The sequence below is a fragment of the Nonomuraea sp. NPDC050786 genome, assembly GCF_040654115.1.
GTDB lineage: Bacteria > Actinomycetota > Actinomycetes > Streptosporangiales > Streptosporangiaceae > Nonomuraea.
Genome location: NZ_JBFAHJ010000047.1, coordinates 1 through 52136, shown reverse-complemented (window position 1 = coordinate 52136; position 52136 = coordinate 1). Strand labels below are relative to the sequence as shown.

Sequence of the window (52136 nt, the reverse complement as noted above, 5' to 3'; positions counted from 1 at the left end):
GGACGGAAGCTACGCCATCCGCATGAGGCTGGGAGGGCACTGGACCCTACCCGACGCCCACGAAAGCGCCGTGGACTCCACGCTCCCGGACACCGCGATCCACACCATAGACATGGTCCTGAACTTGGACGCCGCGGCCCTTGCCGGTGAGGAACTGGGCCGGCTCACCAGTCAAGGCATCCAGGCTCAGATAGACCAAGAACTGGGGGACCAATGAGCGAAGCTCCACCAGAGAACCAGTCGTCAATCCCGCTCCCGCAAGGGGTGATGCTGGTCGACTACCTGGGCCAGGACCGCGTCTGGTCATCGTCCAACGGGAACATGAAGATCTCGGACATGGACGAGGTTTACCGAAGGCGGGCCTGTGACTGGCTCCTGCGCAACGCTGAGGGACTACTCCAGATGCTCAACATGGAGGAGTACATGAACGCGGAGAAGGAGCCGGACCTGGGCCACAAGCTGCGGATGGCCGATCGCCGGCCGTATAGCTGGATCCGCAGAACGCCACTGTTTCTGAGGCTGTCCCAGGGGATCCCGCCGGAGCTTCTACGCCGGCAGGGCGGACGGTAACGCCTGGGCTTGGGGGAGGGGAGCCCAGCAGTGCCCGAACGCTCACGTCCGGTGGTGACCACCGCCGGCGAACATAGATCAGGACGGCCCTGGCCAGAAAAGGCCAGGGCCGTCGTCGTTCACCGAAGCCCTGGAGGCTGCGATGCCTGAACCGCTCCTGGTGGAGGAAGTGTCCCACTGGTGGGAGGTCCGAACCGAAGAGCACCGGGCCGTGCTCCGTGCCTGGTTCGCAGACGAAGGGATCGATATCACCGACCTCACTCGTGTGAAGGTCTACCTGGTGGATGTCCCGTTCGCTGTGCTCACTTTCTGGGTCCGGGACGAGTCCGGCCATCTCGTGCTGGACGAGGCCATGGGTGCAGGGCGCACCAGGACGGAAACGGTCCTTCTGTCGTCACTGCCTCCGGCCGAAGCCATGGCATGAAAAAGCCCCGCTCGGGAGACCAGACCGATCCCTGGCGGGGCTTTCTCGTGCGGGTTCTTAGACGGCCACGCCTCCCTGGAAGGTCGGCTCCTGGAACGTCGGCTCCTGGGCGGACGCCCCGGCCGGAGCGGCCTCGTCCTGCGGAGGCTCGAACACCCGGTCGTTCATCCACTGGACGAACGCCTGCCGGCCCCGGAGATAGGCCCGGATGCCCTCGTTCGCATCCAGCTCGTAATAGCCCACCATGCGAGCGAACAGGGACAGGGACGGGAGCCTCTTCCCGTCTCGGATCTTGGACGCCGTGGAGTGATCACACCCCATGGCCTTGGCGAAGGCGAAGTTAGTGAGTCTGGTCATGGCAATTAGTATGTGCGCGGCATGACTCTGTGTCAAAGGGGAGTGATCCCGTTGAGCAAGTGCGTGTTCTGCCACCAAGGTCCCGAAAGAGGGGGCCACACCGACCAGTGTCCGATGCGCTACCGGACGTCATGGAGCCCAGAGTCCAGCCCATGGGAGGAGCTGGCCGCGACCCTGCTTGAGGCGTGGAAACAGGACGCCAGCGTGGAGGCCATGGGCAGTGAGGCCGACGTGGACAAGGCCCGTGCACTGTGGGCCGACCTCGAGCGGTGCATGCGTGAGCACGACCCGGCCGGTGCAGTGACCCGGCTGTTCGAGTACTACGGGCGGGAGACCTCTGTGTCACCTTGACGGGGGAGCTAAATCCCAACGATGCTTGCCCTAACAGGCCCCGGTGTCTAGTAGCGACTTATGTCCCGAAATCAGGCGTTCTCGCCAAGGAGAGTAGGGAGGGATGTTCGCGAACGCCCGGGGCTTTGTCGTTCCTGGGCATGACTCCCACATAGCGGGGGCCGTGGTTACAGTGGGCCGGCTTCATGGGGGTGGGCTTCTCTGGGGAGGGCACCTGAGCACCCAGAGGATCCCGGCCAGGACAGGGTGTGCCAGGGCCTGGCCCCTCAGCCTCACCCCCTAGCCAGCCTTACCCGGTAAGGAGTGCAGTGGTCGACAAGTACACGCACGACCTTGGTCGCAAGGGTGCGCGCTGGGAAGAAGTCAAGAGACTGGTGTTCGCCACTCAGACCCACTGTTGGCGTTGTGGTCGCTATGTCGATCAGTCCTTGCCACCCAATGACCGCATGAGTCGCACGGTCGGTCACGTGGTAGCACTGGCCGATGGTGGTCGGCCACTGGATCTGGACAACCTCCGCCTTGAACACCGCTCGTGCAACTCCAAGGCCGGTCGGGCGATGCAGGCAAGGCTTCGGAGATCTGAATCTCTATGAGGTCAATGTCACGCAGAGTAGGGAGCCAGGGGGACGGGGGTACCCCTGGGACGGGCTCACATGATCTTGCCCTTATGGACCCCGGCAGCTTCCATTTCCCTCCCTTGATCGTGAGCTTCATGATCGACTTCTGATATAGTCTCTGACCTGGAAAAACGCTGGAACATTACTTGCCCGTCGCGGACTCCTCACCTTGAGGGGTCACTGGCCACCGACTGACGACGCTAGTAGTTGCACACGCAATTAATTGGGATCGAGTGTGGGACTACCTACCGTCACGCAATGGCACAGCAAGGGGGGATCAGGTATGCTTGACTCTATGTCAAGTCGGAAGGTGACCTTGCAATGCGCAGACTGTGACGTGAGCTGGGTCTATACCCGGGCGTCCTTCAGAGGGCGGAACCCTCAGCGGTGCAGAGAGTGCACGTGGGCCAGGGCTAAGGCCCGTGATGTCGCACGTAACGCGACCAGAGATCACAGCTACAAGTACAACACCCCATGCTCTGGCGGATGCGGGACCATGCTCAGCCGTGGAGGGGGATCCAGCCTCAACCCCGTGTGCCGGGAGTGCCGGAAGTCGGGCCAGTACCGAGGACACGCCCTTTCATGCACGGGTTGTGGTGTTGATTACCGAAGCGGTGATGCGGACAGCCGGTTCTGCTCATGGGAGTGCTTCCTGAAGGGGCACCAGATTTGGCCCAGCGACGCCGAACGCTATCGGGCCAAGGGCAGGGCCCGCCGGGCACTGATGGCTCAGACCCGAACAGAGACCTACTGCATGGCAGACATCGTGGCCCGGGACGGGACCCGGTGCGGGATATGCAAGGCGGAGGTAGACATGCCCCTCCCCTGGCCCGGCCCCTGGTCCGCATCGGTTGACCACGTCGTCCCGATTTCCAAGGGTGGACCGGATGTCCTGGACAACGTTCAGTTAGCCCACTTCAGATGCAACCTGGCCAAGTCAGACAAGCTCATAGGGGCTGAGCTGTGATCGAGAAGCCCCGGCCAGACCAGGCCGGGGCTTTTTCATGCCGTGCTCGAACCATCTACCGTGGGACTCCATCACATCAGGTAGTGGCCGCAAGACGCTCAGTCAAGGCCGACCCCCGAGGAGACCCCCATGTTCAAGACCACGTCCGTGGTGCTCGCCATCCTGACCCTGGCCGCGTGCGGGAGCACCCCGGTAGCGGCCCCAGCTCCGACGCCGGCAGCCGAGACCTTCCCGCCCGTGCCCACGCAGTCCGCTAACCCAGGCTTCGGGATCACGATCACCGACGCCGGGGGAGTACAGCGGGCCAGGCTGGACCCGGCCACGGTCAAGGCCACCGAGTGCAGGACCACGGCCGACAACTACGGCGGGCCGGAGACCTTCTACGGGGCGGAGTCGACGTTCCGGGTCAAGAACGCCTCCGCCCTTCGCGGGACCGTGTCCCTGAACGTGCAGTACCAGGCGGAGGACGGGACCGTGGTCTCAGAGAGCGTCGCGGGGGCGAACAACATCCGGCCGGGCCAGTCCGCGGTCATCGGTGACTCCACGGGCGTGGAGAAGGGCGACCTGCCCGGGGACAAGGTCAGGTGTGAGGTCGTGGAGGCCGAGGTGTACGTGCCCATGGACCAACCTTGACAATAAGCCAAGGTCAAGGGAGACTCAGGTCACAATCCCAGCCCCGTGATAGGACCAGCCCGTGAACCCGATGCAACTGACCCCGGAGGAGATCCGCCGGCACCTGGCCGCGGGGGAGACCGTCTGGCTGTGCGAGACGACCACCGCCAAGCACCAGGTGTTCAGCGTGGAGGGCCTGACCGCCGACCACGCACACGCTGGGGAGGACTTCCGGATCGTGATCCGGGGCATGCGCACGGGCCGCATGCTGGACCTGCACGCCGGCCGGGACAAGACCTTCACTGTGGAGATCCCGAACGGAACGAGTCCCAAGGAGGGCTGACCCAGCTCGAGCAAGCCCAGGCCCACGGCCTGGGCTTTTCTCATGCCTTCACTGATCGCTCATACTGCCGTAGAAACGCGTGAGCGGGGCCTGGTGAGGTTGCAGCCTCTCCAGATCCCCGCTCGTACGTACAACAACCAACACGACTGATGTGAAGTAGAGGCCCCGGGATCAGTGTCGACCTGGACCGGGGTTCTCTCCGCCTTCACTGTACCTTGCCGGTCCCGGGCGTGTTGGTGCCTCCGCTGGAGAATTTCGCCAAGCCCCTGGCTTTCATGCCGTCACCTGGCCGTAAGCTACGCCGTTCGCTCCATCCAGAGGAGGACCGGTCATGAGCGAGATCTTCCCGGAGGCCATGCTGGGTTCGGACTCCGGCCTGGACGTGGCCGGCGACGTGGCCCCGCCCGGTCCGGCCGTGGTCCTGGGGGTGGAGGCTTCGGTGTCCGTGGACGCCTCAGCCGTACCCCTGCCCCGGTCCATCTGGGTCTTCGATCATTCGGAGATCTGCGGAAGCCGAATGCGGGTGGAGTACCGGGACCTGGCCTCGTTCATCAAGCGGAACCGGAACGAGTGCCCGACGTGCTGGGCTCCGCTGGGTGACCCGCGTCCGGCCGGGCCGGAGGACTGGTGAGCTTGACTCTGGGCCAAGGTCAGTGGATACTGAACTCAGTACCTCAGAAGCCCATGGAGGCGGACATGCAAGACGACACGAGCCAGAAGTGCCAGAACGCCACCATCGTGTATGACTACGACGCGACTCCCACCAACATCGGGTTCGAAGACATGTACCCGGTCAAGAACCTGATCCACTGCCAGAACGACGCGGACCGCCAGTCTCCGCGCGGCACTCACTACTGCGCGACGTGCTGGCCCGCTCCCCGGCCTGTACGGACCCCCTGACCATCACCCAGACCAGGCCCTGCTCCGGCGGGGCTGGAGGAGACCATGCCCCAGACAAGTTACGTCCGCCTCTGCGGTAAGTGCTACAGGACGTTCGCGGCCGGGTCCCCCGGCCTTGTGGGAGAGATGTTCCTGTGCAACCCGTGTGCCAAATCGGTCCCCGCGTTCGACCCCCAGCCCAATGACGTCGTCTCTCACAAGGACCGGCCCCGCCAGTCACTCGTGGTCGTGTCGCTGGACGGGGACAACGCCGTGACCCAGATCCTGGGTCAGCCCGGACAGCGCTCCACCTATCTCCGGTCGGACCTCCGGCCGTTCAGCTCATTCCACTGAGCCACCGATGCCTGAATGAGGGGGCTTGACTCTAAGGCAAGGTTCAGTACATACTGAAGTCACAGCAGGAACGAGCCCCACGGAGGGAACCGAGATGACCGCCACTGCCGAGAACCTGACCCAGGTCCAGATCTACCGCGGCTCTGAGACGGTCGTGATCAGTCTCGACTCCACGGAGTACGGGTTCGAGGTCAGCGCGACCAGCTTCTACCGGACCTCCCACGGCGCTCGGGTCGGCGGCTCCTTTGAGCGCTTCTTCTCCAAGCTGGAGGACGCCCGCAAGTACGCGAACGGCTACTACGCCCACATGATCAAGAAGGGCTACGCCAGGGTTCAGCCCCGTAAGCGCTGACCATCCAAGACCAGGCCCCGCCCCGGCGGGGCCTTCGTCATGTCCAGACTCCCAGCTCACCGTCTACACTCTGCCCGGCTGATCACCCGGGAGGAGCATGCACGTGGCGGACCTGTCCCCGATCAAGGCGGATTTCACCGACTACCCGACCAGGCTCAAGGCCCTACGGGACCACCTCGTGGACGTGCTCCAGGACGCACCGGAGACCTCAGTGGCCGGCATCTCCAAGCAACTGGCGGACGTGATGGCCAGGCTCGAGGCCGTGGCCCCGTCCGAGACCTCCGACTCCGTGGACGAACTGGCGGCGGCCCGTGCGAATCGGCGAGCAAACTCCGGCCTTTGACACCGGGCCGGACGGGGTCACCTCCGCCGGACCCGAGTGCGTGGAGCTGGCCGCCTCCGCCGGGCTCCACCTGGACCCGTGGCAACGCCTCGTCCTGAAGCAGGGCCTCCAGGAGCGAGCGGACGGCAAGTGGGCCGCGCTGGAGGTGGCCGTTCTGGTGAGCCGGCAGAACGGGAAGGGGTCGATCATCACGGCCCGGCAACTCGGGGGCCTGTTCCTGTTCGGCTCCAAGCTCAGCCTGTACTCAGCCCACGAGTTCAAGACCAGCACGGAGATGTTCATCCGGCTCAAGGAGCTGATCACGAACTCCGACGACCTCCGCCGGAGAGTGAAGAAGATCACCGAAGCCCACGGGGAAGAGGGCATCGAGCTTCTGAACGGCAACCGGCTCAGGTTCGTGGCCCGATCCCGGGGTTCGGGCCGCGGGTTCTCCGGCGATGACATCTACCTGGACGAGGCCATGTTCCTGTACGCGCGCATGGTCGGGGCCATGATGCCGACCATGTCCGCCAGGCCGAACCCTCAGATCTGGTACCTGGGCTCCGCCCCGCTCCTTGACTCGGACATGCTCCACAAGGTGAGGCGGAGGGGCCGGGACGGGAAGGCGAAGCGGCTCCGCTACATGGAGTGGTGCGCCCACGACCCGAAGACGCCCCTGGACAGTGTGGACGCTCTCTACCAGGCCAATCCCGCGATGGGTATCAGATTGACCGAAGAGTTCGCGGAGTCCGAGCGTGAGGCCATGGACCCGGTCGAGTACGCCCGGGAGCGGCTGGGGATCGTGGAGGAGGACCAGGCCGGCGGGACCGTGGTCAACATGGCGGTCTGGGACGAGCTGGAGGACCAGGCTTCCCGCCGGTCCGGCCCCATCGTCATCTCCGCCGACATCACGCCGGAGCGCTCGTACGGGGCCATCTCCTGGGCAGGCCGGCGGGAGGACGGGCTGTGGCATGTGGAGGTCCATCAGCACCGCCGGGGGACCGGGTGGATGGCCGCCGAAGCCCTCCGCCTCCTCCGCCGGGGCGATGTGGCGGCCATGGTCATTGACGACAAGTCTCCGGCCGCCACGCTGGTCCCGGACATGCGGGCCCTGATCCGCGCCCAGCGGATCCCGGATTACAAGATCCAGGAAGAGCTGGACTGGATTGAGTCCAAGCTGGTCATCACCTCTACCCAGGACCTGGCCACGGCGTGTGCCATGTTCTATGACGCGACCCTCCTGGACGAGGCCACGAACCCCACCCTCCGCCACATCGGCCAGCCGGACCTGACCGTGGCTCTGGCCGGGGCGGACACCCGCACTCTAGGCTCTGCCGGTTCATGGGCCTGGGACCGGAAGTCCCCGGCAGTCGACATCACGCCGCTCGTGTCCGTGACCTTGGCCCTGTGGGGCCGGATCGTGCACGGGGACAGACAGGAGGAGGACATGGAGCCGTTCGTGATGATGCTGTGAGGCCACTGCACGTGTCCATGGGGCTGGTCGTGGTCGGGGCGGTCGCGTTCGTGGCTGGGGTGCACGGTCAGTTCGGACTGTGGTGGGCCCTGATCATGGGCGGTACTCTCGCCGTCGTCGGTGGGCTGACCCTGGTCAGGGTGGACGACGATCATAAGGGGAACCGCCAGTGAACCTCCTCCAGTGGCTGACGGGGCAGCGGAGGGCGTACCACGACCCGGACGCGGAGTGGTCCGTGGGCGGGAACGTCTACTACGGCCGAGGCGGGTCGGTGAACGGGGAAGAGACCCCGATCGCGGGCGAGTACCTGGCCCTGGCCCAGCGCGGATACAAGGGCAACGGCCCGGTATTCGCGCTGATGTCGCTCCGGCAGCTGGTCTTTAGTGAGGCCCGGTTTCAATTCCAGAGGCTTCGGGATGGCCGGCCAGGCAAGCTCTTCGGCGGCCGGGACCTGACCCTCCTGGAAAGGCCCTGGACGAACGGGACCACAGGTGACCTCCTCTCCCGCATGATCCAGGACGCGGACCTGGCCGGGAACGCCTTCATCGTCCGGCGGGACCGGGAGACGGCCCCAGCTCTCCGCGAAGGCCCGGAGATGCTGAAGCGGCTCCGGCCGGACTGGGTCACGATCATCATGGGGTCGGACGAGGACCCGGACCTGTTCGGGGACGCGATCGACGGGGAGGTCATCGCCTACGCCTACCATCCGCACGGCCGGACCATCGATGAGGCGGACATCATCCTCCCCGAGGACATGGCGCACTTCGCCCCGTATCCGGATCCCGAGTTCCAGGTCCGGGGAATGTCCTGGCTGACCCCGGTTCTCCGGGAGATCGACGGGGACCAGGCCGCCACCGCGCACAAGAGCGCGTTCTTCAAGAACGGGGCCATGTCCACGACCGTGATCAGTCTGGACCCGGCCCTGGACGTCGACAAGGTCAAGCGGTTCCGGGCGATGTTCGAGGAACAACACAAGGGCGTGGCGAACGCGTACAGGACGATGATTCTGGGCGGAGGGGCCGATGCCCGGACGCTGGGGGCCGACCTCCGGCAACTCGACTTCAAGGCCACCCAGGGGGCGGGGGAGACCAGGCTGGCGGCGGCGGCCGGTGTGCCGGCCTCCATCGTCGGGTTCAGTGAGGGTATGGCCGGGTCTGCCCTGAACGCCGGCAACTACTCGAGCGCGCGGAGGCGGTTCGCGGACGCCACCATGAGGCCGCTCTGGAGGATGGCCGCCGCGGCCCTGGAGAACCTTCTGGCCCCGGACCCGGACGTGAGGCTCTGGTACGACGACCGGGACATCCCTTTCCTCCGGGAGGACCGGGAGGTGGTGGCCCAGATCCAGGCCACCCAGGCGAGCACCATAGGCCAACTGATCCAGGCCGGGTACAAGCCGGACCAGATCATTGACGCGCTGGTGAACGAGGACTGGAGCCTCCTCAAAAACCAGCACACGGGCCTGTACTCGGTACAGCTCCAGGAGCCGGTCACCGCGGAGGCCATGGCGAAGGCCAAGACGGAACAGGCCGCGGCCGGGGTGGAAGGGGCCAAGCCCCTGGCCGGGATCAACGGGCAGAGCAACGGGCGGCCGGCACAGACAGGAGCGCAAGCATGAGCCAGTTCTTCACCCGCTCGTTCCCGCTGGAGGACATCGCGGTCCTCTCGGACGGGGACGGCAGGACCGTGGAGGCGTACGCTGCGGTGTTCCGGTCCCCGGCTGAGGTCCGGGACCAGGACGGCCACTACATGGAGCAGATCGACCCCGGGGCCTTCACCCGGACGATCCAGCACCGAGGGACCAAGCTCGGGGTCTTCTACAACCACGGCCTGACCCTGCACGGCTCCCCGTCCGACCGTGGAGCGGTCCCGATCGGGACCCCGCTGGAGGTGAAGGTGGACAACGTCGGCCTTCGCACGATCACCCGGTACAACAGGACCGCGTTGGCGGAGGAGGTCCTGGAGGCCATCAAGACCGGGTCGATCAGGGCCCAGTCCTTCACCGGCCGGTTCCTCCGCTCGAACCCGGCCCGGGTCCCAAAGAAGGCCCGCGGCGGTGAGCTGCCGACCGTGACCCGGATGGAGATCGACCTTCGGGAGTACGGCCCGACGCCGTTCCCCGTCTACCAGGACGCGCTGATCACCGGGGTCCGCTCCGTGATGGGCCGGGACCCGCTCCTGGCCCGGCTCCTGGACGAGGGCCTGGACGAAGAGGAGATCCTGGCCCGCCTCCGCGCGGTCATCCTGGACGGATCATCGTCTGGTACTGTCCGCTCCGAAGGTTCTGACGTGGGCACTCCCGCTGTGGACTCGCCCCCGTCCGTGGACACTCCGCCCGACGCGGACCCGTCCGCCGGAGACCCGGCCCCTGGCCACTCTGCCCGGCTTACTCGAGCGCAAGTGAACGCGCTCAGGATCAAGCTACGGGAGAAGGCCCATGGCCACGATCAAGAAGCGAAGCGGAGCGCTTAAGGAGACCCTGGACGGGCTCCGGGCGGAAATCCTCGAGCTGGCGGAGCTGGAGGAGCTGGACGACGAGCAGGTTGCCCGCTCCAACGAACTCCTGGAGCAGTTCGAGGCCACCGAAGAGGCATACCGCGTCCAGGTGGAGCATGAGGAGCGCGTGGAGAAGGTCCGGGCTCACGCCCTGGACCCGCGCTCTCGCGACGGTGGCCCGGACGTCGTCACCCGGGGCAAGCGCAACCCGTTCGAGCGGCTGGACTCCGTCCGGGCCGCGAACCTCTACGACCGGAACACGGTCCGCGACCTGCGCACCCGCGCCCTGTACGCGGTGGAGGGGGCTGCGGAGTTCCTGACGGAGGAACAGCAGACCCGGGCGGAGCGGATGATCCGCACCGACAAGGGCGGCCGGCTGTCCCAGCACATCCTCCTGACCGGCTCGGACGAGTACCACCGGGCCTTTGAGGCCATGCTGACCCACAACAACCCGGCCCTCCTGGAGTCGGAGGAGTACGAGGCGTACAAGCTGGCGGAGGCTCACCGCCGCGCGATGTCGCTGACGGACTCCGCGGGTGGGTTCCTGGTCCCGTTCACCCTGGACCCGACCATCATCCTGACCAACGCCGGGTCCGCGAACCCGTTCCGCCGCGTGTCGACGGTCCGGACGATCGCCACCGACGTCTGGCATGGCGTGTCGTCGGCCGGAGTCACGGCGGAGTGGCTGGCGGAGGCCGAAGAGGCCGCCGACGCCTCCCCCACCTTCGGCTCCCCGGACATCAAGCCGGAGAAGGCCGCGGCCTGGATCCAGGGGTCGTTCGAGGTCCTGTCCGACTCCGGGTTCGCTTCCGAGGTCGGGCCGCTCCTGGCCGACGCGAAGGACCAGCTCGAGGCCGTGGCGTTCGCCACCGGGGACGGGATCGGCAAGCCGGAGGGCGTGGTCACGGGCGTGGCCGCGGTGTCCGGCTCCCGCGTGGAGACCGCCGGCTCCGGGGCCTTCGCGGTGGGCGACATCTACGCCCTGGAGGGCGCGCTTCCCCCGCGCTACCGCCTGACCGGGAACCCGACCTGGCTGGCGGACAAGGCCGTCATCAACATGGCCCGCCAGTTCGATGAGGCCGGCGGTTCGAGCTTCTGGGCGAACCTGGGCATGGGCCAGCCGGAACAGCTCCTGGGCGCACCCATCCTCGAGGCGTCGGCCATGAACGGCACCGTCTCCGCCGGGGCGGACATCCTCCTCCTGGGCGACTTCCGGCAGTACTACATCATCGACCGGGTCGGCATGACCATGGTCTATGAACCACTGGTCAAGGGGGCTTCGGGCCGCCCGACCGGTGAGGCCGGCTGGTTCGCGTACTGGCGTGTGGGTGCCGGGGTCGTGAACCCCGACGCCTTCCGCCTCCTCCGGGTCAAGGCGTAACTCAGCCCTGTTCGTGGCCGGGGCCGGGACCGCCCACCGGTCCCGGTCACCTGGGGTGGAGACAGGAGGAGATCATGAAGGTAGCAACGTCCACGGCCTGGATCGGTGGCCGCCTCGTCCGTAAGGGCTCCCTGGTGGAGGACTCGGACAAGGTGTGCAAGACCAATCCGGAGCTGTTCCGGGACGCATCGGAGGAGATCGCGGCGAAGGCCCCGAAGGTCTTCACGGCCGACTCCCCGGAGAACAAGGCCCAGCCCCGTGAGCGGGCCGGCAGCACGGCCTCCACGGCAGTGGCACCCGAGCGCAAGAAGCCGGGACCCAAGCCTGGCACCCGCCGGAGCTATCCCGCGGCCGGCTCCCCGGCCGCCCCCACGACTCAGGCGGAGGGCACGTAATGGCAGCGGACGACGTGTACGACAACATCAAGGCCCGGGTGGCTCTGGCTCCGGCCACGGCCCGCCTGAACGGGTCGGTCAACGGGGCCGCCGTGGACCGCAAGGAGGGCCGGGTCTTCTTCCGGTCCGCGATGTTCGTGGTCAACGCGGGGACCGTGACGGACGGCACGCACACGGTCAACGTCCAGGAGTCCGGCAACGGGTCCGTCTGGACGGACGTGGACGCGGACGACCTCATGGGGACTGAGGTGGTCGTGGGCACCGCGAACGATGACCAGGTCCACGAGATCGGCTACCGGGGCAACGCCCGATACATCCGGCTCCAGCTCGTCACAGCCGGGGCCACGACAGGGGGACTGATCGACGCGGTCTGTCTCCTGGGCATTCAGGACGTCCCCAGGTAACCAGGAGGTAAACCGATCATGGCGACGAACAGCAGCAACGGCCCCACCCCGCGCGGCAACGGCCCGGCCGCCCACGCGGACGAGGTCAAGAAGGGGGCAGGCTCCCGGGAGGTTCTGGCGGCCACGGCGGATGAGTCCCCGCTGGCTTTCGACGGGACCACGGTGGAGAAGGCCCTCCAGACCACGGCCAAGGTCTCCGACCTGGAGGGCAAGGACGAGGGAGCCCAGGTCAGCGCGGAGGCGTCCCAGGCCAAGCTGGACGAGGCCAAGCGGCTGGACCAGGCGGAGGACAAGTCCTCCGACAAGCCGGCGGACAAGCCCTCCGGCGAGAACAAGTAACCGAGCCTGAAGCCGGACGGCCCGTCAGGGGCCGTCCGGCCGGGCCACCCCAAGGAGGGCTGAGCCATCGCTGACAACCTGACCGACACCTATGAGAACGCGGTCCTGGACTGGCTGAACCCTGGTGTGAGCGCTCCGACCAGGCCCACGTCCCCGCTGACCCTGGCCCTCCTGACCGCGGCCGGCTCGGACTCCTCCGCCGGTACGGAGGTCGTGGGCGGGAGCTACGCCAGGCAGAACATCACCCTGGCGGCGGCATCGGGTGGCGCGACCTCGAACACGAACCTGGTGTCCTTCGTGGACATGCCGGCGTGCACGGTCGTGGCCGTGGCCATCTACGAGAACGGCGGGGGCCGGATCTGGCACGGGACCCTGACCGCGTCCAAGACGGTCAACGCCGGGGACACGTTCCAGGTGGCCATTGGCGATCTTGACATCACTCTGGGCTGACCGTGGCTCTCACAGCGGTCAACCGAGCCCGGGTCCTGGCCCAGTGGATGCGGGAGAACACGGCCCAGCTCCCGGCCGTGACCAAAGCTGACCTGGCCGCCGCAGTGGCCGCGCTGGACGACTTCCTGGACGCCAACGTTCAGGCGGTCAACGCCGCGATCCCTCAGCCGGCCAGGTCTGAACTCACCCCGGCCATGAAGTACGAGCTGCTGGGCTACATCCTCATGCGCCGGGCGGGCCGGCTCCGGGCGGAGGAGGACTAGATGGGCAACGTGTACCGGGAGCTGTACCCGCCCGAAGCCCAGTACCGGGCCGCCACAGCCTTCCCGCAACTCCTCCGGGTCGACGGCACGAACGCTCCCGTGACCTGGCTGTCCTATGACGCCTCTGCCACGGAGTACGCGTTCTGGGAGCTGGGGGCGGTCAGCTACGGTGCGTCGGCCCCGAGCGTCACCGTGGACATGGTGTGGGCCGCGGCCACGGCCACGTCCGGGGTCGTGCGCTGGGAGGCGTCCCTGATCGCGGCCACCCCGGAGACGGACACCACCTCGTGGGAGGCAGAGGGCTTCGGGACCGCGGTCACGGTCGATGACACGCACCTGGGCACCACGGCCAAGCGGCTGATGCGGGCCTCCCTGACCTTGTCGTCCGGAGCCCTGGACTCCATGGCGTCGGGGGACGAGCTGATCCTTCGTGTTGGCCGGATCGGCGGCAATGCGGCGGACACCCTGGCCGGAGACGCGCTCCTGAAGAAGGTCCTCCTGACCTGGTCTGACAGCTAGGAGGGCCGGGTGGCCGTACGGTTCTCGGCAGATGGGCAGGACTACACCCGGGCCTTGGCCCTGGGAGCGCTGACCGGGTTCAGCATGTCCGGCTGGGTGAAGATCGTCACGGACCGGAACACGTTCACCACATTCCTTACGATCGACAACGGGTCCGGGAACGCGTCGATCCTGGGCACCGACTCCGATGGCACGTCCATGAGCTTCGCGGACGGCAGCTCCGGCCCTGTCGCGGTCGGCCCCGCGATGACGGTCGGCACCTGGTACTGGTTCGGGTGCTCCCGGGCCGGAGCCAGCGCGGCGGCCACCCTCGTCTGGCGCACTGCCGGGTCGTCCACGTTCTCCTCCGCCACAGGGACGTGGCCCGCGACCGCCCAGAACGGGGCCACGCTCCGGATCGGGGAAGATGTCTTCGGCAGCGACTGGCTGAACGGGTCGGTGGAGGGCATCAAGCTCTGGACCTTCACCGCCTCCGCCCCAGGCACGCCGCTCACCCAGGCAGAGCTGGAACTGGAGTCCTGGTCCGTCCAGCCCGTGCGCACGGCAGGGCTCCGGGCCTGGTACCCGCTCCTGACCACGGAGACCACCGACTACTCTGGCAACGCCCAGACCTTGTCCGGCGGGACAGGGGCCGCCCAGGACCTGGCCCGGCCTCCGACGCCATGGGCCTCCCGCACCCGTCCCTACGTGATCGTGGGCAGTGGCGGAGCGATTGTGAGCGGGGCCGCGGCCCTGACGGCATCCGGCACGCTCGCAACGGCCGGAACCCGGGTCGTGCGCGGGGCCGTGGTCATGTCCTCCTCCGGCACCATGGCCACGGCCGGGAAGCAGACTGCGAAGGCTTCGGCGGCCCTGTCGACGGCCACGAGCCTTCAGGCCGTGGGGACCCGGGCGGTCCCTGGCCAAGCCATGCTCACCGCGGCCTCCCAGCTTTCCGCCACCGGCCAGGTCCAGGTAAGGGCCTCCGCTGCCTTGTCGACGTCGGGCACGCTCACGGTGGCGGGGACCCGGCTGGTCTGGGGTGCGCACGCCTCGAGCGCGACCACCGCCCTGGCGGCCTCCGGCACCCGGGCAGTGCTGGGGACGGCCCAGCTCGTGGCCGCCGCGGCCCTCGAGGCCGCGGGCTCTCAGACCTCTTCCGGCCAGACCACGCTCTCCGCCGGGACCGCGCTCACCACTGCCGGCGGCCGAGTGGTGCAGGGGGCGGCCGGCCTGTCGACGTCGGGCACGCTCGAGGGCTCCGCCTCTCTTCTGGTCCCGGGCTCCTCTGCCTTGACTGCGGAGACCGGGCTGAGCGTGTCGGCCCGGGTGCTCGTCCACGGCCAGGCCGTGCTGGCGGCCGGGACCGGCCTCGAGCCGGCGGCCACGCTCACCACCCGGGCCCAGGCCATGCTCTCCGCCGGGACCGTCCTGGCCCTGACCCAGGGTGCGTCCACGATCGAGGGCCAGGCGGAGCTGACCTCCTCCGCCGTGCTCTCCGCGGCCGGGACCCGGGTCGTCCCCGGCCGGAGCGCTCTCGAGGCCCAGGCCGTACTCCAGACCACAGGCCGGCTCACGATCCCCTCCGGGTCCGGCCTGACCATGACCACCACCCTGGCCGCCACCGGCCAAGTGGTCGTCCCCGCTGGGACCCTTCCTCTCCGGGCCCAGACGGGGATGGAGGCGGAGGGGTCCGCACAGTCCACGGGCGGTACCTCCCTGGCCGCCCAGGCCGTGCTGGGCTCCTCCGCCTTCCTTCTCATCCCCGGGGCCTCGAGCCTGACCACGACCACGACCATGACCGTGGTCACGGCCGGGACGGTGTCCGGGTCGGTGTCTCTGACCACGACCACGGTCATGGCCGTGGACACGGCGGGGACGGTGTCCGGCCGGGCCTCACTGGCCGCCGGCACCGGCCTGGAGTCGTCCGGGTCCGTCGTGGTGCTCACGGTCGTGGGCCTGTCCGCGGCCGGCACGCTCGAGGTCGCGGCCCAGGTGTTCGTGGGCCGGATCAGCCTCGAGGCGGGCGGCGGTCTGGTGGTGGCGGGCCGGCTGATCGTGCGCGGCCCGGCTACCGGGTTCCGCGCGGACTCCCAGCTCATTACTATCGGCGCGGCCTTCGCGCCGATCATCTACACGACCGGGGCGACCCGGGGTGAAGACCAGCCGGACGGCGTGGCCGGGGCCGGATCCTCCGGGACCGGTTCGGCCACCGGCAGGACAGGAGCGGGCCGCATGACCAGCACAGCGGTAGGAGCCGGATCACTTCGGGGGAGGTCGGCATGAGCAGTTACGGCGTTGGGTCCGTGGTCCGGCTGACCACGTCCGTACGCGGGTCGGACGGGGAGCTGACCGACCCGGACACGATCACGCTCACGCTCCGGCTCCCAGGCGGGGACACGGTCGGGCCGTACGACTCCGACACCACCCCAGCCGTGGTCCGGGACGGGCTGGGCCTGTACCACCTGGACTTCCCGACGACGCTGACCGGCCAGCACGTGGCCCGCTGGGTCACGACCCTGCCCGGGGCGGTGGACGAAGAGCCCTTTGATGTTGAGGGGATCTGGGGTGAGACCGGGATCATTTCCCTGGCCGACGCCAAGCACCACCTGAAGAAGTCCGTCACCTCCACCGATGACGACGTGAAGCTCACGGGGATGATCCTGGGGGCCACGGACATGATCGAAGAGCGGATAGGTCACGTCCTGGTCAAGGAGATGACCGTGGTGGTCCGAGCGGCGAACGGGGTCCTGATCCTTCCGGAGCGGCCGGTGCTCGAGGTCATGTCCGTGCACGTGGTGCCGGGCCTGGCGGGGGTGGTGGCCGAAGACCTGGAGACGGGCGGGACGGGCTGGTTCTGTTCCAAGGAGGGGGTCCTGGAGACCTCAGCCTCTCCGTTCGCCGGCCGGTACCGGGTCACGTACCGGGTTGGCCGGCAACCGGTCCAGGCCAAGATCCGGCTGGCGTGCAAGGAGCTGGTGGCGCACATGTGGAGGACGTCCCAGCTCAACGCGGACGGTGGCCGGCCCCAGATGCAGACGGACCCCCAGGTGGCCCCGGCCAGCTCGTTCGCGCTGCCGTACAACGTCCGGCAGCTCCTGGGCCTGGACCGGGCCCAGCGTGACATTCCGGTGGTGGGCTGATGGCGTACTCCACGATTCCCGCCGTGCTGGCCGCCCTGGTGTCGACGGCCCGGGGCGTGCTCCCCGAGAGCGTGTCCGTGTACGACGGCCAGCCTGACCGCGACCCTTCGGACGAGTGCGTGGTAATCGGGTTCACCGGCAACCCGCTGGAGGCCGCGGTGGAGGACACGCGGACCGTGGAGGAGATCACTCGGGAGCGGGACCGGGAGAGGTACGAGGTCACGAACCTGGCCTCCTCCTGGCTGGGGCAGGAGACGGACCTTCAGGCCGTCCGTCTCCGGGCCTTCTCCTTCGTGGACGCGGTGGCCGCCGCTCTGGCCCAGGACCAGACCCTGGGCGGGGTGTGCATGCGTGCCCGGGTCTCCGTCGTGGGGCTGGCCCAGATGCAGACCAACCGCGGGGCAGAGGCCACGATCATGTTCACGGTGGCCGTGGACGCCTTCACGGGGAGGTCCTGATGGCACGCGCTTCGGGTCCTCCGCCTTTCGCCTTCCGGGTCAAGGTGCGCAACGAACTCCGGGACCTGATCGGGGACTTCGGCGGGAAGATGCCGAAGGAGGTCAAGGCGGAGATCCGGCCCCTTCTGCGCAAGACGGGCCAGGGCGCGCTGATGGCGGTCCGTTCGAACGCCTCATGGTCCACGAGGATCCCGGCAGCGACCCGGCTCCAGATCTCCCTGACCGGCAAGCGGCCGGGGGTGGCCGTGGTGACGAACCGGCACAAGGCCCCGGGAGCCCGGCCGCTCGAGCACCGCGGCCGGCGGGGCCGGCTCCGGCATCCCGTGTTCGGTAACCGGGACGTGTGGGTTACCCAGCCCTCGAACCCCTTCATGACCTCCGAAGCCCCGAAGTGGCAGGCAGAGGTCAGGAAGGGTATCGGGGACGCAGTTGATCAAGTCGCAAGGAGGCACGGATTCCGATGAGAGTCACCATGACCCACCCCCAGACCAAGGGGACGATCGACGTCCCGGAGGCTGCGGTGGCGATCTATGAGCGGTCCGGGTGGAAGGCATCGGGTGACGAGACCCCGGCCTCCTCTGCCGTCGCCAAGGGCGTCAAGGCCACCGCCAAGGAGGAGGGCAAGTAATGCCGGCTCCAGAAATGACCCCTGCGGTCCGGTTCTTCCCGACCGGGACGACCCGGTACCTGTGGGTGCCGACGATCGCGGCCGGGACGAAGATCCCGACCCGTACGGAGATCGACGCGGGCACGGACCTGTCCACGGACCTGGCGGAGGTGAGCGGCTTCACGGTCTCCTCCGACCTGATCGACACCCCGGACATCAACAAGAGGTTCACGAAGAGGATCGCCGGCCGGATCACGGCGGAGGACTCCTCCCTGACCTTCTACGCGGACAGGACCGGGGACGACGTCCGGGCCCTCCTTCCCATGGATGAGGAGGGGTTCATCGTCCGTCTTCCCGGCGGGGACGTGGCGGCCAGCATGGGGTCCACGTTCCCGGTCACGGTCTCCTCCATCTCGGAGGAGGCGGGCACGGATGACGAGGCCGGGCGGCTGGTCGTGGAGTTCGCGATCACGGACGAGCCGGCGGTGAACTGGGCCGTCCCGGCTCACGCCGGACCCTGATCTCCGTATATCCGCAGGTCAGTAAATCAGCAGTTCCGTAAGCCTGGAGGGCGGGCATGGCACTTCTCAGCAAGGACGCGATCTTCACAGCTCAGGACCTCAAGACCATGGACGTCTCCGTTCCAGAGTGGGGCGGAGAGGTCCGGGTCAGGACCCTGACCGGACGGGAGCGGGACGACTTCGAATCGGAGTCCGTCACGATCAAGGGCAACAAGCGGGAGATGAAGACGAACCTCCGGGCTCGTCTGGTCGTCAAGTGCGCCGTGGACGAGTCCGGCGCTCCGCTCTTCACCCCGGCCGACGTCATGAAGCTGGGACAGAAGTCGGCCCCCGCGCTCGAGCGGGTGTTTGAGGCGGCGGCCAAGCTGAACGGCATGACGGACGAGGACGTGGCGGACCTGGAGGGAAACTCCGACGCCGTCCAGAGCGACGGTTCTACTTCCGACTAGCCGCACACCTGGGGATGACGGTCCGGCAGCTCTTGAGCGCAATCGACTCCCGGGAGCTGACCGAATGGCAGATCTACGAGCGGGAGACGGGACCGCTGGGAGGGGAGCGGCTGGACCGGCTGGCCGCGGACATCGTGGACGCGCTGATCAGGGTGAACACCCCCGCCAAGGACCAGCACAAGATCAAGGATCCGATCCGCCGATGGAACCACGGGGGAACTGATGGCGACGATTCGTAATCTCCTCCTCCGCCTGGGCGTGGACGTCGATCCGCTGGACAAGGGCTTCGCCAAGGCGGCCAAGACGGTCGGGACTTTCGACAAGCACTTTTCCAAGATCTCCAAGGCCGGGGCGATCGGGGCCGGGCTCGGGGCGGCCACAGGGGCGGCCACCGCGTTCACCGCTGCTATTGCTCCGGCCGCGGGGGCCCTGATCGCTGTGCCGGCGGCCATGGCCGCCACGAAGGTGGCGACCGGCACCCTGAAGGTCGGCCTGATCGGGGTCAGTGACGCCATGTCGGCCCTGGCAGACGGGGACGCCAAGAAGCTGAACGAGGCCCTGGAGAAGCTGTCCCCGAACGCCCGAGCCTTCGTCAAGGCTTCGGGAGGCTTCCTCCAGAGCTTCAAGCCGATCCAGCAAGCGGTCCAGGACAAGCTCTTCGACGGGCTGGCCAAGCAGATGGGGCCCCTGACCAAGAACCTCCTCCCGACCGCGAAGCGCGGACTCACGGACGTGGCCGGCCAGTTCAACAAGGCGGCCAAGAACGCGATCAGCTTCGGGAAATCGGCCCAGGGTCAGGCCGTGCTCAACACCGTGTTCAAGACCACGTCCAACATCATGGGCACCCTGGCCGGGGCGACCAAGCCCGCGCTCCAGCTCGTGTCCGGCCTGGTCGTGGCCGGGGCCCCGCTGGCCGAACAGATGGCCAAGTGGGCGGCCAACGGGGTCAAGGCCGCCTCCGCCTTCGTCAACAGTGAGCAGGGCGCGGCCAAGCTGTCCGGCTGGGCCGACAAGGCCAAGCTCACGCTGGAGGGCCTGGGCCGGATCGGCCGGAACCTGGCCGGGTTCCTGGGCGGGATCTTCTCCGGGGCCAAGTCCTCCGGGGACGGAGTGCTCACCACCCTGGAACAGATCACGGCCAAGATGAGCACCTGGGCCCAGTCGGCCGGCGGCCAGAAGCAGATCACGGACACGTTCGCGCTCTTGAAGGAGATCCTGACCCAGGTGGCCGCGGTGCTGCCCATCTTCCTGGGCCCGCTGGGGGCGGTGGCCACGATCCTGTCCGGCATGAGCCCGGAAGTGCGCGGGGTCGTGGCCCAGTTCCTGGCCTTCTCCCTGGTGGGTGCGGTCGTGGCCGGGAAGCTGAAGGGGATCGTGACCGTGGCCAAGGGCCTGACCATGGGCGTGGTCGGAGCCGGCGGAGCCCTGATCAAGTTCGGGTCCGGCCTCGTCTCGGGGGCGGCCGGGCTGGACAAGAACGCGGGGGCGGCGGCCAAGGCCGGGGCCGCGGTCAGGACGTTCGGCTCCACGATGAAGACCGGCATCGTGCACTCCGCCGGCCTGGTGACCAAGCTCTCCGCGCTGGCCTGGGAGAAGGGCAAGGTAGCGGCCCAGGCCGGACTGGCCGCCACGAAGACCGCGGCCATGACCCTGGCCCAGAAGGCCAGCGCCGTGGCGTCCAAGGCCATGGCCGTGGCCATTCGCCTGGTCAACGCGGCGATGCGCGCGAACCCGATCGGGATCATTATCACGATCATCTTGGCGCTGGTCGGGGTCATCGTCCTGGCCTACAACAAGAACGAGACTTTCAGGAAGATCGTCCAGAACGTGTGGAAGGGAATCCAGGCGGCCATCTCGTACGCCTGGAACAACGTCCTGAAGCCGGCGTTCACCTGGATCTGGAACTTCATCGTGAACGTGTTGGGGCCTAAGTTCCTGTGGTTCCACAACAACGTGGTCAAGCCGGTGTTCTCGGCCGTGGGCCGGGCCATTAGCACCGTCTGGACCGGCGTGATCAAGCCCGTGTTCTCGAGCCTGGCCACGTTCATCACCAAGACCGTGCCCGGGGCCTTCCAGACCGGCGTCAAGGCCATCGGCACCTTCTGGGACAAGGTCAAGGCCATCGCCAAGGCCCCGGTCACGTTCCTGGTCAACACCGTGTACAACAAGGGCATTCGCGGGATCTGGAACTGGGTGGCGTCCAAGGTGGGCCTTCCCCAGCTCCCCGAGATCCGCGGGTTCGCGACCGGCGGCCGGATCGCCCAGGGGACGCACGGCACCGCCGATGACGTCCTGATCAAGGCCAGCCGTGGGGAGTTCATCGTCAACGCGGCCAGCACGAAGCGGAACGCCGGCCTGATCGACTACGTGAACCGCTTCGGCCGGAACCGGGACGTGCTCAAGGCCGCCGGCTACGCGGGGGACCCGGGCGGCCTGGGCATCCCCGGGTACGCGGGCGGCGGGATCGTGGGCTGGGTCCAGGGCTTCATCCAGAAGGGCAAGAGCTTCTTCATGGACGGGTTCTACCGCGCGGCCAAGGGCGCGCTGGACCCGATCGTGAGCGCGGCTCGGACCGGGATGGGGAACACGGGCCTGGGCGGCCTTCTCTCCGCCGGGGTCCAGAAGATCGTGGACGGGGTGTTGTCCAAGTTCAAGCCTCTGGAGTCGGAGCTGGGAGGCGGAGGCGGTGGGAAGGTCGTGGCCGCGGCCCGTAAGCAGATCGGCATGCCGTACTCCTGGGGCGGCGGCGGACCGGGCGGACCCTCGTACGGCATCGGCCGGGGCGCGGGCACCTACGGCTTCGACTGTTCCGGCCTGACGGAGTACGCCTGGTATCAGGCCATCCGGCGGTCCATCGGTGGGACCACCTACGCCCAGAAGGGCATTCTCCAGCGGATCTCCCAGCCCCGGCCGGGAGCGGTCGGCCAGCCCCATCCCGATCACACCTACCTGATGTCGGCTCCCGGAAAGATCATCGAGGCCCCGTTCACGGGCGGGTTCGTACGGGAGGTCCCGATGCGCTCCACCCCGTGGTGGGGCTGGCCCAAGGGCGTGACCATGGACGACGGTGGAGTGATCCGGCCCGGCTGGAACGCCCCGATCTACAACGGCACTGGCCGGACGGAGGGTGTGTTCACCTCCGACATGATCAAGGCCATGGCCGGCGGCCGGGGCGGAGACAAGACCTACCACCTCACGGTTCAGGTAGCCCCCGGCACGTCCCCGGCTGAGGTGGGCCGCCAGATCGTGGAACAGATCAAGGCGTACGAGCGCACCAACGGCACCAGGTGGAGGGGCAACCCGTGACGTACCCGCTGCCGTTCGTGGATGCGGAGATCGCGTTCACCTCCGGCTCCAACAGCACTCAGTACCTGACCCTGGACGACCCGGTCCGGGGCAAGCTGGACGTGGGCAAGCTTGCCCCGGGTACCGGCGTGATCGGTGGCGAGATCTTCGAGTCCGTGTCCACCGGGGGATTCCTGTCCGCCTGCACGATCACGCGCGGTGCGACCCGGCTGGATGGTCCCATGATCCGGTACGAGACCGGGAACGCGAGCCTGACCCTGCGGAACGAAGACCGGCGGTTCGACCCGACGAACCTTGACGGGCCGTACGTGATCGGAACCGGCGTGAACGACACCGGGACCCGCACGTTCGTGTGCTCGAACTCGCAGATGTTCGGGCACGGGGTCACGGTCGCAGTCGAGTCGGACCCTGACGACGGACCGGCGGAGGTCCGGGGCTGGACCGGGTTCCGGTCCGGAACCACGAGTTCGTTCACCGTCGACAAGCCGGCCGTGGCCGTTGGTGACGTCATGCTGTGCTTCCACACCGGGGACATCGGCCTCCTCACGAACATGACCATCACGGGTGGGGCCACCTGGTTGTCCCTGGGCACGATCGCGAGCCCCAGCAATGACACCCTCAAGACCCGGGTCTGGTGGAAGATCGCCACCAGCGCGGACACCGCGCTCCCGGCCACGAACTCTTACACGCTGGGCCAGGTCACCAACTGTGACTCCGTGGGCGTGATCATCTCCGTACGGTTCGCCGACACCTCCGTAACGCCCGTGATCGACACCCAGTTCAACAACCACACCAGCCAGTTCGAGACCCCGGCCGTGACCCCGACCGGGCCCAGCGGGATCGACTTCCGATGGGTGGCCGGGACGGTGGGTGGAGCCGGAGCCTCGTGGGAGCCGGCGGCGGCCACGGTCGGGTACACCGAACGCTCCGACCTCCAGAGCAACGAGTGGACGACCGGGGCCCTGTACACCAAGGACCTGGTGGCGGTCGGGGCCGGAGAGACCCAGATCACGCCCATGCGCGCGGCCCGGATCCTGGCCACCTGGGGCACCGAGGCCAACTACATCACGAACTCCCTGTTCCAGGTCTTCACCGGAGACGGCGGAGGAACCCTGGACGGCTGGCAGGCCGGGACCGGGACCACGATCTCCTCCACCTCAGACCGGGCCTACCTGGGCGGGTACTCCGTCAAGCTGGCGAAGGCTTCGGGATCGACGTTCACCCTGACCCAGACCTCCTCCGCCTACTTCTCCGCCCCGGGCGGCCGGCCCGTCACCATCTCGTTCTGGATCTACATCCCGGCCGCCGCGTACGCCGGCGTGACCGGGCTCCGGGTCCAGGACGCAGCGGGGGACGCATCGATCGCGGACGGGACCCTGGCCGCTCCACCGTCCGCGGACCAGTGGCACCGGGCGATCTACACGACCACCGTGGCGGACATGAGTCAGCTCCGCGGGATCAGGATCCAGGTCCTCACCAACGGCTCCCACTCCGCCTCGTCCACGATCGCGTACGTGGACGCGGTCCAGGTCGTGACCGCGTCCCGGCCGGAGCGCTTCACCTGGAACCGGCAACGCCACCCGATGTTCCGCGGCTTCGTGGACCACTGGGAAGTGAAGTGGTCCATGGAGAACGGCCCGCTCTGGAGCGAGGTCGTGACCCCGTGCTCCGACGCCTTCAAGTACTTCGCCAACTTCACCCGCATCGCTCAGGAGCTGCCGGTGGGGGCCGGGGAGGACACCGGCCAGCGCGTCCACCGGATCCTGGACCAGGTGGAGTGGCCGGAGGACGAACGGGTGGTCGACGCGGGGGACTCCGTGCTCCAGGGCACCGTTCACGACGGGGACGCGCTCGGAGAGCTGCAACAGTCCGTGGAGTCAGAGCTGGGGGAGTTGTACATGGACGGCTCCGGCAAGGTCGTGTTCCGACGCCGTAACGCCGTGCTCGAGGAGGAGCGTTCCCTGGTCCCTCAGTGGGTGTTCGGGGACGACGTCGACAACCCCCAGGAGCTGCCCTGGGCGGACCTGGTCGTCAGCTACGACGACGCCCAGCTCTACAACCTGGTGGAGGAGGCGATGGTGGGCGGGGAGACCCAGACCGTCCAGGACGTCCCCTCCAGGACCCGTAACCTCACCCGGCCGTTCTCCCGGACGGACCTCCTCCTGACGTCGGACGCGGAGGTTCTGTCGCACGCCACCATGATCCTGGCCATGAGCAAGGACCCCGAGTTGCGGTTCGACGCTCTCACGATCAACGCCTACAAGGACCCGTACCGGCTGTTCCCCGCCTTGCTCTCTATCCGGATCGGGGACCGGCTCCGCATCTACCGCCGGCCGCCGGGCGGAGGGCTCCCGATCATCCGTGACGTGATCGTGCGCGGCATCTCGCACAACATCGGCCAGGTCCAGTGGGAGACGACCTTTACTCTCCAGTCGGCCACCAAGTACAGCGACGTGACCCCGTTCTAAGGAGCCCCCATGGCGTTCAAGACGTTCGTCTCGGAGGAGGTCCTGGCCTCCGCCGATGTGAACACGTACCTGATGAAGCAGGCCGTGATCGTGTGCACGTCCGGCACCCGGCCGGGCTCCCCGAACGAAGGCATGACGATCTACGAGACGGACACGGACACGTACCGGGGGTATGACGGGGCAGCCTGGCAAGAAATCTTCATGCTGAACCCTCCGCGTTGTCACATCACCCGGACATCAACCCAGAGCATCCCGGACGGGGTCCAGACCACGGTCACGTGGCAGTCCTCGAGCTACAACTACCGGAACATGTGGTCGTCCGGCTCGAACCCCAGCCGGATCACGGTTCCGGCCGGCATGGGAGGGCTCTACCACTGCGCGGCCACGCTCGAGTACAACAACTCGACTCCGGGCGGCGGGGACGGCACCCGGACCGTGGCCCTCCTCCTGAACGGGTCCATCGTCGGCCGGTCGATCCAGCAGAACACCGGCACCGGCCAGGCCACCCGCGTGTTCTACGTCCGGGAGATAGTGGCGTCCCCCGGTGACTATTTCGAGATCGCCGCGTACCAGAACTCTGGCGTGTCGCTCCCCATCAACGTGGTCCAGTCGACGCCGTTCTTCCAGGTCCGCAGGGTCGGACCGGCATAGGAGGCCGGCTATGGCATACCGCGTCTTCCCCTCCGGCCAGGTCCCCACGGCCCAGGTGCTCCAGAAGTACCTGATGGACCAGGCCGTGATCACGTGCCAGTCCACGGCCCGGCCGCCGACGCCTGTCCCCGGGATGCTGATCTTCGAGCTGGATACGCTGACGTTCCGGGTCTGGGTGGACGCCACCGACACCTGGACCCGGATCGCGAAGGTCGGGGACTGGGACGAGAACGGGGTCCCGTACGCGGGCACGTCCCCGGTGTCCCGGCTGATCAAGGGCAAGGTCTACTCCGGGTCGATCCAGACCACGAACATCTCCGCGACCACCGACACCAGCATCGCGGGGGCGAACGTCCAGAACCTGTCCGTGGTCTCCGGCCGGGCCTACCGGATGACGGTGTCCCTGGACTACAACCGGGCATCGGGCACGGGAGCGCTGGACCGGCTGGAGTTCAAGGCGTGGAACGGGGCGGTGGGTGGGACCCAGCTCGGGGGCACGGTCCGGCACGAGATGACCGGCACGGCGGACACCAGCAACCGGAACGTGGTCCTGGGGTTCATCTGGAAGGCCGCGGCAACCGAGACGATCGCGAACCTGAACCTGTCCGCGACCGTGACCGGCACGTCCACACAGTGGGCGGCGGAACTGAACGCGGCCTACTGGTGCACGGTGGAGGAGCTGGGCCTGGCCTCGCTGATCTCTAACCTATGACCTGGCCTGTGGTTACTCTGGGCCGGCGGAGGTGGCCATGAGCCTATCTAGCCGGCTAGTCCGCAAACTCCCCCTCTGGGTGAGAGCGAACCCGATGGACGTCATGTTCGTGTTCCTGGGGTTGCCCACGTCCCTGGCCTCCGTCGTGGGCCTGTCCCAGTCCACCGCGCTCCACCATGTCCTCCCCTGGTGGGGGCCGCGGCTGTGGTCGATCGCTCTCCTGGCCGGGTGCGTGGCGTACCTGATCGGCGTGACCAGCGTGCGGGAGATGCTGGGGGCCCTGGTCATCGTCCGGTTGCCGGCGCTCCTCCTGGGCCTGCACCTGATCTCGATCGCGAGCCTGACCTACGCCGTGGTGGTGCTGATGTTCGCCGGATGGTCCGGCCTGGTGCCGGCGGTCGCCTATCTCGTGGTCTCGCTCGGGACCTGGGTCCGCCGCGTGGACCTCCGCGGCCGGTACTCCAGGGAGGACCGATGACCGCGTGGATTCCGACCATCGGGGTCGTGGTGGCCGCACTTCTGGGCGGGGGGATCGTCCGGGCGTTCGTGGAGTACGCCAGGAACCGCCAGGTGGGGAGGCTGGAGAGCCACCAGTTCGATTTCTCCAGCCTCCGGGAGATGAACGAGATCATGAAGAAGGACCTGGCCGGCGTCCGGGAGGAGCTGGCCCAGGAGAGGGCTCTCCGCCGTTCCGTGGAGGAGGTTCTGGCCAGGGTGCGCGAAGAGCTGGACCAGGAGCGTAAGCTCCGCCGGGCCCTGGAGGTCCGGGTGGCGGAACTTGAGAGGGCCGCGGGAGGAACACATGGTCAACTGGGTTGATCGCGGGGACTGGAACGCGAGGAAGCCGAACGGGGGCTACGCGGCGATGCCGGCCCGGCCTCGAGGTGTGAAGATCCATTACACGGGCGGCCGGGAGAACCCGGACATGGCCGGCGACCATGCCCTGTGCAAGGCCAGGGTCAGGGGCGTGCAGTCCGGCCACATGAGCGGCAACGGCTGGATCGACATCGGCTATAGCTGGGTCGTCTGCCACCACGGCCAGGTGTTCACCGGCCGCGGCTTCGGGCACCTGCCGGCCGCGAACGGGGCCGGGCTCAACTCCGGCCACTACGCCATCCTTGGCTTGGTCGGCACATCCGGCCTGACCAAGCCCTCCGACGCCATGAAGGCGGGGATCAGGGACCTGATCGACTGGCTCCGCGGTAAGGGCGTCGGGAACGAGATCAAGGGCCACCGCGACGGATACGCCACCGACTGCCCCGGGCCGGAACTGTACGCCTGGGTGAAGGCCGGGGCCCCCAGGCCAGGCGGCAAGCCCTCGAGCCCGAAGCCTTCCCCCACACCGTCCCGGGAGGACGACGACATGGATTACACGTCGCTGGCACTGAGCGCAGAGGAGGCCGTGAGCGTTCCGGCCGGGGCCTGGATCACCGTGCCGTTCGACACCGAGCACGCGGACCCGACCAAGGACCACGCGGACGGCCTTTACCCGTCGTTCCTGAACGGGCCGGCCCGCTACCAGGTGGACATTGACGTCAGCCTGACCGGGCTCCGGGAGGGTGAGGAGGTCCTGACCCGCCTGGTGGAGGTGCAGGCCGGCACGAGTCCGGGCGAGATCAAGGAGGCCACCAAGGACCGCCCGGTCCTGGCCCTGCCCCGGGAGGACGGGGTCACGTGGGTGACACACCAGGGTCTCGGATCGGTCGCGGAGGGCCGGAAGCTCCGGCTCCAGATCCAGCACACTGGCTCCGGCCCGGTGACCCTCACAGGGGCCTGGGTCCGGATGCTGAGCTTCCCCAGCTAGAAGGGCACAACGTGTACACGATGTTCAAGCGGGTCGTCCAGGTCGTCGCACTGGTCACCCTCGTGGCGGGCCTGGGTGTCGTCTCCCCCTCCACCGCCTCCACCGTCCAGGCCATGGACGCCACCCCGGCGGAGAAGCTGGTCCGCATCACGGTCATGGGCATCAACGCCCCCGGCAAGGACACCCTGGCGAACCGGAACCGTGAGTACGTCTGGATCAGGAACACGGGCCAGGACGAGGTCAACGTCTTCGGCTGGAAGCTGAGCGACGGCTACGGGAACCGGTTCACGTTCCGGCCGAACAAGCTGAAGAACCTCAAGCCGGACATGACCACGGATGCCACTCCGGCCCCGGTGCCCGACACGCTCATGCTCCCCGCCGGCCACTCCGTCCTGATCTACACGGGGGCCGGCAAGGACACCACCCCGGACAACGGCGTCCACGCCGTGTACCTGGACATGGCCGGCCACTACCTGAACAACACCTCCGGCGAGACGGTCACGATCAAGAACCGGGCCGGGGACGTGGTGGACCGCATCTCCTACGACGCGTACGGGATCAACCCGACCCCGTGACCAAGCACCGGCACTCCCCCACCACCCCTGGAGCCACCATGCGAATCTTCGGACGTGAACCCGTGTTCTGGCTGTCCGGCCTCCAGGCCCTCCTGGCCGTGGCCGTGGCCTTCCCCGTCCTGGGCATCACCCCGGACATGGCCGCCTGGGTCGTCACCGTGGCCACCGCTGTCCTGGCCGCCGCGGAGGCGTGGCTGGTCCGGCCCTTCACGGTCGGGGTCATGACCGCGGCCATCAAGGCGAGCCTGGCCGCGCTGGTCATGTTCGGCCTGCCGATCCCGACCGGTCTGGACGCGGCCCTGGTCGCGTTCGGCACGTTCATCGTGGGCGTGCTCATGGCCCCGAACGTCACCCCCGCCGCTTCCCCGGATCGTGACTGGCTGGCCGCCAGGACCGGGAACTACGGACTGTCTCGCCGGTAGACCCCTCCGCCGGCAGACAGGCGAAGGCCCCGAGCCCACCAGGAGTCCGGGGCCTTCGTCTTGCTCTCCGTAGGTCAGTGTCTCAGTACTTCAGCGGTTCAGGGGACTCACAGGTCAGAAATTCAACCGTCCCACTCACAGGCACTTTGCAGGTAGCTGGGCTACTCTGGCGCTGTCTCTCGGTGGTCTGACGACCACGAAGGCCCCGGACCACGTCCGGGGCCTTGCTCGTTCCCTGGGGCGTTCAACCCCAAGAGACGTCTCCCAGGTCCACGGTTCCGCCGTTGGCGTCCGCCGCGGCGGCCACCCGGTCCCAGTAGCCCGCGGCCTCCTCGGAGGCGTCACGGATCTGACGGTCACTCCTCCGGCTGGACCCGGCACCGAAGCTCCGGGCCTTACCGTCCAGAGAATCCTGGGCACCCCGGGCTATGTCCCGTTCGGTCGATGCGTTGCGGCGGGCCTGTGCTGCTGTCATTCGGCTCATGGTCACTCCCTATCGGCAGAACCGGCCCAGCACCACGCCGGCGGCATCGGTGACCGTGGCCACGCCCGTGGCCTGGTCTTCACGGTAGGTCAGGTTCTCCCGCGCCATACCGCACCCGTGCGCGGTCCAGGCAAGTGCCAGGGCCTGGCGGGTCTTCGGCCGGAGCCAGAATCGGATCTTCACTCTTCGGTCCCTCCTTGGGGTTCGTCAGGTGCCAGTCCCACGAAGGTCCGCCGTGATCGGGCTCGGGGTTCCTGGGTGTGGTGAGACCTCTCACCGCGTTCATGCCCTCCGTGGGGCTGGCCGTGCAAAAAGTATGACCCGGTGCTTGGCACCGGGTCAAGGTACTACCTGAAGTCTTGAAGTATGCGCTGGACCAACTGGTCCGCCTTGGCACTGTACCGGCGGGCAGCCGCTGGGTCTCTGTTCGGGCCGCGATTCGCCAGGGCCGCCAGGGCCTTGGCCGCTCTGGCACGGTCCTGGAGAACGCGCTTCGCCCCGTCCTTCGTGGGGTTCACGGGCTCCTCCTGGGCTCGTCCTGAACGCGATTATGACCGGAGGTTGCCCCCCGGTCAATCTGAGAAACGTAATTCGCAGGACAGATTTGTCCCGGTAGATGGCCCGTTACTCGAGGTCAACAGCTCCGGCCGGACGGGTCAGGGCCCTGGGTCCGCACACCTACAGCACGACGATCGCCTTGCGGTGGCTGGCGTTCCGCTGTGGCCGGGGGCGATCGGCTGCCGCGGTCGGCTTCGCCGCCCTTGCCACCGGGCCGCCTGGGGCTGGTCGCCGTGAATGTCCTGGTCTGTCCAGGTGGTGCGTACGGGCCTGACCTCTGGAGCGGACTAGAGCGGCCCTGGACGAGCCTGTGGCGGATTCTGACGGACTTTCAGCATGGTCTGGTGGCCGGGGCCCCGACGCCTCATTACAAGCTCCAGGAGTGGCTTCAGGGCGTTCCGGAGTCTCCTTGATCAGTCACCCTGCCCAGTGCAAGGTCCCGACGAAGGAGGGATCTTGCCCCGATCGCCCCCAGCCCGTCCGATGGCCGGCCACCGCCTGGCGATCGTCGTGCCGCAGGAGTCCACGACCTTGGTCCCTCAGCTTTCCACCCTCGTCCGTGATCTCACCAAGATCATGGTCCGGGTTGGTCGGGGTCCGGGTCGGTCGGAGACCCGGACCACGTATTTGATCTTTGGTCGGGGTCCCGAAGCCTTAACAATGCCCCGACCAAGCACCCCAGCTAGAGGGGCTACCCGGACCCGGACCACCCGACCCCCCTATAAAGGGGGGTGGTCGGGGTTGGTCCGGGGTCTGGGTAGCACCACTATCTAAGCTCCCGAACCCGGACCAAACCCAGACCATGATCTTGGTCCGGGTTGGTCGGGGTTGCTGGACCAATCCAGGGATTACAGGCTTCGGAGATCAGGTGAGGACTGGAAGAGCGCAGGTCAGACCCCGGTCTCGTGGGATTCCTGTGAAAGAACCAGTCGGCCGAGACCCAGAAGCCCGACCAGAGCACCCGAGACCCCGACCAGAGCACCCAAGACCCCGACCCGGACCGACCAGGCCCAGGGTGTGAAGGCAGAGGGCCCGAGATCACAGGACCACGACCTTTCCCCAGGTCAGGACCCAGACCAGACCCGGACCGACCCCAGACCGGTCGGGGTCTGGTCGCACGAAAAAGGCCCGGCCGCCAGCCGGGCCTTGCTCTGGTCAGGTCAGGGCTTCCACTCGTCCCGGTAGTCGGGATGATCGGAGTAGGCCAGGGCCAGGCGTTCCAGCACCCCGTCAATGGACGAGGGCCGGGAAGGGCGGAGGGGCCAGTCAAGAACCCACTTGATCAGCGCACGCTTGGCCTCCACCTCCCGGAGGACCCGGGCCGGCTCCCAGTGCGCGGCGTGGCGCGCATCGGCCCGGGTCGGCCAGCGCATGTACCCGTCGTCCTCGTGCTCGGGATACAGGTCAATGGTGTTGTCCTGGACGAGCCAGTGACGGTTCCCGGCCGCACGGGCCAGTTCCTCGTCCTCGTCCAGCCTGGCCCGTAGAAACTTGATCAGGTCCATGTCATCCATTCTCATGCCGAAGGCCCGGCCGCCGGCCGGGCCTTGCTCTGGTGGGGTTCAGGTGCCGGCCGGAGCCAGCTCCACCGTGAACCGGGCCTGGCACTCGAGGTTGAGGCATCGGATACGGACCTCGTCACCCACGACTCCGCACACGGCCAGGTCACCGCACTGGGGGCAATCCATCGGTCCCTCCCTGGGGATCGGTCTGGTTGTTCTCGAGTGATCGGTAATAGGAGTCCTGGGCCGCCATGCAGTAGTCACAGCCTCCGCACGGCGGTTCCCAGCCCCAGCCACCGCACGAGGTGTAGTCCGGGCAGTCCGGGTGGTGGTAGTTCTCCCACTCGGGAGTGTCCGGGCACGTGCAGGGCTTCTGACTGATGAACGTCGCCATGCCGTCCCGGACGATGTTCACGGGCGGGTCGTCCCTTAGTCGCTCCGCCTGGTCCTGTGCTTCCTGGACCGTGGCCTTGATCCGTTCCACGTCCATATGCCGGTCCGTCCTTGGGGGTCGGACCACCCCGTCTGGTCGGGGCTGGTCGGGGTTGAAGAAGGCCCGGCCGGAGCCGGGCCCAGGTGGTGGTCAGAACGGCGGGTAGTCCTGTTGCCGGCGGGTGCTGGGCCTGGGTGTGTGCCGGTCCGCGCAGTCGACGGCCCAGCACTGGTGGGTCCAGCACGTCTCCCGGTCATCGCCGTGCATCCCGGCGTCCTCGAGCTGGTTCTCCCGCTGGATCGCGGCGGCGAGTTTGGTGTCCATGGTCGATTCCCCTTGGATCAGTAGTTCAGTGTCTACGGAGTTCAGGGGCCCGGCTCCGGCCGGGCCCAGGTCGTGGTCAGATCCTGATCAGCATGCGCTGGCCGGGCCGAATCTCTCCGGTGATCTCCTCCCCGGAGCTTTCGTTTCTGGCTCTCACCGTGTCCGGCCCGATCTCCGTCACGATCCACACGCGGCCCGTGCAGGGTGCCCAGCCGATCCCGGTCACGGATCCGTCCTTGGCCTCCCTGTAGGTCTGGAACGCCACAGGCGTGACGATGGCCATGCCGACCTCCACGCTTTCCTGTGGGACGCTCTTCAGCCGGTTCCAGGGGATGACGTCCACTGGTGTCCTCCAAGGGACTGGGCCCCGGCGGGGCCTACTGAGTTCAGTATCCACTGACCTTGGCACAGAGTCAAGGCCCTGGCATGTCGCCGGCCCCCGGACATGCGAAAGGCCCGGCCGGAGCCGGGCCCAGGTGGTGGTCAGAGGTTGCGGAGATCAGCCGCATGCACGTCCCACACGCTCCCGTCCGGGAGTCGTACAGTGACGCGATTCTCGCCCTCGTAGGTGCAATACCGGGAGATGACGTTTCCCTTCATTTCCTGGCCATCGTTCAGGAAAGTGACCGACTCTTTGCCGTCCACCAGTTCTGAGGTGTCCATGGGCATGTCCTCCAAGACTCGAGGCCCGGCGGGGCCTACTGAGTTCAGTATCCACTGACCTTGGCACATAGTCAAGGTCAGTGGCTGCCTGGCCCCCGACATGACGAAGGCCCGGCCGATGGCCGGGCCTGAACTCCGTGGGTCAGTACCTCAGTGACTCAGGACCTGCACGAGCAACGCGGCCAGGAAGACCATGGCCACGTGGAAGCTCTGGTCCAGCGCGTACGCCCCCGTACCCAGGGTCGGGGCCGGGCTCCCGTCTGCCTTCACCGTGCCCTTGCCCAGGTTCCAGAAGTCCGTCTTCCTTAAGGCATCGGCGATCCGCTCGAGGGTGACCTTCCGGCCGTCCTTGCCCGGGTGGAAGGCGGCCCGGTCGGCCCAGTAGTGCGTGACCGCGTTCCAGGCCAGGCCGGCCAGGACCGCGTACCACGGCGGCCGGATCCCGGTGGCCAGCTCCGCCAGGAGACCGAACCCGGCCAGGGTCGCGGTCAAGGTCAGGACGTGTCGCATGCACGCGGACCGTCCAGCCGCGGCCGGGTCTCCCTTGGTCATGGCCTGGCGGTGGTTCTGGACCCAGTGGTCCGCGAAATAGTGGCCGGCGAACCAGGCCGCGAAGTAGACAGCGAAGATCATGTGTTGGTCCCTCCTCGGGGATCAGTAAGTCAGTGGTTCAGTACATCAGGAAGGCCCGGCCGGAGCCGGGCCTTGGTCATCTGGGGAACGTGGTCGTGAGCTTGATCTGTTGCCCGCACTCACAGGTGAACTCCGCGGTCACGGTCTGGCCGGGGGCCCCGTAGATCTCATGAGTCCGGTTGCAGCTCCGGCACTTGGCCGTTCGGGACAGGATCGCGGGCATGGTCAGCCCTCCGTGCTTTCCGCGCGTATCCGGGCCTCGAGCCGGCGGCGGGCCCTGTCCTCCGCCTCCCGGCGGATGTCCTCGGGGAACTCCTGGCGGGCCTCACGGATCAGGGCCAGGAGCGTGGTCGTGTCCATGTGCTGGTCCCCTCCTTGGGGGTCGTGGAGCGGGTCTGCTCAGCCCAGGAGGCTGGAGGCGAACACGGCCAACTGGTTGGCCCCGTGCATGACGCCGTCGAACACGCCACCCACCGCGTCGGCGGCCTGGGCGGGGCGGGTGAACAGGTAGAAGATCGCGAACGCGATGGCCACGTACGTGATCACTTTCTTGGTTCTCATGGGGGACCTCCGTGGGTCAGTGGTTACTGAACTCAGTATCCACAGACCTTGGCTCACAGTCAAGGTTCTGCCTGTCCCGGACATGAAGAAGGCCCGGCCGATCGGCCGGGCCTTCTAGTCCGCGAAGTATGCGTTGATCCGCTGTGGTTTGATCGTCTCTCCAGAACCCCACGAGTACTGGACCCTGACCGATCCATCATCGTCGTCTTCCATGGGTGGCGTGAACTCGAGCACCGTCACGGGATAGTTGGAGTCAAGGACTGCACTGCCTCCGATCGGGATCACGCCTCCGTCGTAGCTCTTGAGTTCCCACTTCGCCATGGCCTTGTCCTTTCTTCCGTTGGGACCACGGCCTCAGTATCCACAGACCTTGGCTCACAGTCAAGGACTGCCTGTCCCGGACATGAAGAAGGCCCGGCCGATCGGCCGGGCCCTATCAACCCTTCACACGTACCGGATGCTGAAATCCAGCTCGTCCGGCCGGTATACCAGGGCCCGATCAAACACGTAGTCCCCGTTCGTCGTGCGCACATAGGTTGCGAACTCATACGGGCTTGGGTCCCCGCTCGGGTCAGCCTGATACACGAACGTCAATTCCGCCTCCCGGGTGCCGGCCTGGGCTTGGGCCGGGCCCAGGGTAGGACTTCATCCCCTGAAAAGGACGTCCGTTACCACTTCTGTACCCAATCGAAATAGACGATTTCCCCCACCCTCATTTCCGCACCAGACGAATGGGGAATGGCTCATGTTTTCTCGCATGACAAAGCCCTGGCCATTGACCAGGGCTTTCTCGGATCACGACATGTCATAGTCTGCGGACAGATCGCGTCCCGGCCCCAGGAAGTCCTGGGCGTACTCGGTGACCTCCCCGAACTGGTCCCAGTAGAAGTTCGTCATCGTGAGCGTAGGTGTGCCGGCCTCCACGCCCAGGGTCTCCGAAGCCTCCTCCGGCACGGGCCTGATCGTGACCACGTCCCGACGCCGGACCGCCTTCCGGCCGGTCCGCTCCTCCACGAGGCCGAACGTCATCCGTGGCAGAGGCTCCGCCCGGACCAGCTCCGGGGCCGGGCCGGCGAAGGCGGCGGGGAGCCAGGACGTCGACAGGGCCACCGTGCCCTGGTCGTCGTAGTAGGCCCGCCGGCGGCGGACGACCTGGTCCCCGGGTTCGATGTCGAGCGCGTCCGCCACGTGGGCGGGGGCCGGGACGAGCCCGGCACTGATGATCTCCGTCCGCTCCCCTTGCCGGAGCCCGTCCCCGGTCGCCCGGAGCATGGTCAGCCGGTCCGGTCCCGTGGTCAGGATCCGGGGCAGAGCGGCCACGGTGCCGATGCCCTGGATGGTCTCGGCGTAGCCCTCCTCCCGGAGGATGGCGGCCACGCGCGTGGCCGTGGCTGTCGCCACCCCTTCCGTCTTCATGATCTCCCGGACGGACGGGATGCGGTCCCCGGGCTGGATCTCCCCGCGGATGATCCGGTCCCGGATCGTGGCCGCGATGCGCCTGTACGGTGCCAGTGCCTCCATGGTTTCCGCCCTCTCTGTTGACAATCGCGCGTCCCTAGAACAGCATAGAGCAGCAGTGATCTAGAGCACTCTAGAGTTACAGGGAGGCTTCGGTGCCCACCCAGCAAGCCCCGGTCGCGCAGTGGCCGGGGCTTTGTCGTGCCCGGAACTCAGTGCCGGGCCGCCCAGCTCATGGCCTCGAGCCAGAGCGGGTTCACCAGGTCCCAGCACACGGCCACGGGGATGGCCACGACGAACGCCGGCCGGAGGAGGAACCTCTCCACGGGGCCGCCGGCCTTGAGTGTCAGGAGCCTGGTCCGGCCCTTGACGGGCCAGAGGAGCGGGCAGCCCTGTTTCGTGATCATGTCCCCGATGATGTGCACGCTCATGCCGATGACCAGGGCGTGCGGCATCAGCTCGAGCGGGAAGCCCGGCCACCAGGCCGCCCCGATGGCGAGAGGCGGCGGGAGCACGTCATCCCACCACCCCCGGATCTTCAACAGGCGGATCGGGGCGGCCCAGCACAGGAACAGGATCACGGCCAGGACCGCGATCGACCAGACCTCACCCCGGTACGTGATCGCCGCCTGGGCCAGGAGGGCGGTCACGGCCACGCCCAGGATCGAGTGCGTGGCGGTGCGGTGGCCCCCGGTCGCACGGCGGAGGGCCCAGGACAGCCCCCTGGTGAGGAACCCGCCCGTGTTGCTGACGGTGGATCTGGAGTGGTCCAGGTCGGGGAACAGGCTGGCCCCCACGACGATCGTGGCCGCGACGACGCCGGCCGGTATGGAGGCGTCGGTGACCTGGTACGTGATCACCCCCGTTACTACTCCGGTCAGCGCATGACTGACACCCATCATGGTCGTAACCCTTCTGAACTGGAGGAATGCGAAGAGGCCCCAGGTGGGGCCCCATCTCACCTTGACTTCACCTTGCCTCTGTGTCAAGCTATGAATGTTACTGAATTACTGAACCACTGACCCCCAAGGAGGGGACGATGTCCGCGCTCGTTCTTCTGATCACGGTCCTGGCCGCCGCTCCCCTCCTGTTCGTGTGCTCCATCCAGGAAGCCACCGCCGACTCCCGGACCAAGACCGAGATGATCGCTTCCGTCCGCAACCGGGGGCTCCTGCTCACCACGGCCGGACTCACCTGGGGCGTCCTCATGACCGTGTTCCTGATCTCCACCGCGCTCCTTCTCACCACCACGGCCTGTCTGGCCGGGCTCGGTGGGATGCGCTTCTAGAACACGAAAACGCCCCCGGCCAAGGCACTGCACGCCCGGCCAGGGGCTGGACCTCTGACCCCACAGATTCGAGGAGAGATCCTGATGGCCATCATCCCGCGACCCGCGTCCGCGCGGAACATCGTCGCGACCATCATTTCCGCCCGGACCGCCCAGCCTCAGCCGCGAGCCATCGAAGGCCCGCCGGCAGGGACGACCACCGCTCTGCCGGCCGTCCAGTCGCGCCCGCTGACCCCCAAGGACAACGCGCTCCGCTACGCCATGAGCGTGGTCGGGCACGGCACGCTCAAGACCCCCGTGCACACCTGGGAGCGGGCCTGGGACTGGGTCAAGGTCTCGCACATGCGTGAGGGCGGAACCCATCGCGGCCCGGTGTCGGAGAGGCACGCTGCGGCGTACACCAAGATTCAGCAGGAGCGTGCGGCCCGTGCCGGTGCGGTGGTCAAGACCATGACCAAGCCCTGGACCACCCGGGCCCGCATCGGGAAGAACGGTTTCCCTGTCGCGCTCGGGACCTGGGGCCTCACCGCCGGGGAGGTGGCCCACGCCGCGTTCCCCGCCCACCCGTTCCTGGGCACGTTCATCGGGGGCCTGAACGGACTGCTCGCCGAAGCCGTCGCTGCCGTCGTGAGCGTGGCCAGCCCCGTGGCCCTGCCCGCCGCCGGCATCGCCGGCCTGGCCGCGATCGGTGGCAGCATCCGGCGGGAGCACGAGCGCCGCGGCGCACGGCAGCGGATCCGTGACGGTGTCGACTCCCCGGAGGACGGGAAGCTCCTGCCCGCCGTCGTGATGGCGGACTGTGCCACCCCGGAGGACGCCATGGAGGCCGTCCGGCGGGCCCTGGCGCTCGAGAGGGTCAACGTACGGCCCCTGTCCGCCACCGTCACGCCGTGGGGGTGGGAGGTCGTCGTCCAGCTCTTGAAGGGCCAGCCCTCCGACATCGTCCAGGCATGCGCTGACCTGGAGACCTTGCTGGACGTCCGGGAGGGTGGCGTCCTGCCCACCCCGCACCGGGACCGGCGTGCCCGGGTCACGCTCCGGATCATCGAATCCGACCCGTGGGCCACCATGCCCGATGACCCCGACTACACCGGCCGGAGCTGGTCCAGCCGCGACGCGATCTGGCTGGGCAAGCGGCTGGACGGTGCGCAGATGGCGACCAGCTTCCTGGCCAAGCACGGGCTGATCCTGGCCGCGTCCGGCGGTGGCAAGTCCATCTTCGTCCGCCGGGTGGTCGACGGGCTGGGGGCCGCCAAGGACGTTCACCTGTGGGACCTGGACCCGTCCGGAGTCGGGCAGGCTCCCCAGGAGGCCGTGATGGGCCGGATCGCCCTGTCCCCGGAGGACTGTGAGGCGGCCCTGACGGACGCCGTGGCCATCGCGGTCGGGCGTACCAGGCTCCTCCGCAAGCTGGGCATGGGTGACTCCTGGCAGGCTTCGGCGGAGCGACCGGCCATCGGGGTCGTCGTGGACGAGTTCCCGCGGCTGACCCAGGCCGGGAAGGCCGCCGCCGTCACCCTCCTGCGGATCGGGCGCAAGGCGAAGGTGTTCCTCCTCTTCGCCTCCCAGGACGCGAAGAAGGACGTTCTCGGGGACTCGATCGCGGGCCAGGTGGCGTTCAAGGCCGGTGGTCCTGGGCTCCAGCCCTGGCAGGAGGATCTTCTGTGGGGCCCGGGTGCTGCCGGTCGTGGCTGGCACCCGGGCCGCTACCAGCCGGCCACGAGCGAGGACAACCCCCAGGACGCGGGCGTGTTCTACATCACCGGGGCCGGCGATGACGCGGCCCTGCCCATGAAGGTCGGGTTCATGTCCGGCCGGACAGCCCAGGCCCGTGCTGAGCAGTACGCCCGGCTGGGGTACGTGCCCATGATCGACGCGGAGAGCCTGAAGGCCGCCGGCCTGGACCCGTACGAGGTGTACACGCGCACGGACGAGGAGGAGGCGGAGGCGGCCCAGGCCGTCGTGCTTGAGCCGGCGGAGGCCGCTCCGGTGCCGGAGGAGGCCCTGGCCATGCTGGAGGCCATCGCGGACGACATCCAGGCGTGGCCCTCGGAGTGGGTGCCGGCGTCGGAGCTGGCAGCCGTGGCCGCGGCCCGAATGGGCTGGGAGCCGGGCAAGCTCACGGAGATGCGCGTGGCTGAGTTGCTGAACGCCGCCTACATCCCGGTCAAGCGTCGTAACCGCGGCATCGTGCGGCCTCGTGCGGCTCTCCTGTCCGCTGTGGGCCGTGACCTCCTGGCCACGGCCTGATCCCGAAGCCCTACACCCTGAAGACCTGATTGGAGACTGACGTGAACACCCCCAAGCCCAAGCCCCATGGCCGCTACGCGGCCTGGCTCCTCATCGTTGTCCCGGGCGGGACCTCCCTGGCCTTGTCCATCGCCCACGCCCTGCACAAGGGAGGCGGGTCGGACCAGTGGATTGCCGTCCTGGTCGGCACCATCCCGGCCATGTGCGTGGCCGTGCTGGCACACATGGCCAGCCACGGTAAGACGGACAAGGCCGATTGGTTCATCACGTGGGCGGTTCTGCTCCTGGCCTTCGGCATGAGCGCATCGGCTCAGGCGGCCAGCGTGGACCGGTACATGGACTGGATCTTGCACTGGTCCTTCCCCATTGCCACGGACCTGTCCACGATCGTCGGCCTTCGCCGGCTGATGGCCATCGGCAAGGAGCATGGCCACATGACCACTCGGGAGGCATCGGTGGCCCCGTTCGATGGTCATGGCCACGGTCTCGTGGCCACGGAGATGGCCAAGGCCGATGGCCACATGGCCATGCTGGGGCGTGGCCACGAGACCGTGGCCAATATCGACGGCCATGGCCACGAGGATGGCCATGGCCATGAGGATGGCCACGGTCTCGTGGCCACGCCGACCGTGGCCACGGCCACGGGGACGGCCACGGTCGGTGGCCACACTCTCGTTCGTGGCCATGGCCACGTGGCCACGGTCGGTTTGGCTACGGCCACGGAGCCGGTGGCCACGCCTCAGCCCGTGGACAACGCGGCCAGGACTACGGCCACGGTGGCCAAGTCCACGGCCAAGAAGGCTGTGGCCAAGCCCTCTGACCAGGGAAAGGACACGTCCCCGAAGGGCGGCCTGACGGAGGCCAGGCTGGCCGTGATGGACAACCCGGCCATCACGTACCAGGAGCTGGCCGTGGCCATCGGGTGCTCCGAGCGCTCGGCCAGGCGGCACTTGGCCACGATCAGCCGGGAGAAGGAAGAGGTGGCCATGGCCATGGCCATGGACCAGTTGGCCACGAGCGTGGCCATGGCCACGGACGAGAAGTGATGGCCATGGCCACGTGGCCACGCTCTTGGCCAAGATCGGTGGCAGTGGCCACGTGGCCACGAACGTGACCACAAGATGGCCACGCCCTCGAGGATGGCCAAGAGCGTGGCCATCTGACAGAACAGGCCCCGCACCGGAGGAAGGGTGCGGGGCCTGTTCTGTGCCCGGGTCCGGCCGGCGACGGGTGTACACCAGGGGATTGCACGCGGGCCTGCACGGGCCTGCATCGGCCGGCACGGTGCTGACTCCTGGTGCCGACCCCGTGACCAGGGAAAACGCTCTTGAGTCAGCCAGTTGGGCACCAATCCCCGGGGGAGGGGGGTCAGGGGCCTGACCTGGGGAAACGTACGACACCCTTACCCTGTAAATCAGGAGTGCACAGCTCCCGGCCGGGCCGATCGTGAGGTAAGCTCCGCTCCGGCTCGGGATGGGCTGGCTCTGGAGAGAGCGGACAGGCCCCCACACCATCGGTGTGGGGGCCTGTTCTTGTTCTGGGCTACAGGGCGGCCAGTCGCCGGCTCGAGGACGGATGCGCGTCCAGGATCCAGACCCAGCGGGTTCCGGGGGCCTCGTCCTTGGAGGTGTCGGCCACCATCTCCCGCATGTAGTCCAGGCCGGGGAAGCCGGCCGCGTTCAGCAACTCCACGCCGCGGCGGTCCGCCTCGTACTCCGCCCTCCGGTCCAGGGCCTTGGCGGTCAGGGCGGTGGCCGCCCACAGCACGCCCAGGACCAGGAGCATGACCATGTTCCTGGCCGGGCTGCCCCACCAGTAGACGTCCAGGGCCCAGACCGCTCCCTGGGTGCAGGCGAGCATGATGAAGGCGGCCACGCTTGCCCTCTCCAGGATCGAGGACAGGACGCGCGTGGTGTGGCCCAGCTCCTGGTGGGCCAGCTCGTGAGCCAGGACCGCGTACCGGATCGACTCCGGGCCGGTCATCAGGTCCACACCCAGCCGGACCACGGGCAGGCTGTGGCCCCGGCATCCGGTGGCCACGGCGGTGTCTCCGATGCCGTGATCGGTGACCAGGACCAGGCCGGGTAGCTTCGTGAGCGCGGTCATGGCCTGGGCCGCCTCGTTCAGGTTCGTCATCTGTCCCTCCATGGGGAAAGCCCCGGCCGATGGCCGGGGCTGGTCGGGTCTGGTCACTTCCGCTTGCGGGTGTTGGAGATCTTCCGGGCCTTGCTGCCATGGCCCTTGGCGCAGCACGTGCAGCCCTTGGTCTTCTGGCTGTGCAGGCACGTGGGGTTCAGGCAGGTGTTCATGACGGCAGCGGTGCCGCGGGCCACGGTCCGGATGGTCTGGGTCAGCTTCATGGTCCCCTCCTTGGGGGTCGGTCTGGCAGGTTCGTGGCCCGGCCGGAGCCGGGCCTGGGGTTACCGGGGAAGGTCACACGCGCAAGCGGTGTAGCCGTTGCTGCCCTGGAACACGGGCCGCTCGTCCGAGCACCGCTTGCCGGTCCAGATGATCCGGGGTCCGTAGAACCGGGTCAGGGCCTGGGGGGTCGCGTGCCACTCCTTGGTAAGGGCCATCATCATGTCCTCCTTGGGACTCTCGAACTTCTTACTCTCATGGTGCGCCCACCTTGGCTCACAGTCAAGGTGCTGGCCGGTGGGAGTTCGGGCGGAGCTGGCCCGGACACGCGAAAGGCCCCGGACCACTTCGGTCCGGGGCCAGGTGGTGGTCCCTCAGCTCTCGATGTAGTCCGGGGCCGGCACGGTCACGGCCAGGAAGCTGGTCCTGAGTCGGGTGGTCCAGTGCCGCTCCTGGTCCGGCCGGAGCGCGTGGACCGTGAACCCGAGCGTGGTCAGGTTGTCGGCCCACGTCGGGGTCAGGTGCTTGATCACGTTCTCCACAGCCTTCCTGGCCGCGGCCATGTCCGTCGTGTAGACGTCGAACAGGAACGCGCCGCGGCCGGTGCTGCCCAGCCGGACCTCCCAGACCTTGGCCTGGTCGCTGTCGGGGGTGAAGGCAGAGGGAGCGGGGGCGGTGATCGTAGCGTTCATGGTGCCCTCCTGGGGGCTCGTCCTGAGTGGTTGTGAGACCAGTATGGGCCCCACCTTGGCAATGAGTCAAGGTCCTGAGCCTGTTTCGAGGGATCTTTTCTCACCCCATCTGACCTGGGGAAATAAGGATAAGGATAAGGACAGAGACGTACGCGCATAGGTGTCCAACACGCGCAGGCACGCGAAGCCAAGGACATAAGGCAGCGTGATCATGCCATAGCTTGCCCTGGAGTCAAGGAGTCTGGCAGACTGGAGCGGTCATCCCCAAGCCCCAAGGAGGGCATGTTGATCTCCCACATCTATCTGGCTCTGGCTCGCCAACCAGACACCACGATCAGGGATCTGAGCATCCTTGATGGCATCCTCCGCCGTGTCACTCCCGGCCCTTATGGGTGCTGGATCTGGTCGGGCACCGCCACCTCCGCCGGGGGTAGCGGCCGGGGGTCCGCCAAGCCCTACCCACAAGCCTCGATCGGTGGCCGGCCCCAGCGGGTCCATCGCGTCGTGTACGAGATCGTTCATGGGAGCATCCCGGCTGGCTACCACGTCGACCACGCATGCCCCGTTCCGCACACTCTGTGTGTTCGATGGGACCACCTCGAAGCTGTTCCGCCCAGCGAGAACGAGCGCCGGAAGCATGTCCGGGTGACCGCAGACCCGTACTGGGAAGTAGGCCCGGACCAACTACCCCAGCACCAGATCACGGCCATGACCCGGCGGGATCAGATCCTCCTGGCCGTGGCCGAAGGGTGCGGGGTACCGGAGGAGATCGTGGCGGCCACGGGGATATCACGCACCATGGTCACCGTGGACCTTCAAGAGCTGGCTTCCCAGGGCCTCATCTGGCACGAGGGAGTTCGTGCGTCCCGATCCCGCCCCTGGAGGCTGGTCAGCGGGTAGAACTGGCCGGGGCCCTCCGCCGTCCCGGTGGTTGTGCCCGGACATGACGAAGGCCCCGCTCGGAGCGGGGCCTTGGCCGGGACTCGGTGGGTCAGTGGCAGTCGAAGAACGGGTGTGGCGGGAGGGCTGAAGCTCCCGCCACCCACTCATCCCGGTCGATCATGTCTAGGTCAATGGCCTCTTCGGCGTCAAGCCAGCGGTAGTAGGCCGCGCGGTCGCGGTGTTCGAGGACATCACCGATCCAGCTAAGCGTGATGCATACGGTCCTGAAATCATCACCGGTGCTCTCGCTTTGCTTCGTCCTGGCGACTACGTACATGTCGCAGAGTTCCCGGGTGGTGCGAGGTTCGAGAGAGGCACGACCGCGAGCGTGCATCGCGGCGAGTCGGGCCTTGGCGGTGGTGGTCTGTGCCATCTCGGTTCCCTCCATGGGGCTTGTTCTTGCTGTGCCTCCAGGATGGCATGCACCTTGGCTGAGAGTCAAGGTATCCTATGCCCTTTCCTCCTGAACTACTGAAGCACTGACCCCGGACATGACAAAGGCCCCGCCGGAGCGGGGCCTTTTTGGTCGGGTTGGCAGTCCCAGTCTGATGGCCGGCCGGGCTCGTCACGGCGGGCCTGATGTCGTGGAGGTCCCGTGCTCGGGACCTGAGTTCTGGGCCTGGACCTGGTCCAGGTGGTGCCAGTGTCGCGGGCTGGGCGACCCCTTTCCGTGTCTCTCGGCGGGTCTGACCTCCACAGTGTGAGGGTGGTCTGAGACTCGCGTCAACGATTACCCACAGATATGTCGACTACATAGTGTGAGCATTCCTCGCACCCTCGACATGGTGAAGGCCCCGACCAAGGTCAGGGCCTTCTGTACTTCGTAAAGGCGTCGGGGCTAGTGCGCTCGGCCCTCCTCCGCCTCACATGCCTTCGTCTGGGCCAGGTCCCGGGCCTGCCGGCGATGCACGTCGGTCCAGATCATGGCGGCGGTCAGGATCGCCGCCGTGGTCACGACCAGGGTCCCCTCCATCCCCCAGCGATACGCGACCACGACACTGAGCACGAGGTGCCCCAGGCCCAGTGCCACGAAAGCGGCCTTGCTCAGCCGGTACTGGATCTTGTTCATGTGCCCTCCCTGGGGCTTCGGTGGTCAGTACGTACGGGGTTCAGTAGATCAGGACAGTCAAGCATCTAGCATGACGAAGCCACCGGCCAGGAATGGTCGGTGGCTTCGTCATGCTTGGTCCGTGTCAGGACGTTCGAGCGATCCGCTCAATCTGGTGCACGGCCACGCCCAGCTCCACGTCATTGTCAAAGAACACGACGTAGGGGAAAGGCGTCGGGTAGTCCCGGGCCTTGACCACGGTCCCGGTCGTTCCCCGCGGGACTCGGTAGTGGGCCCGGGAGTCGTACGGGACCACGGACAGCTCCGGTTCGTCGGTCGGGATTGAGCCTGCCAATGTGACCAAGGACCGGACTCGGTCCTGTTCGGCGAACGTGATGTAGTCCATGACCGGACCATACTCCTGTGCTGTGACATTCCTTTGAGTGATCGTGCTCTTGGTGCGCTGCCTCCGGGTCCGGCTTCGGGCCGCTTTACCGATGTCCCGCCCGTCCACCCCGCGCAGCTCCGGCGGAAGCCAGATCTGAACCGGCCGGTTCGCGTGGTCGTGGACGAACCGGTCATGCTCGTGGCCGTTGCAGGTGGGGCAGAGCTTTTCGCCTCTGTTGGAGATCAGGCCGGAGAAGGCCCGGCCCTTGTACGTGTAGGGGATTCCGGGTTGGTTGCAGTGGTCGCAACGCTTCCCGTCCCCCGGGTTCTCGTGACTCATGCCGACGTCCTTTCATGAGAAAGGCCCCGGGCTCAGCCCGGGGCCTGGTCTCTACTTGAGCTTGTTCCAGTGCCGTTCCGCGATGGCCGCGAACGCGCGCCTGGTTCCCTCGTGGTCATCGTTCGTAGGGGGCATGGTGGTGTCGAACGAGAACGAAGCTCCGGTGTTCTGGTCCAGGATCGTGATCTCGCCGGAGTAGAGGCACCCGCCCCGGCGAATCGCGGTGTGGGTAACGGCTACCTTCTTGGCGCGGTCCCGGTACACGGTCTGAACGCTGACACCCTCGTAACCACCGGTCGGGCTGGGCTTGGTGTCCGTGTAGGTCATGACCATGTTGAACATGGGGCCCTCCGTGGGGTTGTTCCTCTGTGGAGTTGTTCTTGCCTGTGAGTCAAGGATGGCACAGGGCTTGGCTCAAAGTCAAGCCCTCGAAGGAGGCCAGACCTAGCTGGCCACCAACTTGACCAGCTCCGTCCGCGAGTAGATCGCGAACCGTCCTTCACGGCCGGTGTCGGGGCACCGGTACCGGGCATACCAGAGGCCCCCGATGCCTGACTCTTCGATCTCCAGGAACTCCTGGTGCCGGCCGCGGTGGTCCCAAATCAGGGCCTTGGCCGGGATCTGGTCCGCCGGCACGCTCTCGTACTTCTCCACCTCCTGGACCGGGGTGGACTCGATCGTCTCTCGGAGCATCTTCAGGGAGGACAGATCCCGCCAGGAGTGGCGGGGCCGGTCGACGTCCAGGTGGGAGGCCGGGACGCATCGCCAGAGTGAAGTGAACAGCCGGAGGGACCGGCCCTGGGTCTGTCGGGAGTGCCAGGACAGTTGCACGTGGTACTCCGGGTCCTTGCGGCCCAGCTCCACCGACACGAACGGGTTCCCGTCCGTGTCCTCGTTCCAGTTCACGGCGGTGAGCCAGCCCTGGGCCTGGGCCAGGTCCACGAGCTTCTGTGCGACACCGGGCAGCTTCTTCTCCATCGGCCCTCCAAGGGACTCGGGTCTGATCGGCAGGTACGGGGTCAGGATCTCAGTAGGTCAGGAGATGAGGAAGGCCCGGCCGGAGCCGGGCCTTCGTCTCACGCTTCGTTCTCCCAGGTCCAGAACAGCCCACGCGCGTGGTGCAGTAGGTGGCTGGTCTCCCCATCGATCCCGCTGGGCTGGTTCTCGTGTCCGGCAGGCTTCGTGCACTGCACGAGTCCGGCGCTTGCCCGGTATCTGCTGATGCACTGCTTGGTGCCCATGTCTCCTCCCTTCAGTAGCTCCGGGATTCAGTAAGTCAGGCCCGGCCGGAGCCGGGCCTTGGTCTGGGTCTTACGATTCCGTCGCACGACGTCGGGCGGTGGTCGCGGCACGTCGGAAGGTCTCCTTACGCTGGGGGTCCGTCTCCTCCTTGGCCGCCTTGTCCCAGCCCTTCGCGACCTTCTTCCATTCCTTCTTGGCGTTGATGGCCATCTTGGTCCCTCCTTGGGGGCTTGACTCTGTGTCTAGGGAGATCGTCTCTTGACCTTGCCTCACCGTCAAGCGTTTCCCGTTTCCTGTTGGCAGGCAGACCACGAGAAGGCCCGGCCGGGTCCAATCAGTAATCCAGCTATTCAGTACCTCCTGAGTTCAGGAGATCGTGGGTAGTCTCGGCCGGCTCATCCCCTCGAGGACAGGAGCTTGACACACAGGCAAGGTCTCCCCCATGCTCGAACCAGGGAGACCCACGAAGGTCACGAACAAGGAGGCCCACGGTGGACATGAATGTGGAACGGCTTCTCGAGCGCATCAACGGCACGAACAGCATGGACGTGCGGCGGGTCCTTGGAGTGCTGATCGTCCAGGCCCCCGAAGCCCTGGAGAAGGCACTGAACACGGTCGCGCGCTGGGATGCCGAAGGGGCCGGCCGTGTGGTTCCGCTGGCCCAGAAGGCGTAGGGGACAGGACCAGCTCGTCCTGGCCCGTATCGAAGAGTCGATCATGACCCTCCGCCACCTCCAGCTCCAGGGCCGGCCCGGGGCGGAGGTCTCCATGAACATCTGCCTGGAGCAGTGGGCCAGGGCCTGGGACCGCCTGGTCCTGGAGGAGTACGAACGCCAGGTGACGGACCTGGCGTCCCCCGACTACCACGGATAGGGCTTTTTGATCTTCGAGAAGCCTGCTTCTCAGTGATCATCTGACCCGTGATAACTCGGCTTATCACGGGTCAGATGTCGGCCCCAGCCCCCTCTGGCCGGGGCTTATTCATGTCCGGAGGGCCAGGAGGCCCTGAGCCGGCCTGTGCGGGCCGTGACCCCCACCTGGTCCCGATGCCCTTCGGTCGAAGGAGTTCGCTTGTCCACGGCCATCCTGGGGGCGCGATTTCAGGCTTCGGAGCCCTCCGCCTTCCGTAAGTACGGGATTCAGTAGATCAGGCTTGACTTTGAGCCAAGGTATGCAGGAGGATGTTTGCAACGAACTCCCAGGGAGGGAACGATGGAGATCAAGTTCGGTGGCCGCCACGCTCAGGTCCGTGTCATGTTCGACGTCCAGGACGCGGAGCCGCTGATCCTGGCGGATGAGACCAAGTTCGTCCCCCGGAGAATCCGCATCACCTACCGCGACAACGACACCGCGCGGTGGATGCTCGAGGGCCGGAAGCTCCGCAAGGACGGGGCTCCCTACCTCAAGGACGCGACCGTTCTGAAGGACGATCTCCTGTACGTCCCAGCGGAGGGCGGGTACCAGGTCCCGTCCTGGATCACGGACCTGGTCACGGAGCATGCTCCGAAGACCATGGACATCTGACCACGAGCACGAACAAGCCCCGACCACACCGGCCGGGGCTTCGTCGTTCCTGAAGTCAGGACCTCAGTAGATCAGTCCTCCACCGCCTCCAACCCGCCCACGGCCGACCGTGCCCGGCCCAGCACCTTCGCCAGCTCGTCCGCCTTCGCGCACGCGGCCGCGGTCGCCTCGACGAGCGTGGCGTGCGCGGCCTGGACGTTGCCGCCGTGCTTGCCGTAGTCCGGGTTCTCCCGGATCGCGCCCGCGTCGACCTGCTCTCCGATCCAGTCGGCCATCTGGTTGAGTGCCTGGGGCAGCTTGCCCAGCGCGTCGACCAGCTCGCCGTACACGCTGTAGACGGTGCTGGGGTAGACGAGCCCGCCGTTGCCGGGCATGGTCGCGTAGTTGAGCATGCGAACCGCCCGGTCGATCCCGGCCGCGATGGCCCGTGTCCCTTCGGACGAGTGCGGCCCGTTCACGCCGACGGGTCTGCCCTCGTTGTCGGTGATCTCGATCATCAGCCCACGTCCCTGATTCCTCATGTAGGTGTCCGCCAGTTCGGTAACGATGCGGCTCCGCTCGTTCGGGTCGGTCACGCCTTCCAGGCGATCGGCGAGTACCGAGCGAGCCGACCCGGGAACCCGGTCGCACGGGCATTCCGCGATTGCATCTCTGAGCGCTGGGTCAGTGGTGGCCGTGCGACCCAGGCAACCGAGCAAGTTCAACTTCCCGATCTCGCACAGCCCGCGGGTACAGCAGGAGCACTCAGGGCATGGGCCAGGCTCGGGTCTGCCGTAGATCGGGCCGAACGGTTCGGCATAAGCGTGTTCGTCTGTCATCAGTCCGCGTCCCGGATCCGCCTGGCCAGCTCCCCGACCATCTCCGGAGTTTCCGCCGCGTACTCCAGAAGAGCCCGCCACATCTTGGAGTGCGGGAGCCGGGGCACGTCCAGCTCGTCCCCCACCTCCGCCACCAGCCGGTTCATGGCCCGGTAGTCCGCCGGGTCCAGGTCCACCGTGATCCGTACCGGGTCGGTGCGCTTCGCGGTGGTGCCCCGCTCCGGCACCTGGCCGGCCTCGTCCTTCCGCCTGGCCGCGGCCACCCGGGCGAAGCGGTTCGTTCTCCTGTCCGTCATCACCGGCCGGCCCTGGCCAGGTACTCCGCCGCCAGGATGTCGATCGGGTCTCCCGGCCGGATGTCGGGCACGGCCCCGAAGGCCAGGGCGTACACCTCACGCCGCGGGATCTGGGGCCGAAGGACCTCGTACCCCAGCTCTGTGAGCGCTGACCTGGCGTCGAAGCCGCTCCGGGCCCCGGCCACGACCCGGTTCAGGAGGATGGCGATCCTGGCCGGCGACTCCCGGACCTCCGCGATCTCGTCCAGGAGGTCAGTAATTCCTGAAGTCCGTTCGATCTCGATCGTGGTCGGGGCCACGGGAATCGTGATCTCGTCCACCCGCCGGAGCACGGACCGGACGATGGCCCCGTGGTCCTCTGCCTGGGGGAGGTCGCAGACCACGATGGTCTTGTCCCCGCCGATGCCCGACAGTCGTTTGCCGGCGTCCTTGACGGCCAGGCCGTAGACACTGAATGGGAACCCACCCACAGCATCGGACCAGGCCAAGGCGGAGCCGGCCGGGTCGCAGTCGGCCAGGGCCACGTCATGGCCCCGGGTGTGAAGGGCGTAGGCGAGCAAGACCGATGTGGTGGTCTTGCCCGTGCCGGGCTTGAGGTTCGTGAAGGCTATGGAGAGCATTGCAGTACTGAACCACGGAAGGCAGTGGGTACGGAACGCGACCCGGGGTTTGGACACGAAGAAGGCCCGGACCTTGGTGGGGTCCGGGCCTTCTTGCTGGGGCGAGTCAGAGCCACATCAGTTCGTGGACGGCGTCGGGGTTCTTGTTCGCCAGCTTCGCCAGTTCCCGGCTGGTCATGCCCTGCTTCATGGCCCCCTCCCAGACGAGCCGGGGAGACGCGGCCCCCACCAAGATCTGGATGGATCCCCTACAGAAGCTGGCCATGAGCGCGGGGTCTGATGCGTTCTTGGCTCCGATCCGGTCGCACTCGTCCAGGGCTTCCTGATACGTCATGGTCATGGTGCCCTCCGTGGGATTCTCGCCCTTGCCTATGGGTCAAGTATCCCTCCTGTCTTGGCATAGAGTCAAGCTTTCAGTCTCGACTCCTCCGCCGGCCAGAGGTCCGCGTTCTCCTCCTGCCACACCCGGTACGCCTCCCGGGCCTCCACTTCCCGGGCCGGCCGGTGAAGGTAGGGGAACAGCTCCTGGCCCACCAGAGAGCCGCGACGGGCCACGGCGTAGGCCAGGCCCAGGACGTCTATCCAGCGGTGCTGGAGGATGATGTTGGCCGCGCGGATCGTGGCCTGGACCTTGGGCGTGGCCTCCTCCTTGGACATCCCCAGGGTCTGGCACCGGGCCCAGACCTCCTCCAGGTCTGTTCCGGCCAGGTTGTTCAGGCGGTGGGTCAGATCCGGGTCCTTCCGGGGGTCACGTCCCCGGCCGATGAACCACAGCCCGGACGCCTGGGCCCCGGCCAGGAGCATGGCCACGTAATCCACGGTGGGTAGCGCGTCCATGTCTTCTCTGATCTGGCAACGGTCTCCGCCCATGCCGATGCGCTCATGGCTGACCACATGCACCTCCCAGACCCACATGCCCAGGGTCTGGGCGACCACGGCATGACCGGCCTCGTGGACGGCGGACAGAAGGCGGAGGAGACGAGGGGGCAGGTCAAGGGTCTGCCGGATCTCCAGCTCCAGGACGGTCTTCTCTTCCGGGCTCATGGTTCCCTCCGTGGGGATCAGGGGTGTGTCTCCAGCATGGGCGGACCTTGGCTCTGTGTCAAGGTAGTTGCCTGGGTTACCCGAGCATGACGAAGGCCCGGACCTTGGTGGGGTCCGGGCCTTCGGTCGTTCAGAGCTGGTCCGCGTCCACGATCCTCCGCCGGCCCCGGCCGTCCAGGTACAGGACTCGCTTGGTCAACTCGGCGTCGGGAGGTAGTTCAGGACCTTCTGGATTCGTTCGATGACGTTGCCTGGGTTGGTGTCCCACCTGTCCGCGTCGTCGGCCTCCATGCGGTCCAGGATGTGCTGGATCAGTTCCAGCTTGTCCTCCTGGTTCATGTACGTGATCGCGTCCAGGTCCAGCTCCCGGCTGTCCGGGAGCTTCACGGGGGTGGCCATGCTCTGTCCTCTCTCGAAAGGAGAAGGCCCGACCGAAGCCGGGCCTGCTCGGTGGTACGGCGGAGGGGTCAGCCCAGAAGCCGGCTGATGATGCCCCGCTTGGCCGGGGCGATCTTGTCCAGCTCCTCCTTCATCCTGCGCTTGGCCGCGCCACGGCTACCCTCGTGCTGGATGAGGGCCTTGAACGCGGTGTCCCGGTCCTTGTCGCTGCGACGGGAGTCGATGGCCTCCCGGGCCAGGGCCGCGCTCCTGTTGCCGGCCTGGGCACGTCCCTTGGCCTTGGCGTACTTCTCGGGTGACATGCGATCGAACATGGTTTGCCCTCCTTGGGGCTCTCTCGGTTACAGGTCCAGCATGCACCCACCTTGGCTCATAGTCAAGGTCTTAGGAGGCTGGAAAGTAGAAGGCCAGGACCTGATCAGGTCCTGGCCTTCCCGCTACTTCTGGGCCGGGATCTCCTCAGCCGTCACCACCCGGCCGCCGGCCCCCTCCCACATCTCCAGAAGGACGTCCACGTCCTCCGCCGCCGCGATCAGCGAGCCCAGCCAGACCCAGCCCCCGGCCCGCTGCCGGTACAGGGTCAAGTAACGCTCCCCGCCGGCCAGTGACGGGATCGGCTCGTACAGGGCGAACCCGTGCGGGCCCTCCACCAGGGCCCGCATCGCCGGGGCCTGGACCCGGAACTCCGCGGCCGGCTCTCCGGTTGCGGCTTCGGGGGCCAGGTCGTCGTTCTTCACTCCGGGCACGGGATCTCCTCCAGGTCGGTGTCCAGGCAGACCTTCACCAGCTCCGGATCCGGCTCCTTCGCCGGCTCCGTGACCTTCACGGTCCTGGTCACGGTCGGGGCCGGGCTGGGGTCACGCCATCGGATCGGTCCGGGCACCTCACGGACCTTGGTCTTGGTAGGCCCGGGAACCGCCTTCGCGGTCACGGTCGGGCCGGGGGCATGGTGGGTGACGGTCACCCGAGCGGAGGGCATATGCGCTCGCTGGACCGCGACCCTGGCTTGGCCCTGGCCCCACGAGTACCCGAGCACCAGGGCCGCGGTAGTCGACGCGCACATGAGCACGGCCCACGGCCACCTCTTCGGCTCCAGGTCGTGCTCCTGGTGGCGTCCGGCCGGGCCGCGGAGGGCCCGGTGGATCGGTCCTGTGATCGGGCCTGTGTCGTCGCGGTGCCGGCCTCCGTACGTCCCTGGCCCGGCCGGCTCGTCCAGGGTCTCCGCAGCCGTCGCCGGAGGCCCAGGTTCCGGAGGCTCTGGGGCCTCGTCCCCTTCCAGCTCCTGACCAACGCAGTGCGGGCACTCGTAGC

At 67.5% G+C, this 52136-nt stretch carries 79 protein-coding genes and 1 pseudogene (1 of these 80 running past the window's edge); 48 read left to right on the top strand and 32 right to left on the bottom strand.

The annotated features are described in order from the left end of the window. From AB0H84_RS49675 to AB0H84_RS49665, 3 genes are all read left to right on the top strand, one after another. On the top strand, positions 1-217 hold the 3' portion of the coding sequence (locus AB0H84_RS49675; RefSeq protein ID WP_357620774.1) for a hypothetical protein. The gene continues 107 nt to the left of window position 1, outside the view; 217 of the gene's 324 nt are visible here — the last part of the coding sequence; the start codon falls outside the window, past its left edge; the stop codon is at positions 215-217. 50 nt (positions 218-267) lie between these two features. Then, entirely contained in the window at positions 268-570 is a 303-nt protein-coding gene (locus AB0H84_RS49670) for a hypothetical protein (protein WP_357620772.1), read from the top strand. A 142-nt stretch (positions 571-712) separates the two neighbouring features. Beyond that, positions 713-994 (top strand): hypothetical protein, encoded by a 282-nt coding sequence (locus tag AB0H84_RS49665; protein ID WP_357620770.1) that lies wholly within the window; start codon positions 713-715, stop codon positions 992-994. Positions 995-1051: 57 nt separating this feature from the next. On the opposite strand, the gene AB0H84_RS49660 is transcribed toward AB0H84_RS49665, so the two are convergent. Next, positions 1052-1351, bottom strand: coding sequence for a helix-turn-helix transcriptional regulator (locus AB0H84_RS49660; RefSeq protein WP_357620768.1), 300 nt, complete (start codon positions 1349-1351; stop codon positions 1052-1054). A gap of 114 nt (positions 1352-1465) precedes the next feature. Here AB0H84_RS49660 and AB0H84_RS49655 point away from each other — a divergent pair, with 114 nt between their 5' ends. The 37 genes from AB0H84_RS49655 to AB0H84_RS49475 all read left to right on the top strand — a co-directional run bounded on the left by AB0H84_RS49655 (position 1466) and on the right by AB0H84_RS49475 (position 28961). Next, positions 1466-1702 (top strand): hypothetical protein, encoded by a 237-nt coding sequence (locus tag AB0H84_RS49655; protein WP_357620766.1) that lies wholly within the window; start codon positions 1466-1468, stop codon positions 1700-1702. Positions 1703-2010: 308 nt separating this feature from the next. After that, positions 2011-2295: an HNH endonuclease gene (locus tag AB0H84_RS49650; RefSeq protein WP_357620765.1), complete on the top strand. Its 285-nt coding sequence runs from the start codon at positions 2011-2013 to the stop codon at positions 2293-2295. A gap of 307 nt (positions 2296-2602) precedes the next feature. Further along, positions 2603-3286 (top strand): HNH endonuclease signature motif containing protein, encoded by a 684-nt coding sequence (locus AB0H84_RS49645; protein ID WP_357620763.1) that lies wholly within the window; start codon positions 2603-2605, stop codon positions 3284-3286. 129 nt (positions 3287-3415) lie between these two features. Next, complete coding sequence (locus AB0H84_RS49640; protein ID WP_357620761.1) at positions 3416-3919, top strand: hypothetical protein; 504 nt, start codon at positions 3416-3418, stop codon at positions 3917-3919. A gap of 61 nt (positions 3920-3980) precedes the next feature. Next, positions 3981-4241, top strand: coding sequence for a hypothetical protein (locus AB0H84_RS49635; protein WP_357620759.1), 261 nt, complete (start codon positions 3981-3983; stop codon positions 4239-4241). 331 nt (positions 4242-4572) lie between these two features. Next, positions 4573-4872 (top strand): hypothetical protein, encoded by a 300-nt coding sequence (locus tag AB0H84_RS49630; protein ID WP_357620757.1) that lies wholly within the window; start codon positions 4573-4575, stop codon positions 4870-4872. 65 nt (positions 4873-4937) lie between these two features. Next, complete coding sequence (locus AB0H84_RS49625; protein ID WP_357620755.1) at positions 4938-5141, top strand: hypothetical protein; 204 nt, start codon at positions 4938-4940, stop codon at positions 5139-5141. 427 nt (positions 5142-5568) lie between these two features. Further along, positions 5569-5826, top strand: a complete 258-nt coding sequence (locus tag AB0H84_RS49620) for a hypothetical protein (RefSeq protein ID WP_357620753.1) — start codon at positions 5569-5571, stop codon at positions 5824-5826. A gap of 103 nt (positions 5827-5929) precedes the next feature. Continuing rightward, complete coding sequence (locus AB0H84_RS49615; RefSeq protein ID WP_357620751.1) at positions 5930-6169, top strand: hypothetical protein; 240 nt, start codon at positions 5930-5932, stop codon at positions 6167-6169. Beyond that, positions 6138-7622 (top strand): hypothetical protein, encoded by a 1485-nt coding sequence (locus tag AB0H84_RS49610; RefSeq protein WP_357620749.1) that lies wholly within the window; start codon positions 6138-6140, stop codon positions 7620-7622. Before AB0H84_RS49615 ends, AB0H84_RS49610 begins: the two co-directional genes overlap by 32 nt. Further along, complete coding sequence (locus tag AB0H84_RS49605) at positions 7619-7795, top strand: hypothetical protein (RefSeq protein WP_357620747.1); 177 nt, start codon at positions 7619-7621, stop codon at positions 7793-7795. The genes AB0H84_RS49610 and AB0H84_RS49605 overlap by 4 nt, the downstream gene beginning before the upstream one ends. Continuing rightward, complete coding sequence (locus AB0H84_RS49600; protein WP_357620746.1) at positions 7792-9237, top strand: phage portal protein; 1446 nt, start codon at positions 7792-7794, stop codon at positions 9235-9237. Before AB0H84_RS49605 ends, AB0H84_RS49600 begins: the two co-directional genes overlap by 4 nt. Then, positions 9234-10091: an HK97 family phage prohead protease gene (locus tag AB0H84_RS49595; RefSeq protein WP_357620744.1), complete on the top strand. Its 858-nt coding sequence runs from the start codon at positions 9234-9236 to the stop codon at positions 10089-10091. Before AB0H84_RS49600 ends, AB0H84_RS49595 begins: the two co-directional genes overlap by 4 nt. Beyond that, positions 10057-11496 (top strand): phage major capsid protein, encoded by a 1440-nt coding sequence (locus AB0H84_RS49590; RefSeq protein WP_357620743.1) that lies wholly within the window; start codon positions 10057-10059, stop codon positions 11494-11496. Before AB0H84_RS49595 ends, AB0H84_RS49590 begins: the two co-directional genes overlap by 35 nt. Before the next feature lie 74 nt (positions 11497-11570). Next, on the top strand, positions 11571-11891 hold the full coding sequence (locus tag AB0H84_RS49585; RefSeq protein WP_357620741.1) for a hypothetical protein: 321 nt from the start codon (positions 11571-11573) through the stop codon (positions 11889-11891). After that, entirely contained in the window at positions 11891-12295 is a 405-nt protein-coding gene (locus tag AB0H84_RS49580; protein ID WP_357620739.1) for a hypothetical protein, read from the top strand. Before AB0H84_RS49585 ends, AB0H84_RS49580 begins: the two co-directional genes overlap by 1 nt. Positions 12296-12313: 18 nt before the next feature. Then, positions 12314-12634, top strand: coding sequence for a hypothetical protein (locus AB0H84_RS49575; protein WP_357620737.1), 321 nt, complete (start codon positions 12314-12316; stop codon positions 12632-12634). A 126-nt stretch (positions 12635-12760) separates the two neighbouring features. Then, a complete protein-coding gene (locus AB0H84_RS49570; RefSeq protein ID WP_357620735.1) occupies positions 12761-13084 on the top strand; it encodes a hypothetical protein in 324 nt (107 codons plus the stop codon). 2 nt (positions 13085-13086) lie between these two features. Beyond that, positions 13087-13347 carry a hypothetical protein gene (locus AB0H84_RS49565; RefSeq protein WP_357620733.1) on the top strand — a complete coding sequence of 87 codons (261 nt, stop codon included), beginning with the start codon at positions 13087-13089 and terminating at the stop codon, positions 13345-13347. Then, complete coding sequence (locus AB0H84_RS49560) at positions 13348-13866, top strand: hypothetical protein (RefSeq protein ID WP_357620731.1); 519 nt, start codon at positions 13348-13350, stop codon at positions 13864-13866. 9 nt (positions 13867-13875) lie between these two features. After that, the gene (locus tag AB0H84_RS49555; protein ID WP_357620729.1) at positions 13876-16131 is read left to right on the top strand and encodes a hypothetical protein; all 2256 of its coding nucleotides are present in this window, start codon (positions 13876-13878) and stop codon (positions 16129-16131) included. After that, a complete protein-coding gene (locus AB0H84_RS49550) occupies positions 16128-16988 on the top strand; it encodes a head-tail connector protein (protein ID WP_357620727.1) in 861 nt (286 codons plus the stop codon). Before AB0H84_RS49555 ends, AB0H84_RS49550 begins: the two co-directional genes overlap by 4 nt. Further along, on the top strand, positions 16988-17446 hold the full coding sequence (locus tag AB0H84_RS49545) for a hypothetical protein (RefSeq protein WP_357620725.1): 459 nt from the start codon (positions 16988-16990) through the stop codon (positions 17444-17446). The genes AB0H84_RS49550 and AB0H84_RS49545 overlap by 1 nt, the downstream gene beginning before the upstream one ends. Continuing rightward, entirely contained in the window at positions 17446-17910 is a 465-nt protein-coding gene (locus tag AB0H84_RS49540; protein ID WP_357620723.1) for an HK97 gp10 family phage protein, read from the top strand. Before AB0H84_RS49545 ends, AB0H84_RS49540 begins: the two co-directional genes overlap by 1 nt. After that, positions 17907-18074 (top strand): hypothetical protein, encoded by a 168-nt coding sequence (locus AB0H84_RS49535; RefSeq protein WP_357620721.1) that lies wholly within the window; start codon positions 17907-17909, stop codon positions 18072-18074. Before AB0H84_RS49540 ends, AB0H84_RS49535 begins: the two co-directional genes overlap by 4 nt. Then, complete coding sequence (locus AB0H84_RS49530; protein ID WP_357620719.1) at positions 18074-18574, top strand: hypothetical protein; 501 nt, start codon at positions 18074-18076, stop codon at positions 18572-18574. Before AB0H84_RS49535 ends, AB0H84_RS49530 begins: the two co-directional genes overlap by 1 nt. 56 nt (positions 18575-18630) lie before the next feature. Then, entirely contained in the window at positions 18631-19023 is a 393-nt protein-coding gene (locus tag AB0H84_RS49525; RefSeq protein WP_357620717.1) for a hypothetical protein, read from the top strand. Between the two features lie 32 nt (positions 19024-19055). Further along, a complete protein-coding gene (locus AB0H84_RS49520; RefSeq protein WP_357620715.1) occupies positions 19056-19262 on the top strand; it encodes a hypothetical protein in 207 nt (68 codons plus the stop codon). Then, complete coding sequence (locus AB0H84_RS49515; protein ID WP_357620713.1) at positions 19246-22329, top strand: NlpC/P60 family protein; 3084 nt, start codon at positions 19246-19248, stop codon at positions 22327-22329. Before AB0H84_RS49520 ends, AB0H84_RS49515 begins: the two co-directional genes overlap by 17 nt. After that, complete coding sequence (locus tag AB0H84_RS49510; protein ID WP_357620711.1) at positions 22326-24797, top strand: hypothetical protein; 2472 nt, start codon at positions 22326-22328, stop codon at positions 24795-24797. Before AB0H84_RS49515 ends, AB0H84_RS49510 begins: the two co-directional genes overlap by 4 nt. A 9-nt stretch (positions 24798-24806) precedes the next feature. After that, complete coding sequence (locus AB0H84_RS49505) at positions 24807-25448, top strand: hypothetical protein (protein WP_357620709.1); 642 nt, start codon at positions 24807-24809, stop codon at positions 25446-25448. A 10-nt stretch (positions 25449-25458) separates the two neighbouring features. After that, positions 25459-26160, top strand: a complete 702-nt coding sequence (locus AB0H84_RS49500; protein ID WP_357620707.1) for a hypothetical protein — start codon at positions 25459-25461, stop codon at positions 26158-26160. A gap of 79 nt (positions 26161-26239) precedes the next feature. Then, on the top strand, positions 26240-26638 hold the full coding sequence (locus tag AB0H84_RS49495; RefSeq protein WP_357620705.1) for a hypothetical protein: 399 nt from the start codon (positions 26240-26242) through the stop codon (positions 26636-26638). Then, positions 26635-26979, top strand: a complete 345-nt coding sequence (locus AB0H84_RS49490; RefSeq protein WP_357620703.1) for a hypothetical protein — start codon at positions 26635-26637, stop codon at positions 26977-26979. The genes AB0H84_RS49495 and AB0H84_RS49490 overlap by 4 nt, the downstream gene beginning before the upstream one ends. A gap of 67 nt (positions 26980-27046) precedes the next feature. Next, positions 27047-27964: a peptidoglycan recognition family protein gene (locus AB0H84_RS49485; protein ID WP_357620701.1), complete on the top strand. Its 918-nt coding sequence runs from the start codon at positions 27047-27049 to the stop codon at positions 27962-27964. Positions 27965-27984: 20 nt separating this feature from the next. Then, positions 27985-28539 carry a lamin tail domain-containing protein gene (locus tag AB0H84_RS49480; protein WP_357620699.1) on the top strand — a complete coding sequence of 185 codons (555 nt, stop codon included), beginning with the start codon at positions 27985-27987 and terminating at the stop codon, positions 28537-28539. A gap of 38 nt (positions 28540-28577) precedes the next feature. Continuing rightward, positions 28578-28961 (top strand): hypothetical protein, encoded by a 384-nt coding sequence (locus AB0H84_RS49475; RefSeq protein WP_357620697.1) that lies wholly within the window; start codon positions 28578-28580, stop codon positions 28959-28961. Between the two features lie 493 nt (positions 28962-29454). On the opposite strand, the gene AB0H84_RS49470 is transcribed toward AB0H84_RS49475, so the two are convergent. From AB0H84_RS49470 to AB0H84_RS49415, 12 genes are all read right to left on the bottom strand, one after another. Further along, the gene (locus AB0H84_RS49470) at positions 29455-29628 is read right to left on the bottom strand and encodes a hypothetical protein (RefSeq protein ID WP_357620695.1); all 174 of its coding nucleotides are present in this window, start codon (positions 29626-29628) and stop codon (positions 29455-29457) included. A gap of 1535 nt (positions 29629-31163) precedes the next feature. Then, the gene (locus tag AB0H84_RS49465; RefSeq protein ID WP_357620693.1) at positions 31164-31508 is read right to left on the bottom strand and encodes a DUF6221 family protein; all 345 of its coding nucleotides are present in this window, start codon (positions 31506-31508) and stop codon (positions 31164-31166) included. A 160-nt stretch (positions 31509-31668) separates the two neighbouring features. Then, positions 31669-31995 (bottom strand): hypothetical protein, encoded by a 327-nt coding sequence (locus AB0H84_RS49460; protein WP_357620691.1) that lies wholly within the window; start codon positions 31993-31995, stop codon positions 31669-31671. Positions 31996-32088: 93 nt separating this feature from the next. Then, complete coding sequence (locus AB0H84_RS49455; protein WP_357620689.1) at positions 32089-32262, bottom strand: hypothetical protein; 174 nt, start codon at positions 32260-32262, stop codon at positions 32089-32091. A 76-nt stretch (positions 32263-32338) separates the two neighbouring features. Beyond that, a complete protein-coding gene (locus AB0H84_RS49450) occupies positions 32339-32605 on the bottom strand; it encodes a hypothetical protein (RefSeq protein WP_357620687.1) in 267 nt (88 codons plus the stop codon). A gap of 140 nt (positions 32606-32745) precedes the next feature. Continuing rightward, positions 32746-32925, bottom strand: coding sequence for a hypothetical protein (locus tag AB0H84_RS49445; protein ID WP_357620685.1), 180 nt, complete (start codon positions 32923-32925; stop codon positions 32746-32748). A 150-nt stretch (positions 32926-33075) separates the two neighbouring features. Beyond that, on the bottom strand, positions 33076-33558 hold the full coding sequence (locus AB0H84_RS49440) for a transcriptional regulator (RefSeq protein ID WP_357620684.1): 483 nt from the start codon (positions 33556-33558) through the stop codon (positions 33076-33078). Positions 33559-33783: 225 nt separating this feature from the next. Continuing rightward, positions 33784-33918, bottom strand: a complete 135-nt coding sequence (locus tag AB0H84_RS49435; protein WP_357620682.1) for a hypothetical protein — start codon at positions 33916-33918, stop codon at positions 33784-33786. A gap of 39 nt (positions 33919-33957) precedes the next feature. Further along, positions 33958-34119, bottom strand: a complete 162-nt coding sequence (locus AB0H84_RS49430; protein ID WP_357620680.1) for a hypothetical protein — start codon at positions 34117-34119, stop codon at positions 33958-33960. A 114-nt stretch (positions 34120-34233) separates the two neighbouring features. Next, complete coding sequence (locus tag AB0H84_RS49425) at positions 34234-34440, bottom strand: hypothetical protein (RefSeq protein WP_357620678.1); 207 nt, start codon at positions 34438-34440, stop codon at positions 34234-34236. 474 nt (positions 34441-34914) lie between these two features. Continuing rightward, entirely contained in the window at positions 34915-35640 is a 726-nt protein-coding gene (locus AB0H84_RS49420; protein ID WP_357620676.1) for a GntR family transcriptional regulator, read from the bottom strand. Between the two features lie 149 nt (positions 35641-35789). After that, entirely contained in the window at positions 35790-36479 is a 690-nt protein-coding gene (locus AB0H84_RS49415; protein WP_357620674.1) for a metal-dependent hydrolase, read from the bottom strand. A gap of 137 nt (positions 36480-36616) precedes the next feature. Here AB0H84_RS49415 and AB0H84_RS49410 point away from each other — a divergent pair, with 137 nt between their 5' ends. From AB0H84_RS49410 to AB0H84_RS49400, 3 genes are all read left to right on the top strand, one after another. Continuing rightward, positions 36617-36865 (top strand): hypothetical protein, encoded by a 249-nt coding sequence (locus AB0H84_RS49410; RefSeq protein ID WP_357620672.1) that lies wholly within the window; start codon positions 36617-36619, stop codon positions 36863-36865. Between the two features lie 84 nt (positions 36866-36949). Further along, positions 36950-39115 carry a hypothetical protein gene (locus AB0H84_RS49405; RefSeq protein WP_357620670.1) on the top strand — a complete coding sequence of 722 codons (2166 nt, stop codon included), beginning with the start codon at positions 36950-36952 and terminating at the stop codon, positions 39113-39115. Between the two features lie 41 nt (positions 39116-39156). Beyond that, positions 39157-40161 (top strand): hypothetical protein, encoded by a 1005-nt coding sequence (locus AB0H84_RS49400; RefSeq protein ID WP_357620668.1) that lies wholly within the window; start codon positions 39157-39159, stop codon positions 40159-40161. 496 nt (positions 40162-40657) lie between these two features. On the opposite strand, the gene AB0H84_RS49395 is transcribed toward AB0H84_RS49400, so the two are convergent. The 4 genes from AB0H84_RS49395 to AB0H84_RS49380 form a co-directional block, all read right to left on the bottom strand. Continuing rightward, on the bottom strand, positions 40658-41251 hold the full coding sequence (locus AB0H84_RS49395; protein ID WP_357620666.1) for a M48 family metalloprotease: 594 nt from the start codon (positions 41249-41251) through the stop codon (positions 40658-40660). Positions 41252-41304: 53 nt separating this feature from the next. Further along, on the bottom strand, positions 41305-41475 hold the full coding sequence (locus AB0H84_RS49390; protein WP_357620664.1) for a hypothetical protein: 171 nt from the start codon (positions 41473-41475) through the stop codon (positions 41305-41307). 60 nt (positions 41476-41535) lie between these two features. Further along, positions 41536-41697: a hypothetical protein gene (locus AB0H84_RS49385; RefSeq protein WP_357620662.1), complete on the bottom strand. Its 162-nt coding sequence runs from the start codon at positions 41695-41697 to the stop codon at positions 41536-41538. Between the two features lie 150 nt (positions 41698-41847). Then, entirely contained in the window at positions 41848-42165 is a 318-nt protein-coding gene (locus tag AB0H84_RS49380; protein WP_357620660.1) for a hypothetical protein, read from the bottom strand. A 282-nt stretch (positions 42166-42447) separates the two neighbouring features. Between AB0H84_RS49380 and AB0H84_RS49375 the strand changes: the two are divergent. Together AB0H84_RS49375 and AB0H84_RS49370 are read left to right on the top strand one after the other, a co-directional pair. Beyond that, positions 42448-42783: pseudogene (locus AB0H84_RS49375) on the top strand (HNH endonuclease signature motif containing protein); the annotation flags it as partial. Between the two features lie 27 nt (positions 42784-42810). Next, entirely contained in the window at positions 42811-43065 is a 255-nt protein-coding gene (locus AB0H84_RS49370) for a hypothetical protein (RefSeq protein ID WP_357620810.1), read from the top strand. A gap of 91 nt (positions 43066-43156) precedes the next feature. Here the strand turns inward: AB0H84_RS49370 and AB0H84_RS49365 are convergent, their stop codons facing one another. The 6 genes from AB0H84_RS49365 to AB0H84_RS49340 form a co-directional block, all read right to left on the bottom strand. After that, a complete protein-coding gene (locus AB0H84_RS49365) occupies positions 43157-43495 on the bottom strand; it encodes a hypothetical protein (protein WP_357620658.1) in 339 nt (112 codons plus the stop codon). Positions 43496-43945: 450 nt separating this feature from the next. Further along, the gene (locus AB0H84_RS49360) at positions 43946-44176 is read right to left on the bottom strand and encodes a hypothetical protein (protein ID WP_357620656.1); all 231 of its coding nucleotides are present in this window, start codon (positions 44174-44176) and stop codon (positions 43946-43948) included. 124 nt (positions 44177-44300) lie between these two features. After that, positions 44301-44882 carry a hypothetical protein gene (locus AB0H84_RS49355; RefSeq protein ID WP_357620654.1) on the bottom strand — a complete coding sequence of 194 codons (582 nt, stop codon included), beginning with the start codon at positions 44880-44882 and terminating at the stop codon, positions 44301-44303. 51 nt (positions 44883-44933) lie between these two features. After that, entirely contained in the window at positions 44934-45224 is a 291-nt protein-coding gene (locus AB0H84_RS49350) for a hypothetical protein (RefSeq protein WP_357620652.1), read from the bottom strand. A gap of 102 nt (positions 45225-45326) precedes the next feature. Beyond that, a complete protein-coding gene (locus AB0H84_RS49345) occupies positions 45327-45860 on the bottom strand; it encodes a hypothetical protein (RefSeq protein WP_357620650.1) in 534 nt (177 codons plus the stop codon). A 333-nt stretch (positions 45861-46193) separates the two neighbouring features. Continuing rightward, entirely contained in the window at positions 46194-46334 is a 141-nt protein-coding gene (locus AB0H84_RS49340; RefSeq protein ID WP_357620649.1) for a hypothetical protein, read from the bottom strand. Positions 46335-46615: 281 nt separating this feature from the next. On the opposite strand from AB0H84_RS49340, the gene AB0H84_RS49335 reads away from it, so the two are divergent. The 3 genes from AB0H84_RS49335 to AB0H84_RS49325 all read left to right on the top strand — a co-directional run bounded on the left by AB0H84_RS49335 (position 46616) and on the right by AB0H84_RS49325 (position 47648). Further along, entirely contained in the window at positions 46616-46798 is a 183-nt protein-coding gene (locus AB0H84_RS49335; RefSeq protein ID WP_357620647.1) for a hypothetical protein, read from the top strand. Positions 46799-46841: 43 nt separating this feature from the next. After that, positions 46842-46997: a hypothetical protein gene (locus AB0H84_RS49330; RefSeq protein ID WP_357620645.1), complete on the top strand. Its 156-nt coding sequence runs from the start codon at positions 46842-46844 to the stop codon at positions 46995-46997. Between the two features lie 339 nt (positions 46998-47336). After that, positions 47337-47648 (top strand): hypothetical protein, encoded by a 312-nt coding sequence (locus AB0H84_RS49325; protein ID WP_357620643.1) that lies wholly within the window; start codon positions 47337-47339, stop codon positions 47646-47648. A 71-nt stretch (positions 47649-47719) separates the two neighbouring features. Here AB0H84_RS49325 and AB0H84_RS49320 read toward each other — a convergent pair whose 3' ends face one another. From AB0H84_RS49320 to AB0H84_RS49280, 9 genes are all read right to left on the bottom strand, one after another. After that, positions 47720-48145: a hypothetical protein gene (locus AB0H84_RS49320; protein ID WP_357620641.1), complete on the bottom strand. Its 426-nt coding sequence runs from the start codon at positions 48143-48145 to the stop codon at positions 47720-47722. Between the two features lie 320 nt (positions 48146-48465). Further along, positions 48466-48762, bottom strand: a complete 297-nt coding sequence (locus AB0H84_RS49315) for a hypothetical protein (RefSeq protein WP_357620639.1) — start codon at positions 48760-48762, stop codon at positions 48466-48468. After that, positions 48762-49382: an AAA family ATPase gene (locus AB0H84_RS49310; RefSeq protein WP_357620637.1), complete on the bottom strand. Its 621-nt coding sequence runs from the start codon at positions 49380-49382 to the stop codon at positions 48762-48764. The genes AB0H84_RS49315 and AB0H84_RS49310 overlap by 1 nt, the downstream gene beginning before the upstream one ends. 106 nt (positions 49383-49488) lie before the next feature. Next, positions 49489-49722: a hypothetical protein gene (locus AB0H84_RS49305; RefSeq protein WP_357620635.1), complete on the bottom strand. Its 234-nt coding sequence runs from the start codon at positions 49720-49722 to the stop codon at positions 49489-49491. 65 nt (positions 49723-49787) lie between these two features. Further along, positions 49788-50426, bottom strand: coding sequence for a hypothetical protein (locus tag AB0H84_RS49300; protein ID WP_357620633.1), 639 nt, complete (start codon positions 50424-50426; stop codon positions 49788-49790). Between the two features lie 195 nt (positions 50427-50621). Then, positions 50622-50825: a hypothetical protein gene (locus AB0H84_RS49295; RefSeq protein ID WP_357620631.1), complete on the bottom strand. Its 204-nt coding sequence runs from the start codon at positions 50823-50825 to the stop codon at positions 50622-50624. A gap of 68 nt (positions 50826-50893) precedes the next feature. After that, entirely contained in the window at positions 50894-51139 is a 246-nt protein-coding gene (locus AB0H84_RS49290) for a hypothetical protein (protein WP_357620630.1), read from the bottom strand. Between the two features lie 123 nt (positions 51140-51262). After that, positions 51263-51571 carry a hypothetical protein gene (locus AB0H84_RS49285; RefSeq protein ID WP_357620628.1) on the bottom strand — a complete coding sequence of 103 codons (309 nt, stop codon included), beginning with the start codon at positions 51569-51571 and terminating at the stop codon, positions 51263-51265. After that, a partial coding sequence (locus AB0H84_RS49280) for a hypothetical protein (protein ID WP_357620626.1) occupies positions 51559-52136 on the bottom strand: 578 nt, incomplete at its 5' end. The genes AB0H84_RS49280 and AB0H84_RS49285, both read right to left, overlap by 13 nt.

Coding starts and splice junctions, on each gene's coding strand:
- AB0H84_RS49360 (WP_357620656.1), bottom strand. CDS start 44,176: ATGAACAAGATCCAGTACCGGCTGAGCAAGGCCGCTTTCGTGGCACTG.
- AB0H84_RS49350 (WP_357620652.1), bottom strand. CDS start 45,224: ATGTTCAACATGGTCATGACCTACACGGACACCAAGCCCAGCCCGACC.
- AB0H84_RS49580 (WP_357620739.1), top strand. CDS start 11,891: ATGGCAGCGGACGACGTGTACGACAACATCAAGGCCCGGGTGGCTCTG.
- AB0H84_RS49560 (WP_357620731.1), top strand. CDS start 13,348: ATGGGCAACGTGTACCGGGAGCTGTACCCGCCCGAAGCCCAGTACCGG.
- AB0H84_RS49310 (WP_357620637.1), bottom strand. CDS start 49,382: ATGCTCTCCATAGCCTTCACGAACCTCAAGCCCGGCACGGGCAAGACC.
- AB0H84_RS49390 (WP_357620664.1), bottom strand. CDS start 41,475: ATGAAGCTGACCCAGACCATCCGGACCGTGGCCCGCGGCACCGCTGCC.
- AB0H84_RS49575 (WP_357620737.1), top strand. CDS start 12,314: ATGGCGACGAACAGCAGCAACGGCCCCACCCCGCGCGGCAACGGCCCG.
- AB0H84_RS49530 (WP_357620719.1), top strand. CDS start 18,074: ATGCCGGCTCCAGAAATGACCCCTGCGGTCCGGTTCTTCCCGACCGGG.
- AB0H84_RS49490 (WP_357620703.1), top strand. CDS start 26,635: ATGACCGCGTGGATTCCGACCATCGGGGTCGTGGTGGCCGCACTTCTG.
- AB0H84_RS49325 (WP_357620643.1), top strand. CDS start 47,337: ATGGAGATCAAGTTCGGTGGCCGCCACGCTCAGGTCCGTGTCATGTTC.
- AB0H84_RS49525 (WP_357620717.1), top strand. CDS start 18,631: ATGGCACTTCTCAGCAAGGACGCGATCTTCACAGCTCAGGACCTCAAG.
- AB0H84_RS49445 (WP_357620685.1), bottom strand. CDS start 32,925: ATGGACACCTCAGAACTGGTGGACGGCAAAGAGTCGGTCACTTTCCTG.
- AB0H84_RS49625 (WP_357620755.1), top strand. CDS start 4,938: ATGCAAGACGACACGAGCCAGAAGTGCCAGAACGCCACCATCGTGTAT.
- AB0H84_RS49290 (WP_357620630.1), bottom strand. CDS start 51,139: ATGTTCGATCGCATGTCACCCGAGAAGTACGCCAAGGCCAAGGGACGT.
- AB0H84_RS49430 (WP_357620680.1), bottom strand. CDS start 34,119: ATGAGAACCAAGAAAGTGATCACGTACGTGGCCATCGCGTTCGCGATC.
- AB0H84_RS49440 (WP_357620684.1), bottom strand. CDS start 33,558: ATGATCTTCGCTGTCTACTTCGCGGCCTGGTTCGCCGGCCACTATTTC.
- AB0H84_RS49295 (WP_357620631.1), bottom strand. CDS start 50,825: ATGGCCACCCCCGTGAAGCTCCCGGACAGCCGGGAGCTGGACCTGGAC.
- AB0H84_RS49535 (WP_357620721.1), top strand. CDS start 17,907: ATGAGAGTCACCATGACCCACCCCCAGACCAAGGGGACGATCGACGTC.
- AB0H84_RS49340 (WP_357620649.1), bottom strand. CDS start 46,334: ATGGCCATCAACGCCAAGAAGGAATGGAAGAAGGTCGCGAAGGGCTGG.
- AB0H84_RS49505 (WP_357620709.1), top strand. CDS start 24,807: ATGGCGTTCAAGACGTTCGTCTCGGAGGAGGTCCTGGCCTCCGCCGAT.
- AB0H84_RS49630 (WP_357620757.1), top strand. CDS start 4,573: ATGAGCGAGATCTTCCCGGAGGCCATGCTGGGTTCGGACTCCGGCCTG.
- AB0H84_RS49345 (WP_357620650.1), bottom strand. CDS start 45,860: ATGGAGAAGAAGCTGCCCGGTGTCGCACAGAAGCTCGTGGACCTGGCC.
- AB0H84_RS49420 (WP_357620676.1), bottom strand. CDS start 35,640: ATGGAGGCACTGGCACCGTACAGGCGCATCGCGGCCACGATCCGGGAC.
- AB0H84_RS49585 (WP_357620741.1), top strand. CDS start 11,571: ATGAAGGTAGCAACGTCCACGGCCTGGATCGGTGGCCGCCTCGTCCGT.
- AB0H84_RS49455 (WP_357620689.1), bottom strand. CDS start 32,262: ATGGACACCAAACTCGCCGCCGCGATCCAGCGGGAGAACCAGCTCGAG.
- AB0H84_RS49465 (WP_357620693.1), bottom strand. CDS start 31,508: ATGGACCTGATCAAGTTTCTACGGGCCAGGCTGGACGAGGACGAGGAA.
- AB0H84_RS49355 (WP_357620654.1), bottom strand. CDS start 44,882: ATGAGTCACGAGAACCCGGGGGACGGGAAGCGTTGCGACCACTGCAAC.
- AB0H84_RS49475 (WP_357620697.1), top strand. CDS start 28,578: ATGCGAATCTTCGGACGTGAACCCGTGTTCTGGCTGTCCGGCCTCCAG.
- AB0H84_RS49670 (WP_357620772.1), top strand. CDS start 268: ATGCTGGTCGACTACCTGGGCCAGGACCGCGTCTGGTCATCGTCCAAC.
- AB0H84_RS49660 (WP_357620768.1), bottom strand. CDS start 1,351: ATGACCAGACTCACTAACTTCGCCTTCGCCAAGGCCATGGGGTGTGAT.
- AB0H84_RS49640 (WP_357620761.1), top strand. CDS start 3,416: ATGTTCAAGACCACGTCCGTGGTGCTCGCCATCCTGACCCTGGCCGCG.
- AB0H84_RS49480 (WP_357620699.1), top strand. CDS start 27,985: ATGTTCAAGCGGGTCGTCCAGGTCGTCGCACTGGTCACCCTCGTGGCG.
- AB0H84_RS49320 (WP_357620641.1), bottom strand. CDS start 48,145: ATGATCGAGATCACCGACAACGAGGGCAGACCCGTCGGCGTGAACGGG.
- AB0H84_RS49515 (WP_357620713.1), top strand. CDS start 19,246: ATGGCGACGATTCGTAATCTCCTCCTCCGCCTGGGCGTGGACGTCGAT.
- AB0H84_RS49500 (WP_357620707.1), top strand. CDS start 25,459: ATGGCATACCGCGTCTTCCCCTCCGGCCAGGTCCCCACGGCCCAGGTG.
- AB0H84_RS49665 (WP_357620770.1), top strand. CDS start 713: ATGCCTGAACCGCTCCTGGTGGAGGAAGTGTCCCACTGGTGGGAGGTC.
- AB0H84_RS49460 (WP_357620691.1), bottom strand. CDS start 31,995: ATGGACGTGGAACGGATCAAGGCCACGGTCCAGGAAGCACAGGACCAG.
- AB0H84_RS49425 (WP_357620678.1), bottom strand. CDS start 34,440: ATGGCGAAGTGGGAACTCAAGAGCTACGACGGAGGCGTGATCCCGATC.
- AB0H84_RS49545 (WP_357620725.1), top strand. CDS start 16,988: ATGGCGTACTCCACGATTCCCGCCGTGCTGGCCGCCCTGGTGTCGACG.
- AB0H84_RS49540 (WP_357620723.1), top strand. CDS start 17,446: ATGGCACGCGCTTCGGGTCCTCCGCCTTTCGCCTTCCGGGTCAAGGTG.
- AB0H84_RS49315 (WP_357620639.1), bottom strand. CDS start 48,762: ATGACGGACAGGAGAACGAACCGCTTCGCCCGGGTGGCCGCGGCCAGG.
- AB0H84_RS49385 (WP_357620662.1), bottom strand. CDS start 41,697: ATGATGATGGCCCTTACCAAGGAGTGGCACGCGACCCCCCAGGCCCTG.
- AB0H84_RS49305 (WP_357620635.1), bottom strand. CDS start 49,722: ATGACCATGACGTATCAGGAAGCCCTGGACGAGTGCGACCGGATCGGA.
- AB0H84_RS49550 (WP_357620727.1), top strand. CDS start 16,128: ATGAGCAGTTACGGCGTTGGGTCCGTGGTCCGGCTGACCACGTCCGTA.
- AB0H84_RS49415 (WP_357620674.1), bottom strand. CDS start 36,479: ATGATGGGTGTCAGTCATGCGCTGACCGGAGTAGTAACGGGGGTGATC.
- AB0H84_RS49395 (WP_357620666.1), bottom strand. CDS start 41,251: ATGACGAACCTGAACGAGGCGGCCCAGGCCATGACCGCGCTCACGAAG.
- AB0H84_RS49330 (WP_357620645.1), top strand. CDS start 46,842: ATGACCCTCCGCCACCTCCAGCTCCAGGGCCGGCCCGGGGCGGAGGTC.
- AB0H84_RS49300 (WP_357620633.1), bottom strand. CDS start 50,426: ATGAGCCCGGAAGAGAAGACCGTCCTGGAGCTGGAGATCCGGCAGACC.
- AB0H84_RS49620 (WP_357620753.1), top strand. CDS start 5,569: ATGACCGCCACTGCCGAGAACCTGACCCAGGTCCAGATCTACCGCGGC.
- AB0H84_RS49405 (WP_357620670.1), top strand. CDS start 36,950: ATGGCCATCATCCCGCGACCCGCGTCCGCGCGGAACATCGTCGCGACC.
- AB0H84_RS49410 (WP_357620672.1), top strand. CDS start 36,617: ATGTCCGCGCTCGTTCTTCTGATCACGGTCCTGGCCGCCGCTCCCCTC.
- AB0H84_RS49380 (WP_357620660.1), bottom strand. CDS start 42,165: ATGAACGCTACGATCACCGCCCCCGCTCCCTCTGCCTTCACCCCCGAC.
- AB0H84_RS49655 (WP_357620766.1), top strand. CDS start 1,466: ATGCGCTACCGGACGTCATGGAGCCCAGAGTCCAGCCCATGGGAGGAG.
- AB0H84_RS49645 (WP_357620763.1), top strand. CDS start 2,603: ATGCTTGACTCTATGTCAAGTCGGAAGGTGACCTTGCAATGCGCAGAC.
- AB0H84_RS49435 (WP_357620682.1), bottom strand. CDS start 33,918: ATGGACACGACCACGCTCCTGGCCCTGATCCGTGAGGCCCGCCAGGAG.
- AB0H84_RS49595 (WP_357620744.1), top strand. CDS start 9,234: ATGAGCCAGTTCTTCACCCGCTCGTTCCCGCTGGAGGACATCGCGGTC.
- AB0H84_RS49590 (WP_357620743.1), top strand. CDS start 10,057: ATGGCCACGATCAAGAAGCGAAGCGGAGCGCTTAAGGAGACCCTGGAC.
- AB0H84_RS49365 (WP_357620658.1), bottom strand. CDS start 43,495: ATGGAGGGAACCGAGATGGCACAGACCACCACCGCCAAGGCCCGACTC.